The organism is Clostridium yunnanense (genome assembly GCF_016595795.1).
Lineage (GTDB): Bacteria > Bacillota > Clostridia > Clostridiales > Clostridiaceae > Clostridium_AR > Clostridium_AR yunnanense.
In genome coordinates, this window is sequence record NZ_JAENHN010000055.1 from 1 (window position 1) to 57671 (window position 57671).

Sequence of the window (57671 nt, forward strand, 5' to 3'; positions counted from 1 at the left end):
AGATAGATATATAAAGTTAGTAGCAATGAAACATAATAGAAATAAATCTATTAAGGTAGAGACCGAATATAGAATAAAATATCTTTGGCCAAATCTAAAGAAATGGCTATCAATCTTCCATGGGGTAGCTTCAAAATATCTTCAAAGATACCTTAGTTTTTTCATAATCATGAATTTGGATAAGGTAGTGGATTATATGGACTTGATATATGATAGATTATTTGAAGGAAATCGATTTATAAAGACTGATGAAATAAGAATTAGAAGTTCACTTTTTTAAAAATAAAAATTAACATCGGGGTTGTCCGTTTTTCTGCATAGATATTTACCAACATTTAATTAATATATAACTGTATAAAGAAAAAATATAATGTAAGTGCAGAGCTTAATAAAAATAGTAGTACATGTATCTTCTTGAAAAATTACTAATTAAGGCAACATTAGTAATTTTAATATACATTATTTAATTTGTTTTACTTGATAAAACAATAAATAAAGGTATCTTTGTTTCAATAACTTTTAGCAATAAAACTTATTAGAACTTATGATAAGATATATTTTTATAAGCAAAATATATATAACATGGTGATTTCACAATATATATTTATATATTGTTGAAAAATTCCTTGTAAATTGCTATAATTAGCTTGTTTTGAGTTAAATATATAATTAGTGACATAATGCAATTTAAATAGAGGTCTTTGCTATTTTAGCGTAGACCTTTTTTGGAGAGTGAACCAATGTAATAGTTATTTATGGTATAATATAATTTTATGCTATGCTTAATATTATTATTAAATTTAAGGTGTTTGTTTAAAACTATTAAACATAACTAAGTTTTACAATAATAATAAGGCTTCATCAGTAATAGGGATATATGATTTTAATTTAAGTATTATACTATTACTATGAAAAAGAGAAATAAAGAAACGTGATATTTTCATAAATCAAATGGTTTATGTTGTTCATTAATAAAGGAGGATTAGCTGTGGCAGATTTTGTTGAAGAAATAGAGAAAAGACGTACCTTCGCTATAATTTCCCACCCAGATGCAGGTAAAACTACACTTACAGAAAAGCTTCTATTATACGGAGGTGCTATAAGACTTGCAGGATCAGTAAAAGCTAGAAAAGCATCTAAGCATGCTGTTTCTGACTGGATGGAAATAGAAAAACAAAGAGGTATATCAGTTACATCATCAGTTATGCAGTTTAACTATGATGGATATTGCATAAATATATTAGATACACCTGGACATCAAGACTTCTCAGAAGATACTTATAGAACTCTTATGGCAGCAGACAGTGCAGTAATGGTAATTGATGCTGCAAAGGGAGTAGAAGATCAAACAAGAAAGCTTTTTCATGTTTGTTCATTAAGAGGGATTCCTATATTTACATTTATAAACAAAATGGATAGAGAAGCACAAGATCCATTTACATTATTAGAAGATATAGAAAGAGAACTTGGAATAAAATCATATCCTATGAACTGGCCTATAGGTTCAGGAAAAGATTTTAGGGGAGTATACGAAAGAAATAAGAATTCTATTGAAGTGTTTAATGGTGGAAACCATGGACAGACAGCAGTAAATTCAGTAGAAGGAGATGTCTCAGATCCTGTGTTTAAGGATCTTTTAGGAGAAGCCTTACATAACAAACTTATGGAAGATGTGGAACTATTAGATATAGCAGGCGATGACTTTGATATAGAAAAGGTAAGAAGTGGGGAGCTATCACCAGTATTCTTTGGATCGGCACTTACTAACTTTGGTGTGGAACCATTCTTAAGAGATTTCTTAGGGCTTACATCTTCACCACTTCCAAGAAAATCAAATCAAGGTGAAATAGATCCTTTCAAAGAGGAATTTTCAGCCTTTGTATTTAAGATTCAGGCGAACATGAATAAAGCTCATAGAGATAGAATAGCCTTTATGAGAATATGTTCAGGAAAGTTTGAAAAGGGAATGGAAGTAAATCATGTTCAAGGTGCTAAGAAATTAAAATTAGCTCAACCACAACAATTCTTAGCTCAAGAGAGAGAGATTGTTGAGGAGGCATATGCTGGAGATATAATAGGTGTATTTGATCCGGGTATATTCGCTATTGGAGATACTTTATGTGCTAACAATTCAAAGTTTAAGTTTGAAGGCATACCAACCTTTGCACCAGAACATTTTGCAAGAGTAAGGCCGGTTGACACAATGAAGAGAAAACAATTTGTCAAAGGTGTGACTCAGATAGCTCAAGAAGGAGCTATTCAGGTGTTTAAGGAATTCTATGTTGGTATGGAAGAAATAATAGTTGGGGTTGTAGGTGTACTTCAATTTGAAGTTCTTGAATACAGATTAAAGAATGAGTACAACGTTGATATTAAGATGGATAGATCTTCTTATAGATATGTAAGATGGATTGAAAATGAAAACATAGATGTTGATAAGTTAAACTTAACTTCAGATACTAAGAAGGTTAAAGATTTTAGAGATAGAAATCTTCTTATATTCCAAAATGATTGGGGTATAAGCTGGGCTCTTGATCATAACAAGGGTCTAGTGCTTTCTGATATAGGTAAGACAGAAGAATAATATATACTATGTAAATATAATTTAAAGAATAAAACCCCTAAATATTTAGAGTTAAGTTTTCCTAAATATCCAGGGGTTTTATTATTTATTTAAGTTAATAACATCAAATTTCAAGAACTCGCAGTAAACTATACACCTAATATATCTAAAATCTTTTCGCTTCTTTCCTTTGTATTGCCTTCTATAACTTGATAATTAACATTTTCCGAATCTAAGAAATGTTTTATAGCAAAGTCGATACCTTCGGCAGCAGTTTCATCTTGCCATCTTACTCCATCCTTAGTATACCCAAATTCTCTTGGTACGAAGAAAATATGATCATACTTGTCCAAATCTCTAAGAGCAAGAGCATAAAGATCCTTTAATATTTCCTTATCTTTCATAGTTCTTTTTTTATCACCTAACATAAAACGTCCATATATATATGGCACGAAAGTAGCATAGTCGGTTATAGCATAATCAAAACTACTTAATGAATCTTCTATGTTTTTCTGTCCTAAATAAATACCATATTGTTCAGCTATAGACTCTATCATGCCTTTTTCTCTAAGGTATTCAGTACTGTACTCACTTGCAGCACCTACATTTAAGCCTTTAATTTTCAAATCTACGTACAGTTGTTGTATTAATGTGGTTTTACCACACCTAGGACCACCTAGAATTGCAATTCTAATTGGCATCATTAAACCCCCGAATAAATAATTTCCAACTCAGATCTGGAATTTATAATTTTGTGAAAACAAAGTTATTATAGCAGTTTTGCACATGATTTTCAATTATATATGAATTCATAAATTAACATTAAAACTTATATATTATTAACATTCATAAAACATGTTGAAATAACTATGAGCAATAGGAAGTATTCTGATGAGATTACAAAAGGCCTGTATGCCTAAGCGTAGTAGATATTTACATTAAAGTAAGTATAGGAATGTAAGGAATATGGCAATAATTATTATATGTAAAAAAATAGCATAAAAATATGTATAAGTTAGAAATCCAATAATATAATTTATTAAAATCACAAGAATTCCATGATGAAGTAGTATCTATAGGAGGGTAATATGAAAAAAGTAAAGATGCCTAGACAATATAAATTTGCTATTATTCTATATTCTGTAATAAATATGGGAGTAGGAATTACTCTAACAATTTTAACCAGATACAATAGTAGTATTGGCTATGATGCTTTCACAAAACAAAGGTTTGAAGTAAGTATAATAACAATGGTAATAGGTTTTTTGCTGCTACTATATAGTATATTTTTTATTAGGGGATACAAGAAACCAAAGAGAGTAAAGTTTTTTTCAAGTTAAATATTTAGAAAACTCAATATATTATAATATACAAAAAAAACATGTGAAATCGTTTCAAGATGAAGATGTTTTATTGTAAAAGCGTATTTCCATTAAAAAGTAATTAGCGTATCAGTGCTATAATAAACTCGTAATAATTTTACGGGGGTTGAGTATATATGTACAAACTAATTGCAATAGATATGGATGGTACTTTACTAAAGGAAGATAAGACGGTTTCTGATATAACTAAAAAGGCTATAGCAAGAGCTAAAAAAAGAGGCGTAAAAGTTGTACTTGCTTCTGGAAGACCTATAGAAGGTATAAATAGATATTTAGAGTCCTTAAATTTAATTGATGAAGATGATTATGTATTAAGCTTTAATGGAGCATTAATTCAAAATACAAAAACTAAAGAAGTAATTTCAAAAAATATATTAAAAGGTACAGATGTAGCATACCTTTACGGAATAAGCAAGGAATTAGGTGTAAACATACATGCTTTTGATAAAACTGGATGTATAACTCCTAAGATGAGCAAGTACACTGAAGTAGAAGGAGTTATTAATGGTATTGAAGTATCAGAAGTTGACTTTAATAAGGTAGCTAGTGATGCAGATATATCAAAAATAATGATGATTGATGAGCCAGAAATACTACAAGCAGCCATAGAAAAATTACCAAAAGAAGTTTATGATAAGTACACGGTTGTTAGAAGCGCGCCTTACTTTTTAGAATTCTTAAACAAAAAGAGTAATAAGGGTGAAGGTGTTAAAGCCCTTGCTGATTACCTAGGTATTAAGCAAGAAGAAGTTATTTGTGTAGGTGATGCCGGTAACGACTTACATATGATAGAATTTGCAGGGCTTGGAGTTGCTATGGGAAATGCTTTCGATGAGGTAAAGCAAGTAGCAAACTATGTAACATCAACTAATGAAAATGATGGTGTTGCTGAAGTTATAGAAAAGTTTATATTAGCGTGTTAAATACAAAAGGATTGATCAATTTGTTTTATAGTTGATCAGTTCTTTTTTTGCTTTATAGGAGTCTATAAAACCTTAGTGGTAGCTAATTCTAGTAGTTTCAGAAATTTAGTCTGTAAAGAATGTGAAAAATTTAGTATTTATTTTGATAACATTAAGGTGTAATTTTCCTATAAGATATAGGAATTCCTATATAGCTTGAAATATCCTTTTACATTATTGTTGAGATTAGATATTATAGATGTAATAAGAAATAATAAAAGATTATAATGAATTTTTTTTACATGAAGGGAGAAGACTTTGCTGTTAAAAAGATTAAAAATAGGACAAAAGTTGTTTTTAGGGTTTGGGATTGTAACTTTGCTTATGATTATGGTAATAGCATATACATATATAAATTTTCGAAAAGAGTCAGAAGCTGTGGATTGGAGTGTTCATAGTTATAAGGTCATTAGCGAATCTGATGCTATACTTACAAGTCTTATAAACATGGAGACTGGTGCAAGAGGATATGTAATAACTGGTGATAAAACTTTTTTGGAACCTTTCAATAAGGGGAAAGTTGACTATCAAGATCACTATACAAGAATGCAAGAACTATCTAAAGATAGTCCAGACCAACTTATAAGACTATCGATGCTCGATAAATATTATAAGGAATGGGCAGAATGGGAAGCTAAAGACATAATATCAGTGAGAGAAAATGTTTCTTATGGAGGAGCTCAAATATCTGATTTAGTGAAAACTATTCAATCTGGAGTTGGCAAACAGAAGATGGATGCAATACGAGCAGTTTTGAATGATATCAATCAAAAAGAGTATAAGACATTAGGGGAGAGAGATACTGCCTTAAAGAAAATGGAAAAACAAACTCAGTATATTATGACCTCAGGTGGAGGATTTGCAACAGTACTAGCATTTATCATAGCAGGCTTAGTAATTAGGATCGTTGTTAATCCTGTGAGAATTGTTACTAATACTTTTAAGGAGATAGCTGAAGGTGAGGTAGATCTGGAGGTTAGGTTAAATGCCGATTCTAATGATGAATTAGGGGAGATGTCTAAAAACTTTAATAAGTTTATGGCGAAGCTTAAAGAATTAATAGATGGAAATAGAAATGAAACTTGGTTAAAGGTAGGAAAATCTGAACTCAATGAACATATTAGAGGGAAACAAGACCTTGAGACTTTATCTACAGATATAATTAAGCATATTTCAAAATATATTAATGCCCAAATTAGTGCACTTTATCTGAGAGATGAAGATGAAGTTTTTAAAAGAACGGGAAGTTACTGTTATAGAGAAGATGAAGAAACAATAAATGAATTTAAACCTGGAGAAGGAATTGTAGGACAAGTAGCATTAGAGAAACAGCCAATAATAGTAAGAGACGTGCCAAAGGATTATATGAAGATAGCTTCGGCATTAGGGCAAGCATCACCAGATAATATAGTGGTAGTTCCTTGCATGTATGAGGGAAAGGTTGAAGTGATAATTGAGCTCGGTGTGTTTGGTGAGCTAAGTAACTTAAAGATGCAATTTGTTAATCAAATAAGCTCAAATGTGGCGATGAGTATAAATTCAGTAAAAGCCCAGATTAAGATGAATGAATTATTAAATAAGACCTTAATACAATCTGAAGAATTACAAGCACAGCAAGAAGAGCTAAGACAAAATAATACTGAACTAAGCTTGCAGACAAAAGCTTTAAAAGCATCAGAGGAAAGTTTGCAAATCCAACAAGAAGAATTGAGAATGATCAATGAAGAATTACAAGAAAAAACACAAATACTTGAGGCGCAGAAGAAAAATATAGTATCAAAAAACAAAGTCTTAGAGAGAGCTAGGCAGGATATTCAAGAAAAAGCTGATGAACTTGAGCTAGCAAATAAGTATAAATCAGAATTTTTAGCTAATATGTCACATGAGCTTAGAACTCCATTAAATAGTATACTAGTTTTGTCTAAATTAATTGGAGATAAAAAAGTAAATGAGCCACTAACTGAAAAGCAACTTGAATATGCAAAAACAATTAATTCATCTGGCCAAGATTTATTAAAGATTATTAATGACATTCTAGATATATCAAAAGTTGAAGCAGGAAAGTTAGATATTTCTGTTGAAAAAGTAGATATATATGATTTTGTAGAGCAATTAAGGAGATCCTTCGCCCCATTAGCTAGTGAAAAACGAATTAAGTTTAATATACACTTAGACAAACAATTGCCTAAGTTTATAAGTACAGATGAACAAAGACTTAAGCAAATAGTGAATAATCTATTATCTAATGCCTTCAAATTTACTAGTGCTGGAGACATTACTATAAATATAAGTTATTCCAGTGAGCTTTATGAAAGTGAGTTTCATCAAAAGGAAAGATATAAGTATATTAATATATCTATATCTGATACGGGTATAGGCATACCAAAAGATAAACAAGACATAATTTTCGAAGCCTTTAAACAAGCTGATGGAAGTACTAGCAGAAAGTATGGAGGAACTGGACTCGGACTATCGATATCTAGACATCTCGCACAGCTTCTTGGTGGAGCAATCACCCTAGAAAGCGAAGTGGGACGAGGAAGTAGCTTTAAATTGACTATGCCTGTGGATTATTATAAAGTGTTGGAGTCAGTAGACATTAATGATGATAATATGAACATGGATATCTTAAGACAATCTTCACTGGAAGAGGCTGTAGAAATTGGTTTGATAGATTTACCTAAAGAAGAGGCTTTATCAAATAATCAATATAAAGATGTATTAGAATATGATGATAATTCAATACTGATAATTGAAGACAACGAACAATTTGTGAGTGTTCTATCAGAACTAATTATTGAAAAAGGTTATGTGTCAATAGCAGCATACAATGGACAAGAAGGAATAGAGAAAGCAATTAATTATAGACCTCAAGCAATATTACTAGATATAGGACTTCCGGATATAAATGGATGGAAGGTTTTAGATATGCTTCAAGAGAATGTTGTTACTAAAGACATTCCAGTACACATAATATCTGGTAGAGAAGATATCAATCAGCGTAAGGATACGAGTAATTTGATTGGTTATCTGAAAAAACCAGTAGATATGAATGCGCTTAACATAGTATTTAGTAAGATTGAAAGAGAAAACTTAAGACAATACAGTAGGGTTCTTATAGCTAATGAAAATGATGAAGAAGCTGCTGCAATAGTTGACATCTTAGAAGGAACAGGCTGCAAGTGTCATATTACAAGTAGTGGATTAGAAGTAGAAAACCTTCTGGAGACTCATAAATTTGATTGCTTGATTTTAGATTTGCTACTTAAGGATATGGAATCTTTAGAGCTGTTAACTAGGTTAAGGCATGATAATGCAATAACTCTACCTATAATAATATACACTAATAAAAAAATTAAAGAAGAAGACGCAGAAAATCTTAACAAGTATGCAGATAGCATTATAATAAAAGGAAATTATTCTGTTGAACGATTGATAGATGAAGCTAGCTTGTTTATACATAGCTTGCACAATAATTGCAATAATAAGGATATTGATTCAAAAGGTATAGATCATGAAGAGGTAGATTGTCTTAACGATAAGAAAATTCTTATAGTAGATGATGATATGAGAAATGTATTCGCGCTTTCAAATATTTTAGAAAACAATGGGTTGAAGGTAGTTGTTGGACGTAATGGAAAAGAGGCTATGGAAAGATTTGACCAACATAAAGATATTGATTTAGTCTTAATGGATGTGATGATGCCAGAGATGGATGGATATTCTGCTATGAGAGAGCTAAGAGCTAATGAGAAAAATACACGAATACCTATAATAGCTGTAACTGCTAAGGCAATGAAGGACGATAGACAAAAATGTATAGAAGCTGGTGCTAATGATTACTTAACCAAGCCGATAGATATGGATAAACTTATTTCACTTTTAAGGGTGTGGTTATATAAATGCTAAAAGATCTTGATATATATAAACAAGAAAATGAAGATATAGAAATTTCACTTTTACTAGAGGGAGTATATTTGAAATATGGATATGACTTTAGGAACTACTCTAGAGCACATATTAAAAGAAGACTTCTTAAGAGGAAGCTTGAAGAAAGCTTAGAAAGCATATCTCACATGCAGTATAAGATCCTATATGACAAAAACTTTTTTTATAAGATACTAGGAGATCTTTCGATTAATGTTACTGAAATGTTTCGTGATCCAGGCTTTTATAATGAGTTTAGGCAGAGAGTGGTACCTATTTTAAAAACATATCCGTTCATAAAGATATGGCATGCCGGTTGTTCCACAGGTGAAGAAGTTTATTCCATGGCAATTTTATTGAAAGAGGAAGGTTTGTATGAACAGACACAAATTTATGCTACAGATTTTAATAATGAAGTCTTAAAAAAAGCTAAAGAGGGTATATATTCTATCGATGATATTAAGAAGTACACTTACAATTATCAGAAGTCTGGAGGGAAAAATTCTCTTTCTGATTACTACATTGCAAAATATAATTCTGTGATAATGGATCAAGCACTTAAGAAAAAAATAACTTTTGCTGACCATAACCTTGTAACTGATGGGATCTTCGCTGAAGTGAATGTTGTAATGTGTCGTAATGTTCTTATATATTTTAATAGAGAATTGCAAGATAAGGTGTTAGATTTATTTTCAGATAGTTTATGTAATGGAGGCTTTCTTTGTTTAGGTTCAAGAGAAAGTATTAAAAACTCAAATAACATAGATAAGTTTAAGGAATTTGATTATGCAGAAAGAATTTATAGAAAAAGGTATGGGAATGATCTGTAAAATTTAATTAAAGCTGGAGAATTATTATGAAGTTTAAATGTATAGTTGTAGGGGCATCAGCTGGTGGAATTGAGGCTATAGCAACCATATTAAAAGCTATAAGCAGTGAGTTTCCTATTCCTATAGTAATAGTGCAGCACTTGAGTCCTGAATCTGATAGCTATCTAATTAAATATTTTGACAGTATATGCAGGCTTAAGATAAAAGAGGCCGAGGAAAAGGAAAAGCTTACTTCAGGATATGTATATATAGCTCCCCCAAACTATCATCTTTTGATTGAAAAAGATGAAACTTTGTCGCTGACAGTGGAGGCTAAAGAAAACTATTCAAGACCATCTATTGATGTACTTTTTGAAACAGCCAGTGATTGCTTTAAACATAAACTTATAGGAGTGATATTGACTGGAGCAAATGGTGATGGCAGCAAGGGTTTAAAAACCATAAAGCAGCATGGGGGAATTGCTATAATCGAGGATCCAAGTACTGCTGCGGTAAGTCTGATGCCTCAAATTGCTTCAAAAACCTTGAAGGCAGATTATACAATTCCTTTAGAGAAAATTGTCGAAAAGTTAATTGAATTAACTACTGTAAGTAGATATAATGAGTGTTGATAAAAGTTAAGTTTATTTTAAGAAAAGTATATGTTTTGAAAGTTGTATATATTTTATAAGTTATAGATGCAATTTATTATATCGGGGAGATGAAAATGAACAGCAAGGATAAAATGAATGTATTAATAGTAGATGATAGATATGATAATTTACTAGTTTTAGAAAGTCTTTTGGAGCATATGGAATGCAATATTATTAAAGCAACCTCTGGAAATGAAGCCTTAAGTTTAATGTTTGATTATGATTTTGCGCTAGTGCTCCTAGATGTTCAGATGCCAAACATGGATGGTTTTGAAACAGCAGAGCTTATGAGGGGAAACTCTAAGACTAGATACGTACCTATAATTTTTGTTACTGCAATAAGTAAAGAGCCTAGCTGTATATTTAAAGGCTACGAAAAAGGTGCAGTGGACTACTTATTTAAACCAATTGAACCAGTAATACTTCAAAGTAAGGTAAAGGTATTTTTAGAGCTTTATAATCAAAAGAGATTATATGAAGACCAGGCAAAACTTTTAGAACTAAAAATAACGGAACTAATAAAGCTTCAACAAGATAATCATAAGCTGCAAAATTTATCTACCACTGATGGACTTACAGGTATACCAAATAGGAGAGCTTTTGATAATTACTTAAATAGGACCATAAGGAACTGCTTACGTTCTAAAAAACCAGCTTCCTTAATAATGGCTGACATAGATTTTTTTAAGGCATATAACGATAATTATGGTCATCTAAAGGGAGATGATTGCCTTATTCAAGTGGCAAATTCTATTATATCCTCGGTGAAGAGACCACTTGATTTTGCTGCAAGGTATGGTGGAGAAGAGTTTGCAGTAATCTTACCTGAAACAACAGCAGAACAGGCTAAAGTAATAGCAGAGAACATAATAGAGGATCTGGCGTTATTGAAGCTTGAGCATGAATACTCATCAGTATCACCATTTATTACACTAAGCTTGGGGATTAGCGAGATATCTTGTGAGGAAGTCTGTTCTACAGACAGCTTAATAGAAAATGCGGACAAGGCTTTGTATAGAGCAAAGAAAAATGGTAGGAATCAAGTAGGTTATTAAAATATAATACATATTTATATACTCGAGTAAGAGATACAGTTATTATAGACACAAAGAATTTAAAGCGTATGAGTCATGCAATTTCTATAAAGATGTACCACTTCAATCAGAAATCTATTTATAAAAATAATAAATTTTATTACAAGATGGTACATCCATATAAATTGAGGGTATGAAATATATATTTTGAAACTTAGGGGCTAAATTTAATTGAGATATAAGAGTTAATGAATTAATTTAAGCATAATTAAAGTGTCTCTACTACCTTTAACCACTCTTTGGCAATCAAGCCATGACCAGCTTGAGTTGGGTGGACGCCGTCATAGGTCCAGAAACTCATAGGTTTATAAGTAGAAGCTTGATTAAATATTCCGTCCAGTGGAATTAAAGTTGCGTTAAAATCTCGTGCTAGCTCTCTGACAGCATTAATTTTAGGATCTAAATCTTCTCGCCAAAGTTCTTGTCCTGGTTGAACTGGGAGAAGGAAAGGCTCCAATAGTATAAGTTTAGGATTATTATGTTCTTTAAGTCTGGTTAAGATATTTCTATAGACATTCTTGAAATCACTTAAAGTAGTTGGATCGTTAGCATCATACCTTCTCCAACAATTATTTATTCCTATTAATATAGAAACTAAGGTAGGATTTAAAGATAAGCAATCCTCCGTCCATCTATCATCTAAATCTTTAACTCTATTTCCGTTGATTCCTCTATTAATAAACTTAATCTCTTTGTCTGGACTAAGTGCATGGTATAAGGAGGAAATGAGCATGGGATAGCCAATACCTAAATCTTCTTTTTCTTCATATTTTCTACTAGAATCTGTAACACTATCACCTTGAAACAAGATGATATCACCGTTATTTAATACCATTAAATCAACTCCTTGCTAACTGTTGGTGGCTGTGTAGAAACTTAATTTATAATTGTTCAAGAGTCACGCATCTATGACTTTTAGTATGTATAACTTAATAGTTGAATTAGGAACTCTGCATTATATTACCTTACGAAAACTTTAATTATGTTTTTATAAGTCTATTATATTAATGAAGACGTTATATTAATATATAAAAAATCAACGATAATATAAATTATTAAAGATGTACCACTTCGATCAGAAATCTATTTTTAAGACTCTCACGGGTTTTGGTGAGAGAATTTAAAAATAATAAATTTTATTACGAAGTGGTTCATCTATAGATAAACCAGTTCCAAATAGAATTTATATTTGATAATCATATTACATTAATAGTTAATAGAAGTATCTCTTAGTTTTATTAGATAGAACTGGATTATCTATTCCGCTGAACTGATAAACTACTTCAGTCATTAAACTCCAAATAAAGCTTTAGATGGTTCTACGAAGCTTCATTTGGATAAATTCTAATATGAAGTAGTTTATCTATATATAACACAGCAGAAAAGACGTAGATAAACATAAAATAGTTATATCTACGTCTCTTTATTTTAATGATGAATAACTAGTTAAATGATATGATTATTGGCCTTCAGGTACATAATCATAAGGTGGTTTAGTATTTAAGAAATAACCGACTTAATCTTCGGGAAGTTCTAACATGAATTTAGGAGTTGACATATTATGAGTCACTTCTATATATTATATCCATTTATTAATTAAAGGTTCATTTTAAGTGTTATAATTATAAGAATAAAACATTTGAATTGCTCACATTCTATGATGTATAAAGCAAGAAGAGGGTTAGGAGAATCTATGGTTAAGTTAAGAAAAAGCAAAATTAAGATTCTAGGGATAATAATTGTTGCTATAATATTTGCTCTAATAATTAATTCACATATTTATTCGCCAGAGAAACCTCAAGTTGTAGGCGGTAAAATTGATTTATCAAATTGGAATTTTAATAAAGACGGTGTTATAAAACTTGATGGACAGTGGCAGCTCTATCCAAATGAACTTCTAGCTCCAGTAGATTTTAGAGTAAATGATGATAAGGTAAAAGAAAATCTGAAGTATATAGAAGTACCATCTCTATGGAGGAAAAACGACAATATAGTAAATAAAGGAGCTGCTACATACAGATTATTAATTAAAACTAATGAAAAAGATAACTTGCTCGGAATAAATGTAGAAAATATAAAGATGGCTAGTAAGGTTTATATAAATGGAAAGCTTCTAGGTCAAAAAGGTGACCTATCATTAGATGTAAATAAATATAAAGGTAATAATAGCCCTTATAACATATTTTTTTATAACGACAGTGAAAAAGATAAATTGAGAAGTTATGGAGCTGATAGCGATTTTGATATAGAGATTATAATACAAGTAGCAAACCATGATTCCTCAGTGGGAGGTATAGCTAATAGTATAGTATTCGGTGAAAGCGGACAGGTAGATAGATTAGGAGATATTAAAAATGCATTGGATATATCAGCTTCAGTGGTACTAATTTTATTTGGATTATATCACTTAACCATATATAAGATGGGGGGAAAGCTAGTAAACAAAAGTTTTTTACATAGTGGATTGTTTTTTATGGCATTAGCTATTTGTATATTAGCTAATGGTGAAAGAATTCTCATGCAGCTTCTATATAATGGCTTAGGATATATAGTTTATAGAATCCAATACTTTTTTTCCATTGGAGTAGTGATTCCTTTTAGTTTATTTGTTAGAAGTATAAATGAGGCTTATATAAACAATAAGTTTAACAAGATTATTTATATAGTTGTAATCCCATACTTAACTTTAATATTGATTGCACCTTTTAATATATATTCGTCAATAAAATTTGGCTTTCTAGCCTTTAATCAAGTAGTTATATTATTAGTACTTGTAAATTCAATCCGATGTATATATATGAAGGATTATGGAACTTTAGATAAAAAAGGATCTATAATGTTTTCAGCTGCAATGCTATGTCTTTTTATATTTCCTATTGTTACTGTAATATATGACAATGCAATTTTTGGTAGTTATATCGTTCTAGGGATTTTCTTTCTAGGATTCATAATATTTACAGCTACATTACTAGCTTATAGATTTACATTAGCATATGAAGACGTAGCAAAGTTATCAAGAGATTTAATGGAAGTTGAAAAGGCTACAGATGAATTTATGGCTAGGATTTCCCATGATTTAAAGACACCTATTTTTGGTATAAGTAATATATCACATTCATTGCTTCAAAGAGAGGATGTTAAGAGATTAGCTAAAGAAAGAAGAGATATATTATTAATAAATAGAGTTTCAAGAAGAATGTCAAAGCTAGTTGGAGATATATCAGACTTTATAATTCTCAAAAGCGGTAGGTTAAGACTTGAACTAGGGAAAGTTGATCTTAAAATATGCGTAAGCATATCAATAGATGTTTTTAACTATTTAATAGACAAAAATAAAATAGAACTGATAAATGAAATAAAAGATAATGTCTTTATCTATGCGGATGAAGATAGAGTAAGGCAAATACTAAATAATTTAGTAGAAAGTTCTATAAATAATATAGAACAAGGTTCTATTAAAATAAGTAGTGATAATGAAAAGAATTTAGTACGTATTTACATTGAATATGAAGCAAGTGTTGTAAACAAAAGTAATACACAAAATATATTTAATGACAAAATAAGTCCGGAGCATGAAGAGTTACATTTTTTAATAGCTAAGCAATTAGCTGAAGCTATGAATGGAGCATTAAGAAAACAAGAAACTGAAGAATCTGGAAAGGTTAGATTTATTTTTGATATTCCTAGGTATATGGAGATGGATAAGTCTAATAAGCCTAACAAAGTCTTGACATCAAAGCCTTCATTAAATGAAGATTTTTCAGATGCAAATTTAAGAATTGACATAAAAGAAGGAAGAGATTTTACAATTCTGATTGTAGATGATGATGTTGAGAATATTTATGTACTAGCAAATATATGTGCCTCAGAAGGATATGATGTTTTGACAGCTCTTTCAGCAGAAGAGGCTATTAGAAAACTTAGAGATAATGATGTAGATGTAGCAATAATTGAAACGATGCTACCTAAGGTATCTGGCATAGAACTATGTAAGCAGCTTAGGAAAGATTATAACTTGGTAGAACTTCCTATGTTGATAACAACCTCCAGCCATAAAAGTGATGATTTGCTATTAGGCCTTGAAGCTGGAGCAAATGATTATATCAGTAAGCCATTTAATGATAAAGAGATAAAGGCCAGAATAAGAACCTTGATTAATATGAAAAAATCAGTCAGGGAGGCAGTAAGTAGTGAAATGGCATTTTTACATGCTCAGATTAAGCCGCATTTTCTATTTAATGCTTTAAGCACAATAATGTCCTTTTGTTATACAGATGGAGAAAAGGCAGCAAATCTTATAGGACAATTTAGCAAATATCTAAGAACAATCTTTGATATTGATGAAGATTCCTTCTTAACAACTATATATAATGAATTAGATCTTGTAGGTGCATATTTAGCAATAGAAAAAGCTAGATTTGGGGATAAGATATCTGTAGAATATGACATTGATGAGAGGCTTGCAAGCTGCCTTATACCATCACTGATAATACAGCCATTAGTAGAAAACTCTATAAAGCATGGTATATATGACAAAGAAACTGGTGTAAAAATTCAAGTATCAGTAAAGGAATCACAAGAAAAAGTAGTGATAATTGTAGCTGATGATGGTATTGGAATGTCAAAGGATAAAATAGAACAATTAACAAGTAGAAATGGCAACCAGAGAGTTGGTATAAGGAATGTTTATGGAAGAGTGAAAAGTATTAAGGGAAGCGAATTTATTATAGAAAGTGAAGAACAAATATTCACAAATGTAATTATAAAGCTACCAAAGATGTAGGGGGGTACAAAAGATTGAAATTAACAGCTATTATTATTGATGATGAACTTCCAACCCTAAACCTTATGAAATATATAATACAAAAGAGTGGCAAAGTTGATGTAATAGGGGAGTTTTCTAATCCAAAGGAGGTAATCTCAAACATAGATAAGCTTAAGCCTGATATTGCCTTCGTTGATGTAGAGATGCCTGGAATGAACGGGATAGCTTTAGCAGAGGAACTAGGAAAACTAGATTATAAAATACAAATTATTTTTTCTACCGCTTATAAGGAATATGCCTTTGATGCATTTAAGGTAGAGGCTGTGGATTATATATTAAAGCCTGTTACAGAGGATCAGATAAACAAAACTATAGATAAGATAATTAAGAGGTATCCATTAATTCTCTCTAAAAATAGAGAGGGCAATGAAGATAGTCTAAATAGTAACATTACTAGTGAGGTGCATAGTGATGAAGAGGTTAATGCCAATAATTTAAATAAAAGCTATAAAAATGAAGATGCAAAAAATGAAAGCACAAAAAATAAAAATAAAAAAAATGAAAATGAAGTTTTGATATATGATGACAGCAGAAGCAATAAAAATCAGAGATGCAACATTAGCTGTTTGGGCCAATTTGCAGTTTATATGGAATATAAAGATACTATATCATCAAATCAAGTAAAATTTGAAACAGTTAAAGTTGAAGAATTATTTGCATATCTCACTTTAAGTGAAGGTCGCCCAGTTGAGAAGTGGAGACTATGTGAGATGTTATGGCCTGATTTTCCAGATAAAAAAGCAGAACATAATCTTCATAGTACCATATATAGACTAAAAACATCATTCAAAAAAGTAGGCTTTACTGAAGATTTTATTAACTATAAAAATGGCTGTTATACCTTGAATGTAGATAATTTTTATTGTGACCTATGGGATTTTAGAAAACTTGAGAATTATAAGGATTTAGAAGCTGCTAACGTAATATTAATAGAAAAAGTACTTGATTTATATCAAGGTGAATTGTACGGAAATAAAGCATACATATGGAGTATAGATGAGGGGCAAAAGCTTAATGATTTAAATGTTCATATGACAATGAAGCTTTCAAATTATTATATTGAGAAGAAACAGTATGATATATCTATAAGACATTTATATAAATTATTAAGGCTCAACAATTATAATGAAGAAGTTTATGAGCTAATGATGAAATGTTATTTCTATAAAGGTGATAAAGTAAAGCTTATGAAGTTTTACAAAGATGTAAGAGATACCTTAGCAAAGGAGTTAGATGTAAAACCAAGCAAAACAACAGTGGAGCTTTATAACTATCTTATAAGAAACTTGGAGCAATAGTCGAGTTAGGAATACTGTAGGATTATGGTCACATTTAGGACATATAAAGCATATATAATAAAACATGTTGTGATAAACACAATATAATTGTATGAGGTTTATTAAAAAGACATTATTTCCATAAAGGATATTATTAAAGAGCTATGTAATAGAAAGACATTAAATTTAAATCTAAAAACTAAGTATAATAAATGTGAGGATTAATAATGGATAAGTTTCAAGCAGAAATAAGAAGCAGTTTTCGTACAGAGATGTTTGCATTTGGTTTATATACTGTGCTAGGTAATCAATACAAAAGTTTTAAACCTAATTTTGGAGAGCATTTAAAAGAAGCTGGGAAGCAAGAACATATGCACGGGAGAATATTTAGGCAGTTTTATAAAAAACAATACAATATTGATCTGAAGGAAGAAAAACTTTGTATAGCCTTTGGAAAACTGATGGGGTATGCGTTAACACCTATGCCTCTAAGTAAAAAACTAAAAATGATTAGTGATAATGAAGCGAATGTTGTAGTAAAGATTGAAAAACAGATAACTGATGGAGTAGACAACAAAGATTATCTAAAGGTGTTAAAAAGAATACTTCCAGATGAAATTGCACATTCAAAGATATATGATGATGCATTTGGAGATAAATAAAAAATTATTAAATATATAAAGTGAAAAAATATAAACATAAGGGGTTATAGGGAATATGAATAGTGAGTTTAACATAGCAGAATACATGAGTGGTGGCATAGAGAATATAATCAATAATATAATAAAGGCATCTTTTAAAAACCCAAGAGAAACGGCGTTTATGGTAAAATACATGCTGGCTAGTAAAGAAGCAAAAAAGAAAAGAGAAGCCTTTGAAGCTAATGGACAAGATATACCTTCATTTTTAATTTCAAGTATAACCAGCACTTGTAACCTATTTTGTAAGGGCTGTTATGCAAGAGCAAATAAAGCTTGCGGAGAAGGTTTAGAATTAAATCAAATGTCAGCAGGAAGATGGGGAGAAGTTTTCGAGGAAGCGAAGGAATTAGGGATACCATTTATATTACTTGCTGGTGGAGAACCACTTATGAGAAGAGAAGTAATTGAAAAAGCTGCTAAAGTAAAAGAAATAATGTTCCCTATATTTACAAATGGTACAATGCTTGATGAGGAGTATATAAAATTACTTGATAAGAATAGAAATCTTGTGCCAATTCTAAGTATAGAAGGAGACAGAGATCAGACCGATGATAGACGTGGTAGAGGAACTTATGATACTCTCATGAATGTGATGGACAACTTAAAGAAAAAAGGTATATTATATGGCGCTTCGGTTACGGTAACTACTGAAAATATAAATACAGTTACAAGCAAAGAGTTTTTTGATAAGCTTTATGAAAAAGGCTGTAGGGCAATGGTGTTTGTAGAATATGTACCAGTTACAGAAGCTACTAGAAATATTGCGCCAACGGATAAAGAACGTGATATTCTTGAAGCTGAGCAGAGTAAGCTTAGAGAAATGTACGAAGATGCTATCTTCTTGTCTTTCCCTGGAGATGAAAAATATACAGGTGGTTGCCTTGCTGCAGGTAGAGGTTTCTTCCATATAAACACTAACGGAGGAGCAGAACCATGTCCGTTTTCTCCTTTTTCAGATATGAACTTAAAAAATTGCACATTACTAGAAGCTCTTAAATCCCCACTATTCCAAAAGCTTAAGGAATACGAAATACTTTCAGGTGAGCATAGTGGTGGATGCGTATTATTTGAGAAGGAAGCTGAAGTTAAGAAACTGTTAGCAGATAACTAAATAATTTATACTTTTATATATGAATATGTTATGAATGGGCAACTCTATAGCTAAAAATAAGTTTATGTTTAGAGTTGACCATTTTTCTATATAAATATGTTGATAAGTATGCAAATAACAATAAGAACTGTGGATAATATTACGGAGGAATAATATGTTTCATATATTGGTAGTTGAAGACAATAAAAACATAAGAAAACTCATGGCTGTAAAGCTTCAGCAGGCAGGGTATGAGGCCTATCAGGCAGAAGATGGTGAGAGAGCCTTGGAGATAATGGACAGTGTTCACATAGATCTTATAATAAGTGATATCATGATGCCAAGACTGGATGGATACGAGCTTACTAAAACCTTAAGAGATGCGGATTATAATATTCCAATACTTATGGTTACTGCTAAGGACAGTTTTGAAGACAAAGAAAAAGGTTTCCTTGTTGGCACTGATGACTATATGGTAAAACCTATAGAGATGAATGAGATGCTTTTAAGAGTTTCAGCACTTTTAAGAAGAGCTAAGATATCTACTGAGCGAAAAATAATACTTGGAGCTGTAAGCTTAAACTATGATAATCTAACGGTAACTACACCAGAGGAAACTATAGAACTTCCTAAAAAAGAGTTCTATCTATTATTCAAGCTTTTAAGTTATCCTAATAAGATATTTACTAGGCAGCAGCTTATGGATGAGATATGGGGGATGGATACAGAAGTGGATGAACGAACTGTGGATAGTCATATTAAGAAGCTCCGCAAGAAGTTTGATTACTTAGAACAGTTTAAAATAATAACTATACGTGGATTAGGCTATAAGGTGGAAAAATACATATGAAGAGAATATCAAAATCAATAAGAGCTAAGTTTACTTTGGTTTTTATAAGCATACTATGCTTTTCATGTGCATTATCCCTAGTAATTTCGTTAATAATAAGCAATGTCTTAAAGATATTGAATATAAACTTTTATTACAAAGGTCAGAGCATAACTCAAAGTGTGCTGTTGATAAGTACGTTAATTATCTGTGCTGTAATTGGATCCTTAACTGTATTTTTTGTAACAAAACAAATAGTTAAACCAATAGAATATTTTAGTGACAGTACAAAGGAAATAGCAAAGGGAAACTTTGATGTAGAGATAAATTACAAAAGTGAAGATGAGATGGGAGCCTTAGCTGATAACTTCAATGCTATGATAGGTGAACTTAAAAGTATGGAGTATTTGAGAAAAGATTTTATGAGCAGTGTATCTCATGAATTTAAGACTCCAATAGCTTCAATTCAGGGTTTTGTAGAAATATTAAAGGACAAGAACTTACCAAAGGAAAGCTTTGATGAATACACTGACATTATTATAGAAGAAACAAAAAGACTTAACAATTTATGTTCAAACATGCTGAGGCTTTCAAGACTAGACAATCAAATAATTCAAAGTGAAGCAAAAACATTTTCTTTAGATGAGCAGATAAGAAAAACTCTTCTATTATTAGAGGAGCAATGGAGTAAGAAGAACCTAGAGCTAAACCTAAACTTAGATAAAGTTATATATAACGGGGATGAGGAACTTATGCAGCAGGTATGGGTGAACCTCATTGGTAATGCTATAAAATTTTCAAATAATGAAGGATACATAGATATATCACTTAAAAAAGATAAGCAGAACATAGTAGTTACAATAAAGGATAATGGAATAGGTATATCAGAAGAAGCAAAGAGTAGAATATACGAGAAGTTCTATCAAGGAGATCCATCAAGGGCTTCAGAAGGAAATGGGCTAGGACTTGCTATTGTAAAACGTATTGTAGAGATATGTAATGGTGACATAATCTTTGAAAGCAAAGTTTACGAAGGTACTGTTTTTAAGGTTATCTTATAAAAAAGAAAACTTATTCTCCTGCCAAGTTTTCCTCATACACATTCAGAAAGTCATATGAGTAAAAAAACTCGCCGCGGCGAGTTTTTTTATTTGCTAAGATATGTAATAATTAAATTAATATATTATTTATGTTTAATGTGGGAATAATTTTACCTCGGAGTTTATATTATGTTTAATGATATAGATGATAAGAAAAAGTTGCTAGATAGGAAAAGAGCTTTAAATATTGCAGAATTGAATAAATGGGTTAATTTATATGAGAAGGGGAGAATTATATGGAAGTAAGGTTCGGTATTATAGGGCTTGGAGGAATAGCTGCAAGGTTTGCAAAGGTTTTAAATACAGCTCAAGGGGTAGAACTAAATTCAGTGGCAGCTTCAGATATGGGACGAGCTGAGGCTTTTAAAGAAAACTTTGGTGCAAAGAAAGCTTATGATAAATACATTGATTTGATAAAAGATAAAGAGGTTGATGCAATTTATATAGCACAAACTCATAATTTTCATTTTGATATGGTAAAGCTTTGTTTGAATAACAATAAGCCTGTAATTTGTGAAAAGCCACTAGTTACAAACAAGAAAGATGCAGAGGAATTAGCAACACTTTCTAGAGAAAAGAATGTGCTCTTGATGGAAGCAATGTGGTCAAGGTGTATTCCTACTACTCAGAAGGTAAAGCAGTGGGTGAAGGAAGGAAAGATAGGGGACGTTAAGTTAATCAATGCTTCTTTTGCTTTTAACTTTCCATTTGATCCAGAACACAGGCTTTACAATCCGAAGTTAGCTGGTGGAAGTCTATATGATGTAGGGGTATACCCTATAGAGTTCACAACAGGTATATTAGAGGAAAAACCTACTGTGATAAATAGTGTAGGTACCATCAGTAAGTCAGGTGTTGATGATTTCGTAGTAATGAATATGAAGTTTAATAGTGGTGCTTTAGCTTCCTTGAGCTGTGGGTTTACTGCTGAAACTAATAGAGATGCACATATATATGGATCAGATGGACATATAGTAGTTTATGATTTCTTAGGACCAAGAAGATGTGAAAGATATGATAGACAAAATAATTTAGTAGAGGTCTTTGAGGAAAGCTTTGAAGATGGCTTTATATATCAGATTAATCATTTTGCTCACCTATATAAAAATAATAAAATAGAGAGTGATATAATACCTCTTCAAGATACTATTGACTGCGCAGAAATATTTGATATAGTTTTATCTCAATGTGGAGTTAAGTAGCGTTTTTAAAGACTATGAAATTTAACTAGAGAAAAATATAACTTTAAAAAAAAAAAAACATAACTTCTTAAGAAGAAAACTTTTTAAATAGAGAAAAATATAAAAATTTAAAAAGATAAATATATAACTTTTTAACAATTTACGCCTAAAATCAGGGGTTGAAAGCTTTGTAAGTAAAGAAAAACCAGTAAATCCATAACTTAATTTAAAGGTTTACTTGGGAAAATTTATTGATAATAAAAGTATATTTAGAAAAAATTAGAAAAAAGCAAAATGTAGTAGTTAAGTAGAACCCCTAATATAAAAGGAATAGCAAGATTAATATGAAAATTGATCAATACTCACATAGATAGTTTTATCTCTGTGAGTATTTTTTTCTGTGAGAATTCTGTGAGAGGTTTTTGATAAAGTTTACTTATAGAAAAAATAAAAATTAACTAAGAAGTAAGGGGGATAACATGAGGAGCAAAAAAGCTAAACGGTTTGTCACGTTTCTGGTCGTACTCGCTATGCTTTTTGTAGATGTAGTACAAATCACAGGAATAAACAAATCATTAATTGCAAAAGCTGATGAAACTGATACCAGCGCTTATGGAGAAGTACTTGTCAGTGATGTTGGAACAAATCCAACTCTACAAAACGGAAATACCTCAAGAAAGCTTGCAGTTGCTTCAGACGGAACGATCTATGCAGTGTATAGAAGCAACGAAGGCATAAGAGTAGCTAAGAGCACAGATAATGGTGCAAGCTTCAAGCCAAGCGTAAATGTGTATAACATGAACAATGAAGCTGAAGTTGCCGTATCATCCTCTGGTATAGTATATGTTACATGGATAGAAAGTGGCATGATTAAGGTTTCAAGAAGTACTGATCATGCAGCGACCTTCTCGGAACCAATTAATGTAGGCGCTTCAAATGATATGAGTGTACATATGACTACAGATGGAAATTATTTATACTTTATAGATAGAAGTGGTAGAAACTTCTATAAGAGTGAAGATGGAGGAGATACTTTCTCGCATTATGATTTTGCAGAAAATTATGTTTTCTCAGATGTACACGTAGATCCATTTACACATAATGTTATAGTACAAAAAGATAATCCAAGCATTACATATTACATAAGTACAGATCACGGGCAGACTTTTAGTGAACCACATATGCCTGGTAACCAAGTATTTTTCTCAGTGGGAAGTATAGCAGCAACAGCAGATACTAGTTATTTACTTATTGCTGGACAGAATAATCTTGGTGTGAAGGTTAACTTAACAACAGGAGTATCAACAACTCCAGATATGGGAAACAACCAAGTTTCTCAGGGTAGATCCTTAAGTGATGACTGGTATGGTAACGTAGTAACTGGCTTCTCAGATGGAAGCTATGTATACTTCTCAGTAAGTGGTGACTTAGGAGAGACTTTTGGAACTCCTGTCCAAGTAGCTCAGACACAAGTAGCTAATGCATCAATAAACTCAACAAATGGAGATATATTATTCCTATATGAAAAGGAAGGAAATATATATCTAAAGGTATTTGGAGGAAAACTTCAAGGTTATGATCTTAATGTATCAAACAGTAGTTTATTCTTTGATGCCAGTGCAAGTAGTGCTGCTAAAAAGATAACTGTAACCAATATCTCTGAAGATCCTATAAGCATAGTTGATATTAAAACTACAGGAGAATTTACATTAGACAGAACAGGTATAGGAAGCACTTTAAATCCTGGTCAGTCTGGAGAGATCAGTATAACCTATAATCCTTCAGAAAATCCAACAAGTGCAGGTAAGGTGTCAATACTTTATGGTTCTCCAACAAAGGAAAGAATCATAAGTCTTAATGGAGCTTTAGATGGAGGCGGAGTAGTAGTAGGACCAACAGATCCATCAGGTCCAGTGTCAGAGCCAGCAGCAGACTTAGCTGCAACAGCATCAAAAGGAACTGTAGTTGGAGATACTAAGATAGCAGCTACAACAGCAGGTGGAAATCATCTAGCGGTAAAGGTTTCAGACAAAACTGTATCAACTCCAAACAAAGGAGATGCAGCGCCAACGGGAGTAGGGGTTACTAACCCATACAATGCTGGAAATGACCTAAACCTAGGTGATTACAATGTTAACAGATATGTAGCAGTATATGAATTAGATGATAGTGATAAGGTTGTAGGGTTTAAGCTTATAAACTTACAAGACAATCAAATTTATGGAATACCAAGTACTGTAGATGCAACAGCATCAAAGGGAACTAATAGTCAAGAAACTAAAGTAAATGCAACTGCTGGCAATGGAAATCACATTGCAGTTAAGGTTTCTAATGAACTTATAGAAACACCAGTTGAAGGACAAGATGCTCCATTAGGTGGAGGAGTATATAATCCATATGTTAACGGTACAGACATTAACCTTGGAGATTATACTGTAAACAGATACTTAGGTGTATATGAATTAGATGATAATAATAAAGTTGTAGGATTTAAGGTTATTAAATTATCATCAGTTGAAGTAAACACTACTGCTAAAGTTATAAATGCTTCTGCAGAAAAAGGAAGCAACACAGGAGAAACTAAGATTAATGTTACTCCAGGCTTTGGGAACCATATAGCAGTAAAAGTTACATCAGAAGTATTATCTACACCAAACATAGGAGATCCAGCTCCAGTAGGAGAAGGAGTAACTAATGCATATGTTCCAGGTAGCAACCTTGAGCTTGGAAACTACACTCAAAACAAGTATGTTGGTGTATATGAATTAGATGGTGACAACAATGTTGTAGGCTTTAAGTTCTTAGAATTGACAGCTGAACAAATAAACAGAACTGCACCTGCAATAATGGTAGATCCAGAAAAGGGTAGTGCCACAGGTCAAAGCAAGCTTATAGTATCACCAGAAAACGGAAATTACATCGCGGTTAAGGTTTCAGATCAAGCTGTGACAACTCCAAATATCGGTGATGATGCTCCAACAGGAGTAGGAGTAACTAACCCATATAATTCAAATACAGATATTAACCTTGGAGATTTCACTAAGAACAAATATCTAGCAGTATATGAATTAGATACAAATAATAAAGTAGTTGGCTTCAAACTTGTAAACTTAGCGGATGAAGATATAAACAGAGAAGCTCCAGTTATTGTAGCAACTACAGAAAAAGGAACTGAAAATGGAAACACAAAGGTTAATGCAATCCCAGGTGTAGGAAATCACTTAGCAATTAAAGTTTCAAATGCACCTCTAGGAACTCCAAATGTAGGAGATTCAATGGAGCTGGGACTTGGAATAACAAATCCATATACTCCAGGATCAGATATAAACCTAGGAGATTATGTAAACAATAAATACTTAGGTGTTTACGAATTAGATTTAAATAATAAAATTGTAGGTTTTAAACTAATAACTTTAACAAATGAAGATGTAAACAGAGTTTCTCCTGAAATAGTAGTAACTCCAGAAAAGGGAACTACACTAGGAAAGACTCAATTAAGTGGAACACCAGGTATAGGAAATCACTTAGCAGTTATGGTAGCTGAGATGGCAGTACCAACACCAAACAAAGGTGATGATATGCCTTTAGGACTTGGAATAACCAATCCTTATACTCCAGGTACAGACATTAATTTAGGAGATTACAATAAGAATAAGTATCTAGCGGTATACGAACTAGATTCTGATAACAAAGTTGTAGGTTTTAAATTAGTAGCTCTAATTGATGAAGATATCAATAGAACTGCACCAGAAGTTGTAGTAGCTCCTCAAAAGGGAACAAATACTGGTGATACAAAGATCAATGCAGCCGTAGGAAATGGAAATCACTTAGCTATAAAGGTTTCAGACAAAGATTTATCTTCAGTAAACGTAAATGTAGGAGATGCAGCACCAGTAGGTGAAGGCGTAATAAATCCTTATACTGCAAATACTGATATAAACCTAGGAGATTACACTAAGAATAAGTACTTAGGTATTTACGAATTAGATTCAAATGACAAGGTTGTAGGATTTAGAGCTTTAACTTTAATAGATTTAGCTATAAACAGAACTGCACCAGAAGTTACAGCAGAGCCTGGAAAAGGAACAAGCACTGGTGAAACTAAGATTACTGCAACAGCAGGCAATGGTAATCACCTAGTTGTTAAGGTTTCTGATTCAGAGATTCCAGCAGTAAACATAGGGGATGCGGCACCAACAGGTGAAGGCGTAACAAACCCATATACTTCAGGAACAGATATAAACCTTGGAGATTATAAAACTAATAAATATGTTGTAGTATATGAAGTAGATTCAGATGGTAAGGTAGTAAGCTTTAAGTCAATAACTTTAACAAATGAAGATATAAATAGAACTGCACCAGAAGTTACAGTAGAACCTCAAAAGGGAACAACTTTAGGTAAGACTCAGGTTGATGCAACAGTAGATAAAGGAAATCAATTAGTAGTAAAGGTTTCTGATACTGAAATTCCTTCGGTAAACATAGGAGATGCGGCACCAACTGGTGAAGGCGTTACAAACCCATATGTTCCTGGAACAGATATAGATCTTGGAGATTACACTAAGAACAAATATCTAGGAGTTTATGAAATAGACAAAGACGGAAATATAGTTGGCTTCAAGTCAGTAACTTTGACAAATGAAGAAATAAACAGAACAGCACCAGAAGTTACAGTTGATCCTGAAAAGGGAACAACTGGAGGAAAGACTCAGGTTAATGTAACCAGTGCACCTGGAAACCATATAGTGGTTAAGGTTTCTGATACAGTATTACCTTCAGTAAATGTAGGAGATGCAGCACCAACAGGCGAAGGAGTAACTAATCCATATGTTTCTGGAACAGATATAAACCTTGGAGATTATGCTAAGAATAAATATCTAGGAGTTTATGAAGTAGATTCAAATGGTAAGATAGTTGGCTTCAAGTCAGTTACTTTAACAAATGAAGAAATCAACACAACTGCACCAGAAGTTGTAGTAGCTCCTCAAAAGGGAACAAACACTGGTGATACAAAGATTAATGCAGAAGTAGGAAATGGAAACCACTTAGCAATAAAGGTTTCTGACAAAGATCTATCTTCAGCAAATGTAAATGTAGGGGATGCAGCACCAGCAGGTGAAGGTGTAATAAATCCTTACACTGCAAATACAGATATAAACCTTGGAGATTACACTAAGAATAAGTACTTAGGTATTTATGAATTAGATGCAAACAATAAGGTTGTAGGTTTTAGAGCTTTAACTTTAATTGATTTAGCAATCAACAGAACTGCTCCACAAATAGAAGCTGATGCTGAAGAGGGAGCAAATAAAGGAACTACAAAGGTTACAGCTACAGCAGATAATGGAAACCACATAGTAGTTAAGGTTTCAGACTCTGTAAATACAGCAGTAAACGTAGGCGATGCAGAACCAACAGGAACAGGAGTTATTAACCCATATGTTTCAGGATCTGACATCAATCTAGGAGATTACACTAAGAACAAGTACTTAGAGGTTTATGAAGTAGATTCAAATGGTAAGGTAGTAGGCTTTAAGTCAATAACTTTAACAAATGAAGATATCAACAGAACTTCAGAGGATGTAGTAGCATACCCAGAAAAGGGAAGTACTTTAGGAAAGACTAAGGTAAATGCAACTGCAGGAGTTGGAAATCACTTAGCAGTTATGGTATCAGATGTATTAGTACAAATACCTAATAGTGGCGATTCAATGCCAGTAGCACTTGGAGTTGTAAATCCATATGTTTCTGGAACAGATATAAACCTAGGAGATTACACTAAAAACAAGTACCTAGCAGTTTACGAATTAGATTCTAACAATAAGGTAGTAGGTTTTAGACTACTCGCTTTAAATGATGAAGTTATAAACGAAACTGCGCCAGAAGTCAATGTGACTGCTGACAAGGGAACAGACTTAGGTAAGACTAAGGTTACTGCAACAGCAGGAAATGGAAACCACTTAGTAGTTAAGGTTTCTAACACAGAAATACCTTCAGTAAATGTAGGAGAAGCAGCACCAACAGGAGCAGGGGTAACTAATCCATATGTTTCTGGAACAGATATAAACCTTGGCGATTACGCTAAAAACAAATATCTAGGAGTTTATGAAGTTGACTCAAATGGTAAAGTAGTTGGCTTTAAGTCAGTAACTTTAACTAATGAAGATATCAATACTACTGCACCAGAGGTTAATGTAACTACTGATAAGGGAGCAGCTTTAGGTGAAACTAAGGTTACTGCTACAGTAGGGAATGGGAACCATCTAGCAGTTAAGGTTTCAGACGTGTTACCAGAAATAAATGCAAATGTAGGAGATGAAGTTCAAACTGGAGCAGGATTAGTAAATCCATATGTTTCAGGAACAAATATAGACCTTGGAGATTACGCTAAGAACAAGTACTTAACAGTATACGAATTAGATGGAAACAACAAGGTTGTAGGTTACAAAGTAATAACTTTAACTAACGAAGAAATCAACACAACTGCACCAGAGGTTGTAGTTGCTCCTCAAAAGGGAACAAACAATGGTGAGACAAAGATCAGCGCAGAAGTAGCACCTGGAAATCACTTAGTAGTTAAAGTTTCTGACACAGTATTACCTTCAGTAAATGTAGGAGATGTAGCACCAACAGGTGAGGGTGTAACTAACCCATACGTTTCAGGAACAGATATAAACCTTGGTGATTACACTAAGAATAAGTATCTAGGAGTTTACGAAGTAGATGCAAATGGTAAAGTAGTTGGCTTCAAGCCAGTAACTTTAACAAATGAAATTGTAAATACTACTGCACCAGAAGTTAATGCAGAGCCTGCTGTAGGATCAAAGGTTGGTACTACAAAGGTTACAGCTTCAGTAGAAAACGGAAACCACTTAGTAGTTAAGGTTTCTGATTCACAAGCAACAGTAGTAAACAAGGGAGATGCAGTGCCAACAGGAACAGGAGTTACAAACCCTTATGTTTCAGGAACTGATATAAGCCTTGGAGATTACACTAAGAACAAGTACTTAGAAGTTTATGAAGTAGATTCAAATAATAAGGTTGTTGGCTTTAAAGCAATAACTTTAACAAATGAAGATATCAATAGAACTTCAGAGGATGTAGTAGCTTACCCAGAAAAGGGAACTACACTAGGAAAGACTAAGGTTAACGCAACAGCAGGACTAGGAAACCACCTAGCAGTTATGGTATCAGATGTATTAGTACAAATACCGAGCAGAGGCGATGGAATGCCAGTATCACTTGCAATAACAAACCCTTATGTTTCAGGTACAGATATAAACCTTGGAGATTACACTAAGAACAAGTACTTAGCGGTATATGAATTAGACTCTAACAACAAGGTTGTAGGCTTCAGATTAATAACTCTAGCTAATGAAGATATCAACAGAACTGCACCAGTAGTTACTGTAACACCTGACAAGGGAACAGACCTTGGAAAGACTAAAGTAGCTGCAACAGTAACAGATGGAAACCATCTAGTAGTTAAGGTTTCTGATACAGTATTACCTTCAGTAAATGTAGGAGATGCAGCACCAACAGGAACAGGGGTAACTAGCAACTATGTTTCAGGAACAGATATAAACCTTGGAGATTACACTAAGAACAAGTATCTAGGAGTTTATGAAGTTGATACAAATGGTAAAGTAGTTGGCTTTAAGTCAGTGACTTTAACAAATGATCAAATCAACAGAACTGCACCACAAGTTACTGTAACTCCTGACAAGGGAACTTCTACAGGAAAGACCAAGGTAACTGCAACAGTTGGTTATGGAAATCACTTAGCAGTTAAGGTGTCTGACACACTACCACAAACTTCTGCAAATGTAGGAGATGTAGTTTCAACTGGAACAGGATTAACTAATCCATATGTTTCAGGATCAGATATAAGCTTAGGTGATTACTCAAAGAACAAGTACCTAACAGTATACGAATTGGATGCTAACAACAAGGTTGTAGGTTACAAGGTAATAACTTTAACTAGTGAAGCAATCAATACAACAGCTCCACAAGTAACTACTACTTCTACTGTAGGTTCAGCTCCAGGAACTACTAAGATCAATGCAACAGCTGGTTATGGAAACAAGCTAGCAGTTAAGGTTTTAGATGGAGTAGTAGCAGCACCAAACGTAGGAGATGCAGCACCAACTGGAACAGGAGTAACTAATCCATATGTTTCAGGAACTGATATAGCTCTTGGAGATTACACAAAGAACAAGTATGTAGCAGTTTACGAATTAGATTCAAACAACAAGGTTGTTGGATTTAAGGTAGTGACTTTAGCAGACAGTGTTATCAATAAGACTATAGTATTAAATGATACACAATCAGTAACTTCAGATAAGGAAAGCTTACAAGTTAAATATGCTGATGGAGATAGTGCAAATAGTGTGACTAAGCCTATTACATTAGCAGGTTCAGGTTCAAATGGAACAAGTATAACTTGGAACTCAAACCCATCAGGTTTAGTTTCTAAGGATGGTACACTTTCAAGACCATTATTTGATACAGATGTTAAGCTTACAGCAACTATTGCTAAAGGAAAGATAAGCGATACTAAAGAATTTGCTCTTAAGTTAAAGGGAACTGTTCCAGTACTTTATGACTTAAACAGTGGAAGTGAACTTATCGAACCAACAGATAAAGAAAAGGAAACTGTAACTAAGCAAAATGAAGTTAACATAGGTGGAAACAGAGAGTACCTAGTAGATTTATTCATAATGTCTATTGAAAAGAAGAATACAAACTACGAAGGTAAAGCAGTAAAGATAGAAATTGAAGAAAAGCCAGTGGTTGACACTAGATTCTTTAATGCAATTGATGGAAAAGACATCAACTTAACGTTTACTGGAAATAAGGTAGGCTGGACATTTAATGGTAAGGACATAACTGCAGATAAGTTTGCAGGTATGGACAAGATAGATTTATCCTTAAAAGAGCCTTCAGCAGAGCTTATAACTAGCATTGGAAAGAAGCTTAAGACTGATTCAGGAAAAGTAGTTGAGTATGCTACCTTCTCATATACTTATGATGGATTCTTACCAGGTAAGGCAACAGCAAAGGTATATGTAGGAAAGCAATGGGCGAACAAGACTGTTGATGTAGGCAGATTCTACATGGATAAGGACAACTATGATATAGTAGCTAAGACTGTAAAAGTTGATAGCGAAGGTTATGTAGCTTACGTAACAGATCACTGTTCAGACTACTTCGTTGTAGAAACAAATACATTAACACCTACAACTACAACACCTACTGACGATCTTCCAAAGACTGGATCACCAATTAATGCAAATGCTTTAGCTCTAGCTGGTTTAATGTTAGCGGCATTAGGATTTGTAGCTCTAAGAAGAAACAGAAAAGCAAACTAGTATTTTTAACAAGCTTAAAGCAAAATTAATTATTATAAATTACAAGTTTATAGAATAGAAAGCTTGTATACAAATCTAGAATATTAATCAAAGAAAGACTGCTGCCGAAATGAAAGTTTTGACAGCAGTCTTTTTATTTTAATATATAAGATTTATTTAAAGTTCTTCATCAATTAATTCCCTAAGACATAATTATTTTAATACCTTTGTAGATGTGATTTATTACAGCTTATATGGCATTTGCAAATGTTATTAAGATTCGGTAATAATAAGTAATTAAAGGTATCTAAATTTATTGTTTCATTTTTAAAAGGCCTGATCTCTCAATAGTTACACTAACATTTACATTAAACTGAACCTTACTATATTCCTTAGTCAACCATTTGTTTGATAGCTCGTAGGAAGGTGTCTTTGACCAGTATAATCTTTGAAGCTGAAGAGGATCTACTTGATTTTCTTTTAATTTTTCTAAGAGTGCAAGAGCCTTTTCTTCAACATAACGATTTATTGAATTTTCTAGATCCTTTGTATTAAAGTCCTGTATACCTACTTCCTCTAAGGTTGCAGCAACTTTAATATTGATATCAAACACAATATTACGGCTTTCTGTAACTTCCTTAAATTTTATCTTGGTTTTAGTTTGATTCAATCCTACACCTATTGGATTTGAAGCGCCTCTATAGTTATACCGAAGAGAGCTAGGATCTGAGGTGTTGTTTAGTATGTTTAAAACTTTTGCTTCATCCTGTTCTAATATTAACTTAAGCTTTCCATCTTGAAATAAAGCTACCTTTTTTATATATAAATCATTTTCTTTTTTTTCTACCACTGAACAAAATGGAGTAGAGCCAGGAGTTATTAACCTATCATACATTTGAAAAAGCTTTGCAGTATATTTATAGGGCGATTCAGACCCTTGACCAAACTTCATAAATAAAGCATTGCCAGGTAGGTATTCATCACTAGGTGAGACTGATAAAACTTCTTTTGCATTTGGGAATGCCACTGCACTATAAGCTATAACCTGGAAGTCTCTTCTTCTAACAAAAAAATCTATAATTGAGTTTATAGAATAATTTTCTGCGAATTTTTGCCCAAAGACGATTATTTTCATGTGGCTGTAGTCTGGTTCAAAGGAGGTCAAGGTTTTCACTTCTCTAAAGGCATTGGCCAAAGAATCGGCTTTTACCTCATATATATGATAATCCTGCCCACTGCCTATTTCAGATGAGCCTTTACCAGAACTACCAGCGGTTAAAGCTGCTTTAAAAGAAAAGATAAGCTCTTCACTATTTGTATCATTATAATCAATGCCTAAAGCTACTATAAAAATCCTTCTGTCGATATCTTTATAGTCGCAGGATACCAGGGATAAAGAAGTGAAAATATATAAAAGCAGTACGAAAATTTTTATAGGTTTATTTAACATTTTTTTACTCTCCCCCTCACTTTAATTATGAAAAAGGATATTGCCGATACTGCAATATTAACTAGGAAGAATGCTGAGTTAAATAGTGAACCGGTTTTCATAAGTGATTGTGAATTTCTAAATACTATTGTAATGATTAGATATAATATAGAGCAAAACACTGTAAATATAATATGATATATCTTCTTAGGAAATAATTCTTTAAATAATGAGTATCCAACGTGGTTGTAGTTAAGTAATTGACTAGCTGAAAGCAAGAAGAATAAAGGTAATAATATAAATAAAACACGTTCTATAAAAAATAAATCTAACTGCAGAGTATCAGCTGTAGCTATCCATGGAAATTGTATATTTTGTATCGCCACTGGCCCCCAGATTCCCACTGGAACATAAATTGATAAGAGGGCAACAGGAATACCTACTAAAATATAAACTAAGAAGGTTTTCTTCCAACTTATTTTTTTAAAGTTTGGATTGAAAGCGGTTAAATGTGATACACCACTGAAAAAGAAAGCCGCAGTCCATATAGTACTAAGTTTTGGTAACCGGTTGGAGTGGATTATTACTCCTCTTATATTAAAAAATTTAACCTCTCTAAAGGCAATTGGGAGTTGTATAAGTGATAAAGCTATTACTATAACAGCGAGATATCCTATAAAGTTTAAATAAGATTTATTATCATTAAATAAATCGACATATATTATAGCTAAAACAAGTATTGAAACAAATAAAATATGTGTGTTTGGTAGTAGAAACTGGTTCACTATTTCTACTAAGCCTCTATACATAAAAAAACCTACTGTATAATTAAAAATTATATATATAAAAGTAATAATATTACCTATAACTTTGTTAAATAGCTTTTTATTTATTTCAACCAAACTTAAATCCTTGTAAGTGTTAAAAACATAAATCTGCATGTATGAAAAGATAAACCTCATAATGAGAACTATGAAAATTGCATACAAAACACCATTATATAGCTCTTCATGCATTTTATTTGGCACATACAGGATAAAGTTGCAAAGTATATTGATTATAAGCATTAAGTAATAGAATCTATCTTTCATGATTTATCTCCTTTATTAATAAAGGATTTTAGTTTCTTAAAACTAAGCTTATCTATAGGATTAAAATACTCAGTGTTAAAGGTCTTTATTGAAAATATATATAAAGACATATAGAAGAAGCCCATATATATTCCTGCTGTCCCAGCAAAACACGCAAGTATAAGCATTATATATTTTGATACTCTTACTGTTAGGTTCATTGAGGTTACAGGTATAGTAAAGTTTGAAATAGCTACAGTGGCGATGATCATGATCATTATATTACTTACTAAGTTTGCCTGTATTGCCGCTTGACCTAAGATAAGACCACCAACTGTAGTGGCCGCCTGGCCTATAGATTTTGGAAGCCTTAAGCTGGCCTCAACCAAAAACTCCATAAGCAAAAGCATAATTCCAACTTCAATAAATGCAGGATAGGGTACGCCATTTCTGCTTGATGTTATGGAAAGTGCTAGCTGCACCTTTACTATCTCAGGATTATATGCAGTTACAGCTACATAAGCTGCAGGTAAAATAAGACTTAGTATCAATCCGAAGTATCTGAGTGCAATGATAAAAGATGCTGGTATTGGCAACAAATAAGTATCATCCACTGTGGTTAAAAAGTCATGAAAGCATACTGGTAATATCAAAACTGTAGGTGTACCATCAAGAAATAAGAGTATCTTACCAAGAGTCAAATTTTTTATTGCTCTATCCGGTCTTTGAGTTACCATAAGTTTTGGAATTAATAATTGATGCTGCCATAAAATCTGCTGTAATTCATTTAAAGACTGTATCACTGGAATATCAATGTTTTCCACACGTTCTACAAGAGTTTTTAATATATCTTGATTAACAAGCTTTGAATCATAAAGTATTGAAAGCTTTGAATTAGCTAGTGTGCCTACAGTATAACTTGATACTACTAAATTACTGTTTCTATAGTATTTTCTTACGAGATTAAGATTTAAATTAGTTTCTTCAACAAAACTTTCAGTGCCGCCTTCAAAAGAAGCTTCGGTAGTGAGTTCGTAAAGACCGCGATTTTCTCTTTTTGAAGCTTCTGGAATAGCAAAGAACTTACCTTTATAAAGCGCTATCACGTAACCTTCCATTAGTTTAAATAGAATACTGTCAATATCAGTTGTTAGATTTGGCTCAGAAATACTATAAATATATTGTTCAAAATTAATGATAGATTCAAAGTAAAATTTTTTTATGTTTTCAGAAATATACTGACTATTTACTATAGTTTTTAGATAAAACAGCTTAAGCTCACTACTCAAAACTAGTATCTGCCCATCTGCATTGTTTTTTATATATTTTTCTAACTGTTTTTCTGTGTCATATATATTGTTATCCATTTAAATCACCTGAACTTTAGTTTATTAGATAGTTATGAGTTACATTTATTATCTTAAGCCTACACAGATTGCAGGTTTTCCTTAATCTATAGATGAACCACTTCGTAATAAAATTTATTATTTTTAAATTCTCTCACCAGAATCAGTGAAAGTTTTAAAAATAGATTTCGGATTGAAGTGGTTCAGCTTTATAAAGAGACTCATTTAGAAATAAATTAAGTCTTTTCTTGTAGTATGTGCTTTAAACTAGAAAAAGAACATAATATTTAGGATCAATAGGGTAACTTTCTAAGAAATTAGATTTAAGTCTGTAGAAGAGCAAAAAGCTTTGAACTTAAGTTTATGGAAGAGCAAAAAATCTAAACTAAGCAAGCAATGTAGTGATATATTGATAAATAAAGCAATAATTGTATATAATTCATATAGACGGAGGAATTGTGAGAAAGCACATTACTTAACTGATTGTATGCTTTTGAAGCTCTTCGCTGAAATAAAATGGTTATAGATCTGAAAAGATCATTTAACTCTAATAGCTAGCGCATATAACATCTCATGTAAAAACGTTTAATTTTGAAATATTGCTAGACATAGACAAGAATAAGAAGCGTAGCAAGGTACAAGTGAGTACCTAATATATAAATATGAAAGGATTGATGTAGTATGAAACGAGTGACGAAAGTTGCATGGACCACAATAGTTATAGTTATAATCGTGCTTATAGGGGTAGGAGTATTCCTTATAAAGCCTGAAAAAGAAGTGCAATATTTTGATGCTAGTAAATCAAATACTGTAGATACTAATTTATTTACAAACAAGGATATAGATCTTAAGACCTTTACTTTAAATGTAAATATTGACGAAAATAAATTGAACAGCCTTATTGCCACCAAAAGTGAGGTTAAAGACTTTAAAGCAGAGATAGTGGATGGAAAAATCATATTCTATAAGAAAGTACAACTTATAGGGGCGCTTAATACTCAATATAAAATGGTATTCACTTTAAACACAGAAGCTAACAATATTGTTATGCTGCTTGAAAGTGCTCATATAGGAAAAGTTAAAATAGCAAATAGCACTGTAATGCAAGAAATGAAGAAAAATGAAAATCAATTCATGTCAGTGGATGAAGCTCAAAGTAAAATAACAGTAAATCTTCAAAATGTTAAAATATCAGATGCAAAGATTGAAGACAATATAATAAAGATAAAAGTGGATTTTAGCCAATATCTAAAAAATGGATTAGGTTTTATTAAGGATTTCTTTAATAAATAAGGAGTGTTTTAAGTTAATTGATTATTCATCTGAAAAAATCATTTCTACTGTATAACCAATCAATTTAAACACTATTCTTAAGCAGAATTTAAATAAAAGATAAAATTACATGTTTGAAGGAAATATGTTAATGAAATTTGATTATGATAACATTATTTATATGCGGTAATAGGATTATAAAGAATAATTTAACACATTAGGAATATAATTAGAAAACTTTGAAATTATTAACATTATTTTTAGTTTTTTAGTGATTTTTTGTTAAAAAGCATTATAATTATAGATATATAAGGTTTCAACTTTAACTATTTGCTTATGCATGTTGAAAAGTGTAAGTACATGATTTGGAAGCAATTCTGAAATAAGTTTTAGTAGAGAAACCATTTAGTAATTTAAGCGATAAGAGGGGCAGGGGGGATTGTTTTGGATTTTTATAGTCCTAGTGAAAAAATAAGACTTATGAGAAAACGATTTAGAATTAACCAAGCTGAGATTGAAGGAGTCAATATGACAAGAGCCTTCATAAGCATGATGGAGAGCGGAAAAAGAACTGTAAGTAAAGCAAGTTCCAAAGCTTTAGCTGAAAAGTTTAATGAAATAGGAAAAAGAATTTCTGTCAACTTAGATTTAGATGATGAATACTTTTCAAGGCAGCCAGATGAGGATGCTAGGTTTTATTGTGAAGAAGAGTTACATAAAGATAATAATCATAAAAAGCTTGAAGCACTTATAAAAATAGCTAAAGAGTTCAAATTAGATGATTTATTGGCTAGAATATATAAAATAGACGGGGATAAGTATTTTGAAGAAAAGGAATATACCAAGGCATTCATGAGTTTAAGCAATGCTCTTGGTAAATATAAAGAACTTAAAGATGATAGGGCTCAGGCTAGCATTTATAATAGCATGGGAACTTGTAAAACTAGAATGAATGAATATGAAGAAGCTATATTTTATTATAAACAGGCTTCAAGTTACGCTCATGAAATGGGAGATATAGCTGTATACTCGAAAGCAAACTACAACCTTTCGGTAGCCTATTATCATATTGAAGCATATGAAAAAAGTATAGATACTATTGATAAGAATATATTGAGTGAGGGTAGAAGGGCTATAATAGATGATACAATTAGAATCAATGCAAAGGTAATGAGAGCGGTTAGCCTTTACGATTTTGGAAAAGAAAAGGATGCTGTTCAAGAGTATTTTGAGATAATTGAGCAAATTAGAGATAATGATGAAGTTTTGCTTTCTGTTGTATACAATAACTTAGGAAGATATTATCTTAAAATTAATGAATTCCAACAAAGTTTGAAATATATTACTGAGTCTCAGAGGCTAAAGAGTAAGGTTAACAAACAAACATTGCCAAATACGTTAAACAATAAAGGCCAAGTATTCTTTAAACAAGGATTTTACGATGAAAGTATAATGCTTTTTGAATTGGCTATAGATATAGCAGAAGAATACAAGCAATTTGATATGCTTTTTGAGAATTATAGGGATTTGGTGAAGATATACGAATCAAGAAATGATTTGGATAAAATAAAAGCTTCTATGGATAGATTTTTAAGTACTCTAGATCAATATGACATTGAAAATGGTAAGAGTTATGCGCTTTATAAACTTGCAGAAGTATCTGCAAAACAAGGAGAGAGTATCACGTCTATAGAGTATTTGAGAAAGTTAGAACCATTACTAATAAAATAATTTATAAAGTTTTTCAATATAATGTAATATAAACCAAAATGTAGTATAATAGTAACATATATTAAAAGGGGTGATTGGGAATGAAAAACAAAATCATAAAAGTTATGTTAAGTGCTCTTATTATGGCAGTGGTTGCTATTCCTGTTATAGGAAATGCTGCTTCAAACCTACATGGTGGCATAGTTACTACAGAAGCTCCACAGACAGTATACTAAAATTAATTATGTGAAAAAGCTAGAAAGTATAATTATAGTGCTTTCTAGCTTTTTTTTGTATATAAATTCTATTTAACTTACATCATAAAGTAATAATATAAAGTATCATTACTTTAGTATTTTTATGAATAAAACTTATTCTACTACAAGAATTTCTTAACTTATTATTTCTTAGTATTTAGAATGATTCTAATATAGTTTTAAAATTTAGAAACAAAGAAAAAAATTGTTGTATCTAAAGATACGATGAAGTTCTTTTGATGAAAAACATAACTGCATACTTGTACAAATGTTAATAAAAACATTGAATATGTGTCTGATTAGTTGTAAAATTATAACATAATACAAATGTCTAAAAATTAAGAAACATAATAAATCACTTTTTGTGATACTCTAATATACTTTAATCTTAGCTACACCAATATTAGTAAAAGTATCCTTATAAATATCCGATCTATTAATAGTAATATCTCATAGTAATGATCTCAATAATTTTTTATAATTCATTAAGCGTCTCATGTTTGAGACTAAATCTTCTTAAACAATAAGTATTCTAATGAGTTCTATTTAGTATTCAAAATAATTTTATTCATTAAAATAAATTATTACGGAGGTGATTATTAAGTATAGGGTTCTATTACGAAAACTTAAGTTATGCATGTTCGAAAATCGTGGCTACTGAGGGGTTTCGCGGCATGAATAACTTAATAGTTGAAGTTGGAACCATATAAGTACACGGCATTTCAGTATAATAATTAAATATATTTGTGAGGTGTAAAGATGCGAAGAAAAAGTAAAAAGATCTTATCGCTAATGATAACCTTTACTATGTTTATTTGTTTATTCATAGGAATAAGTCGTACTACTAGAGCAGCACAAGTAAATATAGCATTAAACAAAGTTGCTACTGCATCGTCATATTTAGGGGGAAATATACCAGCAGCAGCCTTTGATAGTAATACAAACACTAGATATGAATCAGCTTTTAGTGACCCTCAATGGATTTCAGTAGATTTAGGGGCAAGTTATAACGTAACTGGAGTAAAACTAAACTGGGAAACTGCAGCAGGCAAAGACTATAAGATACAAGTATCAGTAGACAATGTAAGCTGGCAGGATGCTTATACAAAAACTGGTGGAACAGGCGGAGTTGAAGATATAACCTTCTCTTCTAGTAAAACAGGAAGGTACGTAAGAATGTACGGAACAGCAAGAACTACAGGGTATGGGTACTCTTTATGGGAGTTTGAGGTATATGGAACAGCTGTAAATCCAGATACAAACATTAATGTAGCTTTAAATAAAAGTGCCACAGCTTCGTCTTATCAAGGAGGAAACACAGCAACGTTAGCTTTTGATAGTGACAATGCAAATACCAGATGGGAATCAGCTTCTAGTGATCCTCAATGGGTATCAGTTGACCTTGGTTCCTCCTATACAGTTACAGGAGTTAAGCTTATTTGGGAAACTGCAGCAGGCAAAGACTATAAGATACAAGTATCAGTAGACAATGTAAGCTGGCAGGATGCCTATACAAAGACAGGAGGCACTGGTGGTACTGAAAATATAACTTTCTCTGATGCTAAGATAGGAAGATATGTAAGGATGTACGGAACGGCAAGAACTACAGGTTATGGATATTCTTTATGGGGATTTGAGGTATATGGTACAGGAAGTACTAATGTTAGTAAAGTAGCATTACCTTCAATAACTCCTCCAACAGGAAGCTACACTTCTTCACAATCGGTTTCAATAACTGATAGCACTCAAGGTGCAACTATAAGATATACCACAGATGGATCAAACCCAACCTCTTCAACTGGAAGTATATATTCAGTTCCTTTCACAGTATCAGCTACCACCACAGTAAAGGCAATAGCTTATAAAGCTGGTATGAGTGATTCTGATATCTCATCTTCAACTATAACTATTGGAAACTCAGCTTTAAGTGCTCCTACTGGACTAACGGTTACAGGAACCACTAATACCTCTGTAAGTTTAGTTTGGTCAAAGGTTACTGGAGCTGACCGCTATAATGTATATCGTTCTTTCAGTGGCAGTGGGCCTTTTACAAAGGTTAATACTTCTGCTGTGACAACAAATAGCTATACTGATTCCAAGCTAGATAATGCAACCTACTACTACAAGGTTTCAGCTATAAACTCTACTGGAGAGTCAGCTTTATCCTCAGTAGTTCAAGCTGCAACTAGCATAGATTTTGGGCCAAATGTAATCATATTTGATCCATCCATGTCTGCGGCAGATGTTCAAAATACTTGTACTAATATATTTACAAAGCAAGAATCTAATCAATTTGGTACAGATAGATATGCACTTTTATTTAAGCCAGGTTCTTACAATGCAGTGGTTAGAGTAGGCTTCTACACTCAAGTAGCAGGACTTGGTCAAAGACCAGACGATGTTAATGTATCTGGTGGAATAGGAGTTGATGCAGGGTGGATGGCAGGGAATGCTACCTGCAACTTCTGGCGTTCCTGTGAAAATATCTCCATAACACCATCAACTGGTGAGACTAAATGGGCTGTATCTCAGGCTGCACCTCTAAGAAGGGTTCACATTAAAGGAAACCTATCTTTATTTGATGGAGGTTGGTCTAGTGGAGGATTCTTATCAGATTCTTTGATAGATGGTATTGTAATACCAGGTTCTCAGCAGCAATGGTTTTCAAGAAATGATAAATGGGCCAGATGGGATGGCGGAGTTTGGAACATGGTCTTCACAGGGGTAACAAATGCTCCTTCAGGAACTTGGCCAGCAAACCCTATAACAGTAGTAAATCAAACTCCTGTAGTTAGAGAAAAACCATTCTTAACCATAGACAGTTCAGGAAAGTATAGTGTTTTTGTACCTGCACTTCAAACAAATTCTCAAGGAATAACTTGGGCAAATGGACAGTCACAAGGTCAATATCTAGCTATGGATCAGTTTTATATAGCTCATCCAGAAACCTCTACTGCTGCAAGTATAAATGCAGCCTTAAGCCAAGGTAAAAACCTAATATTTACTCCAGGTATATATCATATTAATGATACCCTAAGAGTAACTAACCCTAATACTGTTATACTTGGTCTCGGCTATGCAACTATTCAACCAGATAACGGCGTGGTTGCAATGTCAGTGGCAGATGTAGACGGTGTAAATATATCAGGATTACTTTTTGATGCAGGAGCAGTAAGCTCACCACTTCTTATGGAAGTTGGAGAAGCTGGAAGCGCTAAGGATCATTCTGCAAACCCAACGTCTCTAAGTGATCTTTTCTTTAGAGTAGGCGGAGCTGGTGTTGGAAAGGCTGATACTTGCCTAAAGATAAATAGCAATAACGTAATAGGAGATGACTTCTGGATATGGAGAGCAGACCACGGCGCAGGTGTTGGATGGACTTCTAATACTGCAACAAATGGGCTTATAGTAAATGGAAACAACGTAACTATATACGCTCTAATGGTTGAACACTTCTTAAAGTATCAAACTATATGGAACGGTAACGGAGGAAGAACCTACTTCTATCAAAGTGAGATTCCATACGATGTTCCAGATCAAGCAAGCTGGATGTCAGGAAGTACAAAAGGCTATGCATCCTATAAGGTTGCAGATACTGTAACCTCGCATGAAGCTTATGGTCTTGGAGTTTACAGCTACTTCTTGAATCCAAATATAGTTCTTAATAGTGCTATAGAAGTACCGAATAATGCAAATGTAAAAGTCAGAGATGCCTGCAGTGTATACTTAGCTGGATATGGTGAGATAACTCATATTGTAAATAACACTGGTGCAACAGCTAACTCTGCAAGCTATAGACAGACCTTAACTCAATATCCATAAGCGTAGACTTTCAATTAAAAATAGGCCATGTTTAACAGTGTTATTGGAATTAATTGGTTATACAGAAGACGCTATATGAGTGAGCTAATAGAATTAAAACGTCGGATGATTAACCAATTAATTTCAACATAATAATTAAGCAGACCCAAAATTTAAGGGGGAACAATTATGATTGGAAGGTCAAAATCAAGTCGGAAAATATGTAAAAGACTTTTAAGTCTATTTAGTATAGCCGCTTTTATGGTTACTATGGATACTTCTTTAACTGTTAGGCCAGTAAAAGCAGCTACAGCTTACCTTTTATCAGCCAATAGACCCTGCTATGCTTCTACTGTAAATGGAGGGGATGTAGCAACTAGAGCTACCGACGGTGATATAAATACAGCCTGGGGAGCAGCATGGAATGTGGACAATCAATGGATCGACATAGACTTAGGAGTATCGGCGTCAGTAAGTCGTGTAGTATTAAAATGGCAAAGTCCTAATACCTATGCCACAAAGTATAGGATTCAGGTGTCTAATGATGAACTAAACTGGCAGACCATATATACTCAGGACAATGGTACTGGAGGTACTAGAGTACCAGATGTTAATGGAAATCCATATTGTGTTGAAGATCTAACAGTTACAGGTACTGGACGTTATGTACGTATGTATGCACCAAAATGTGTATCTGGTTATGGTGCAGCTTTGTATGAATTTGAGGTTTATGGTACTGGTGGAGTAAATCCAGCACCAAAAACTACAGTAAACCTAGCAAAGAATAAGGCAGTTACTGTATCCTCCTATCTACAACCCTGGTGGTCAAAGGATTCTAATGGAAATGTGGTAACACCATTAACAGGAGCTCAAGCAGTGGATGGAAACCCAGCGAGCTATTGGCTTTCAGATACTGGAAGCGATCCAAATGGTCAGTGGCTTCAGGTTGATCTTGGTCAAAGTTATACTATTGGTGAGGTAGATATAACCTGGGATGCAGAGTTTGGTAGAGTATACGATCTTCAGGTGTCAAGTGACGGTCAAAACTGGACTACTGTGTATAGACAGGTTCACGGTACTGGTGAAGCAGAGAAGATTCCTATGTATGCTACAGGACGGTATGTGAAGATGAAAGGAATCGCTATGGGAAGAGGCTCAGGATATTCTATCCATGAATTTCAGGTGCTTCAATATGTAGATGGTGATCCAAAGCCTATCTATACAATTCCAGCACTTCCAGCACCTAAAACAGTGCAAATGGGACAGGGAAGCTATTTAACAGATGATGTGACTTTAGCACAGCCAAGAGATCCAAAGTATATAACAAGTAACGTTAAGGCGCCAATACCATCAAACGACTGGTGGACTTCTGTTATATATACTAGACTAAGTGATGGAATGCCGGCACTACCTTTAATGTATAAATATTTTGAAACTGGACTTGGTTTTTATTACGCTAGTGATATTTTTACCGCACCAAATGATGGCGGCATGGATACTAAGTTTAACAATATGGATCTTACTATAAATTCAAGCAGTATAGTAAAAACTCCTGAAGCAAGACTAGATGGATATGGAGATTACTCAGCAAGTATTGTGTTCAGTGATGACAGCACTGCAAAGATGAAATCAACCTTAGTAAAAGGATCTCCTTATGTTTATAATACCTTCTTAGACCCAAGCTCCGTAGAAATATCCAGTGGTGCAATAGTAGGATTATTTGATGACAACAACAATCCGGTGCTTGCTGAGGATGGATCATCAATAACTGCGGATCATGTAGGCATCGAAGTTAAGAATACAAACACTGCTCCAGTAAGTCAAACTGTAACTCATGATTACGGAATATTTGCTCCAGCAGGCACAGTATTCACAAGGTCTGGAAGTAAGATAAAGATAAATCTAGGAAGTGGGCAGAACTATTTATCTGTTGGGCTTCTTACAAAAAGAACTGATTTAAATTATGTATATCAGCATGCTTATGCCTTTGTATCGAATACCTCTGCATCCTACAATTACGATATGGCTTCAGCAAATGTAAATACTACCTTTACAGACACTGTAGATTTAAAGCGTACGGGTTTTTCTTCAAGTCCACTAATGGCTCTATTCCCTACTCAGTGGAAATACACAACAGCTACCTTTGCAGCTCCAGTGTATAAATCTGCAAGAGGTACCATGAAGGTGCTAGAAGGAAATACCTTTAAAACTACCGTTAAGTTCAATGGCATAACACCATCCTTTGGTGAACCTACAGAGTCAGGTTCTTATAATAAAACTCAGATGTTAGCTTATTTAAATACCTTCAAGCAAAGTGTCACAAAGGATTATTGGGTGGCAGACCCATATTGGCAGGGTAAAAAGCTTCATCCTTTAGCTATGGGTATACTTATATCTCAGCAGCTTGGAAATTATGAGACTAGAGATCAATTTATAAGTATATTAAGAAAGATTTTGGTCAATTGGTTTACCTATAGTGGAACAGATGATAACCCATATTATATGTATTACTCAAAGGATTGGGGTACTTTAATAGGTCAAGGTGGAGATCACGGAATGGGTATAAACCTTTCAGACCATCACTTTTTATGGGGATACTTTACCTTTGCAGCAGGAGTATTAGCTGCCTATGATAAGGACTTTGTAACTAACTATGGAGGCATGGTGGAGCAGCTTTTAAGAGATTCTCAAAACCCATCTAGAACAGATACTATGTATCCATTTATGAGGAATTTTGATCCGTACGAAGGTCACTCTTGGGCAGGAGGTTATGGAGACAATCAGAGTGGAAACAATCAAGAGTCTTCTTCAGAGGCAACCTTTGCCTGGGCAGGAGAATATCTATGGGGACTTGCTACAGGAAATAATACCTTTAGAGATGCTGGAATATGGGGCTTTACCTCAGAGGTAAATGCTATAGAACAATATTGGTTTAACTATGATAAAGATAACTGGGCTAGTGACTATGACCCGGGATGTGTTGGAATGGTATGGGGTTCAGCCTACACCTACGGCACTTATTTCTCTGGAAACCCAAGCTGTATCTATGGAATACACTGGCTGCCTGTGTCGCCAGTACTAACTTATCTAGGTTATAAACCAGATATTGCAGCAACAATATATAGTGCATATAGAAAAGATGAGGATGCATATCAAGCAAAGCTTGCAGCTGAAGGAAAACCAAATGCAGATCCAGAAGGATGGTACCATATAACCTGGCCATATCAATCCTTGGCAGATCCTCAGGGAGCTATAAGTAAGTGGGATGATAGTAAACTTCCTGATGATGAACGGTTTAACTCCTACTGGTTTGTTCAAAATATGAGTGCAAAGGGAAGTAGAGTGACAGATGTTTGGTCTAGTAACTGGACTAGTTACCAAGTCTTTAAGAAAGACACTAAATATAGTGCAGTGATCTGGAATCCTACAGACACTACACAATTTATTCAATTTAAAAATTCAGCAGGAAATACTGGTTCAGCCTATATTCTTCCAAAAACAACCTTAACTGTAGATCCATTTGTAAATAATGCTGTACCGTCGCAGCCAGCACCACCAGCACCAAAGGCAGATTCAGCACCTATAAGCCTTCCAGGGCTTTTAGAAGCTGAAAATTATTATACAAACTTTAGCTGTATGACAGATGTAAGCTCAGAGGGAGGGAATTGCCTTGCATATATAGATGGAGGAGACTCAGCTCTTTATGATGTTAATGTGGCTAAAGAAGGAGATTATACTGTTTCCTATAGAGTGAATAACGGAGGAAATAAAGGACAGATTAAGTTGAAGTCTAGTCTAAGTGGAAGTACAGTTTTATCCACTACAGATGTAAATAATAATGGAGGAACTTGGACCACTGTGTCCTCAACAGTTCATCTAAAAGCAGGAGTTCAGAGAATAACCTTATACTTTGCGGCAGGGGGATTCAATCTAAACTGGATTAATTTCATCTCAGGTGACAGCCAGCCACAACCATCAACAAATCTCGCTCTAAACAAAGCCTCTACAGCTTCATCTTATATTGGAGGAAATACTGCAGCAGCAGCTTTTGATGGAAATAGCTCTAATACCAGATGGGAATCAAACTACAGTGATCCACAATGGATTTCAGTAGACCTTGGAGCAAATTACAACCTAACAGGAGCTAAGCTTACTTGGGAGACAGCAGCAGGAAAGGATTATAAAATACAAGTATCCTCAGATAATACAAACTGGAAGGATGCATATACAAAGACTGGAGGCACAGGTGGAGTTGAAAATATAACCTTCACAACTGCACAGACAGGAAGATATGTAAGGATGTATGGAACCTCAAGAACCACAGGCTATGGATATTCACTATGGGAATTTGAAGTTTACGGAACAGCAGCTAACACAACTAAGGTAGCAGCACCAGTGATAACACCAGCTACTGGAAGCTATACTTCAGCTCAAAATGTTACCATAACTGATCCTACAGCTGGAGCTACAATAAGATATACCACTGATGGCACAGTGCCAACAGCAACCACAGGAAAAGTATACTCAGCTCCATTTACGGTATCCAGTACCACAACGGTAAAAGCCATAGCAATAAACCAAGGCATGAGCGATTCAGATGTAGCAACCTCAACAATTACTATCAGTTCAGTAGTTAAGAACTTAGCCTTAAATAAAACAGCTACAGCTTCCTCCTACAAAACAGGAAATCCAGCTTCACTGGCCTTTGATGGAGATAACTCAAATACTAGATGGGAGTCAGATTATACTGATCCACAGTGGATATCAGTAGATCTTGGAGCAAGCTATACTATAACAGGAGTAAAGCTAACTTGGGAAACGGCCGCAGGAAAAGATTATAAGATACAAGTATCTACAGATAATATAAACTGGAAGGATGCTTACGTAAAAACTGGAGGCACAGGAGGAGTTGAAAGAATAACCTTCAATTCTGCGCAAACAGGAAGATACGTAAGGATGTACGGAACCTCAAGGACTACGGGATATGGATATTCTTTGTGGGAATTTGAGGTGTATGGGAACTGAAGATAATAAGCTAATCATGGTTTTGAAAGATGTACACTTAGGGAAAATAAAGGTACCCAATAAAACTGTAATAAATCAGTTGAAAAAGGTTGATAAGAGCATTCTATCACTTGGAAAAAATGAGGATGAAATAATAATAAATACTCAAGCTGTAAAAGTATTAGAGGCTGGTATAGAAAATAACTTGGTGCAGGTTAAATATGACTATGGAGATTCTGTTAAGAAAGCTCTAGCTGATAATCCTAATATGGGCAAAAAGTAAGTTTATGATCTAATCCTTGGAGAAATATAAAAATAAATATAAAGAGTAACATAAATGAAAGTGTAAAGAAAAATATATAATTTAGAGTAAAAAAAGATGGAGTAAGATATAAAATTGTATCTTACTCCATCTTTTTTATTATCTATATTTAAGCATTAATTAATGTTAGTACCAGTACTTTCCTAAGTCGCTAATTGGAATTATTAATATCTTAGGGTTTTTGGTTGGATTAACCCAAGTGATTAGATCCTTCACCTGTGCTTCAGGCATTGATACACAACCAGCGGTTCCCCCACTGCCGTTTACGTGAACAAATATTCCACCGCCCTTATTTGCAGTTTGATTTACATTATAATCCGTTATTAAAGCATATTTATAATGAGTAGGATAACTTGCAAGATGTTCATAATCTCCGCCAGGATTACTATATATAAGTCTATTATAAGTAGAACTTCCGCTATTAAGATCCCAGTACATGTTATCAGTAACCTTAGTATAGCTGTATTTACATCCAGGGTTATCGGATACTCCAAAGGCACCTAGTATTCCAAGTACTCCAGCAGGAGTTTTGTCTGTTGACTGCATTCTATTTGATATGTAGGCTAAACCGTTTGAACCAACTCTTCCATTAGTTTCGGTTTTTATAGTCCAATCATCACCATTTTTTTGATAGAACTTTATATTAGCATAGCTAGAGCTCATGCTGCTGGTGGTAACTAATATAATTTGGCTGCTATTTGACAGCTGAGGAGATTTAAAACCTTTTTTTACTTCAGGCGCTGGGGTAGCAGGTTGAGTGTTATTGATTGTGGAGGGGTTAGCCTGTGAAGCATTGCTAGTAGCAGCAGCTTTTTTAGCTTCTTCACTCTTCTGTGCCGCAGCTAAAGCTTCTTGTTGTTTCTTTTCTGCGTCCTCATCAGCTTTTTTATCATCAGCAGTATACTCATTAAGGTATTTAGAATTTATCCAACCCTCTTTTGAATCATATTTAACCTTATACCAATCTTGTTGTTTACCTAAAACCTCAACAATAGTACGTTGTTTTAATTTGCTTATTACAGTTTCTGTATCAGAAGGATTTTCCCTAAAGTTAACTACCTCTGTAGTCTTACCAGTAAATTTCTGTTCTACAAATTGAGATTCTGGCTTTACAGCAGCTTGTTCAGTTTGTGCATTCTCTTTACTCGAATCAGCTTCAGTAGTCTTTGAAGTTGGTTCTTCTTTTTTTACATCAGTTAGCACAACTTTATTCTCTTTAGTTTTATTATTTTTATCGTTAGTATGTATTAGTATTCCTACTGCAGCTGCGCATAAAACAACACAAGAAGCTGTAATTATTATGGATTTTTTTCTATTGTCACTAATAAATCTTAAAAGCTTGCTCATATAAAAACTCCTCGCCATTAAATTATAGTGCTGTAAATAGTTTATCAAAAAAGTAAAAATATTTAAATGGAATATTATCTGTAGGAAAAATTTACTTATTAAGTGATTAAGAAGATAATAATCAATGGATTATGAAATATGAAGTTGATAAAAGAATGAATAGAGTAGTAGCTTATGATGATAACAATTTCGTTTTATCATATTCATTTGAAGAAAATAAGGGAATTGGTGATAATAACACAACAATGTACACTATGAATGGTATTTACACACTGGTTCAAAATGGAAGAGATGGCTTAGCCATCTCTTTTATTTTATATTATGAGGAATTTTCTACTGGAAAACATATTTAAATGCTTTAGGTTTTATCAATAAAAACTGATGGTGATTTGATATTATATTTTAACTTTTTAGCCTTAGGGGGAATAAGTCTATACTTAACTCCTATATTTTATTATGTGATCTACTGTTCTTTTAAGGAAAATAAAAGAAAAGATGACATAATGAAATATACAGTGCATATAATGGCAGTAGTTTCTTTAATCACAGTAATTTATGAAAGCATATTTTTAAAACTAAGAGTTTTTGGCTCATTTGGTTATGCCAATACTTATATACATATATGAATCAATAGGTAAAGGCGCTAAACTTGAGCATTTTAATTATAATATTTTTTCACAGTTTATTAGACAAGGTATGACGGGGAAGATTTTAAATCCAAGAAGTAAATATATAAACAATCAATTGAAGCAGAGCTTTAAAGAAACCTTAGAGATAGATATAAAAAATTAGAGTAATTAGTGTATAAACATATTACGGCAAATTGTGATATATTTATACACTGTTTTACTGTATGGAAAATTGCAAGATTTTGGATTTAAATGAGCGTATATACTTCAAATACTTTGTTAGCTGATTATATCTACAGTAAAAGAAGATTTATTTGATTGCTAAAGTTTACTTACATGCTTTTAGAAGTTATAAAGCACAAAAAAACATACTATAGAAAGATATATAAGTGATTTTTTTAAAATATAATATGTGAAAATATGTGATTAATATGTTGAGAAGTCAAATGGGTTATATGATAAAAAAGGTGAGTAAATCATAGAAAATGATAGTAACTGTCTATATAATTTGATTTAATAGTGTTAAAATGTATTGTGTTAATATGTAGAAAATAAAAATATGTATAAGTCTACAAAAAAGTAATGTATAATTTATACGATATCACAATGGGTTCGACAAAAAGTATGTTGGTAATAATTAGTATCGTTTTTTTGACATGCAATAATATGGTTTTAGATGCATTAATTTGGGTGTGGAAGGTTTGTGATAGTATGTGTTATAATTTGATTAAAGAAATGACAATAATAAATGAAAAAAATGACAAAAAGTATATGTTTTATAATTGGACATGCTGGGGCCGTGGTATTATAATAAAAACGTTACAAAAAAGTTAATAGAATTAAAAAAATAGTGAATTTTATATAGAGTTTTTAAATAAATATATAACGTTGTGAATTTTATGTTAAGGGGGAAGGATTAATGTCTAGCCTAGGAGAAGAACTATTTAGTGCTGAGATTCAAAAAGAATTAGCTATTGAAGAAGAAATCGTCGTAAAAGAAGAGAGTGCAAGTAATTTTGCTATCAAAGGCGGCAGGAGAATTGTTTATCAATCAGTAAAAAGAATTCTAGATATACTAGGAGCTTTATTTGGTCTGATAGTTGCGTCACCTGTTTTTTTATTGACTTCGATTTTGATAAAACTAGACTCGAAAGGTCCTATATTCTTCTCGCAACAAAGAGTAGGTCTTAATGGAAAGCCATTTAAGATGTATAAGTTTAGATCTATGGTTGTAAATGCTGAAGAACTAAAGGAAATACTTCAGAAACATAATGAGATGGACGGTGGTCCTATGTTCAAGATGAAGGAAGATCCTAGAGTTACAAAGATAGGTAGATTTATAAGGAAAACTAGTATAGATGAACTTCCCCAGTTAATCAACATATTAAGAGGCGATATGAGTATTGTTGGACCTAGACCAAGCCTGCCTAAAGAAGTAGCAAAGTTTGAACCTTGGATGCTAGAAAGGCTTGAGGTTAAGCCTGGACTTACTTGTTACTGGCAAACATCTGGAAGAAGTGATATAGGTTTCTTAGATTGGATGAAGCTAGATGTTAAGTATGTAAGAGAAAGAAGTACTTTGGTTGATATAAAATTGATTTTTAAGACATTTAAGGTGTTTTTAGGGGATGAACATGCTAGATAGGGGGATATCGTATTGGGGAATCTAATAAAAGTGCTAACTGTGTTTGGTACAAGACCAGAAGCAATTAAAATGGCACCTTTAGTAAAAGAACTTGAGAAGAGAGAAGAAATAGAGTCCATAGTGTGTGTAACAGCGCAACATAGAGAAATGCTTGATCAAGTATTAAAGTTATTTAATATAGAACCAGATTATGACTTGAATATAATGAAGGAAAAACAAAGTCTTACTGGTATAACAACTAAGGTTATAGAAGGATTAGACAATTTTATCAAATCAATAAAACCAGATATAATACTAGTTCATGGGGATACTACCACTACTTTCGCGGCAAGCTATGCAGCTTTCTGTAATCAAGTGAAGGTAGGACATGTTGAAGCTGGATTAAGAACTTTTAATAAATACTTCCCTTTTCCGGAAGAAATGAATAGAAAGCTTACAGGAGCTATTGCTGATATGCATTTTTCACCAACTAACAGTTCTAAAATGAATCTGTTGAGAGAAGGAATAGAAGAAAAAGATATATTTGTAACAGGGAATACTGTAATTGATGCAATGGATAAAACTGTTGAAGACAATTATAAATTTGAAAATAATATTTTAAATAATATAGATTTTAAAAATAAAAAGGTAATTATGGTAACAGCCCATAGGAGAGAAAATTGGGGAGAAGGAATAGAAAATATATGCCAATCCCTAAAGAGTATTGTGAAGAAAAATAAAGATGTTGAACTAGTTTATTTAGTTCACCTTAATCCAGTTGTAAAAGATGTGGTAGAAAAACATTTATTAGGAGAAGAAAGAGTTCATCTGTTACCTCCACTAGATACTAAAGAGACTCATAACCTTATGAATAAAAGCTATATGATAATGACTGATTCAGGTGGTCTTCAAGAGGAGGCACCACACCTTGGAAAACCAGTATTAGTACTAAGGGATGTTACAGAAAGACCTGAAGCAGTAAATGCAGGTACAGTGAAATTAGTAGGTACAGATTATAATACAATATTAGAAAATGCTGAAGAATTGCTATATAATGATGAGTTCTATAAAAGTATGAGCACTGCTGTAAATCCATATGGTGATGGCTCTGCTTCAAAGCGAATAGTTGATAATATCCTATATTATTTTAATATAAGAAAATATAAATCAGAAGAATTTAAGGGGGAGTAAGTGATATGGCAGTAAGAGAATTAGAAATAAAAGAAGAATTTATGGAACAATTTAATGAAAATATTCCAAGTGATTCTATTAATAAAAAAGTATGTGTATTTGGACAAGGATTCGTAGGACTTCCTCTTACATTGAGTTTTGCTTTTAGAGGTTGTGAGACAATAGGTGTGGATGTTGATGAAATACTAGTGAAGCAGACTAATGAGGGAATGACTCATCATACTGAGATGTTTCATGATGTAACAATTAAGGAAGTTTTAAATATAGAATTAAACAACGGAAGATATAAGGCTACCACTGATGGTGGAGAAGCAGTTAGAAACAGCAATAATATAATTGTTACAGTAGGTATACCTATAAAAGAAGGCGAATATATTATAGATTACCTTAAATCTGCATGTGAAACAATAGGCGCTAATCTTAAAAAGGGTGATTTAGTAATAATAAGAAGTACAGTTATACCAGGTACTACAGAAGAGTTATGCCTACCTGTATTAGAAGAAAAATCAGGTATGAAAGCTGGTGAAGATTTTTATCTAGCTTATGCTTCAGAAAGAATAGCTGAAGGACTTGCTTTCGATGAATTTGCGAATATGCCTACTATTGTAGGTGCAATAAATGAAGCTAGTCTAAAAAGAGCAATTGAAGTTCTTAGTGTAGTTTGTAAAGCTGAAGTTATACCGGCTACAAATATAAAAGCAGTTGAAACCTCAAAGGTATTTGAGAATGTTCAAAGAGATGTAAATATAGCTATGGCTCAAGAGTTTGCTAGATTTACAGAAGGGTTAGGAATAGATATCTTTGAAGTAGTTAAGCTTGCAAATACTCATAAAAGAGTTAATTTATTAACACCAGGACCAGGAGTTGGGGGATATTGTATACCAAATGCATATCATTATATCCAACCAAAAGCAGCAGAAATGGATGTTGATATGGGCATACTTAAGCTTGCTAGAGCAAAAAATGCTGAGCTTCCAGCTTTTATAGCAAGTAAAGCTGAAGGACTTTTATGTAAGATGGGTAAAAGCTTAAATGGAAGTAGAATAGCGGTTCTTGGTTTAGCTATGAAGGATTATTCAAATGATGATAGAATAAGTCCACCAATTGATATATGTAAAATACTTATCGAAAAGGGTGCAGAAGTTAGAGCTTTCGATCCAGTAGTTCCTACTAAATATAGCTTTAAAGTTGATTCACAAGAAGATGCACTTAAAGATGCAGATATAGTCATGATACTAGCAAAGCAACATGAATTTAACTTAGAGTGTAGTGATTTAAAATCATTTATGAGTGAAAATCCTATATGTATGGATACAAAAGCTATAATAGATAACAATAAAGCTATAGAAGCAGGATTTGAATACTGGAGAATATAGATAGGTGGTACTTTATGAAAAATATATTTATAATTGGTTCCAAAGGAATACCAGCCAGATATGGTGGTTTTGAAACTTTTGTTGACAAGCTTACTGAAAAAAAACAGGCCGATAATATAAAATATCATGTGGCCTGTTTGTCCTATGAAAAAGAAGATGAGTTTGAGTTTAATAAAGCAAGATGTTTTAACGTTAAGATAAAAAACATTGGTAGTGCATCAGCGATAAGCTACGATATAAAAGCTCTAAATATGTGCTATGATTATATTCAATCAAATGCACTAAAAGATTGTGTGATTTATATTTTAGCGTGCAGAATTGGACCTTATGTCAATGTAGTGAAAGGAAGATTCGAAAAAGCAGGTATAAAGATATTTGTAAACCCAGATGGACACGAGTGGAAGAGAAGCAAATGGAGCTGGTATATAAAGATATACTGGAAGATATCAGAAGGACTGATGGTTAAGAACGCTGATTTACTTATATGTGATTCGATTGGTATAGAGAATTATATAAAGAGAGATTATAGTAAATATAACCCTAGAACTACTTTTATAGCATATGGGGCAGATATAGAAAAATCTAAGTTATCAGATAATGATGAAAAATTACTAGATTGGTATAATAAATTTCAAATCAAGAAAGATAATTATTACCTAATAGTTGGACGTTTTGTACCAGAAAACAATTATGAATTAATGATTAGAGAGTTTATGATAAGTAAGACTGAAAAAGAGTTAGTTATAATAACTAATCATGAACACAATAAGTACTATGATCAATTACTTGAGAAAACAAATTTTAAGAAGGATAAGAGAATAAAGTTTGTAGGAACAGTATATGATCAGGAATTATTAAAGAAGATAAGAGAAAATGCTTTTGCATACTTGCATGGACATGAAGTTGGTGGTACTAATCCATCTTTGTTAGAAGCTTTAGCAAGCACAAAAGTAAATTTATTATTAGATGTTGTGTTTAATAAAGAAGTTGGAGCTGATGGAGCTCTTTACTTTGGTAAAGGTGAAGGTAACTTATCTAATACTATAGATAGTTTAGATTCGTTAGATGTTGAAAGAATAAATGAGTTAGATAGGAAGTCTGAAGACAGAATAAAATCATCATATTCTTGGGAAAAGATTGTTGATGAGTATGAAGGAATATTTCTATAATTTTAATTTAGTTAAATATAGAAGTTACGGAGGTACTGGTGAAATATATATATATTGTATATAAGGAAGAGAATTTATCTGTTTTTGAATCACAGGTGTTGAAGTTTTTGCGGATTCTTAAAAATGATTTTGGAAGGGATATCCTTTTAATTGTTGTAAAGAATAAAAAAACTAAAGAAAATGAGCTTAAGAGTAAAATTGAGAAATATATTAAATCTAGTTACATGGTGATAGAAGAAAGTTCACCTTTATTGTATAGTAAGTGGAGAAAAACAATATTTAGGTATTTTGAGCATAGTGATTGGGAGAATGAGAAGATAGTAGTACACGCTAGATCCTCTAAGGCAACAGTGCTTGGATATGAGTTGAAAAGGGTGTTTAAAAATTGTGTCTTGATTTTTGATAATAGAGGAATTCCTTTAGAAGAAATTGATTTGATGATAAAAGATAGCAAGAAAATAAAAGAAAAGATTAAGTTACAAGTAAGTAAAGTTTTTTTTGCAATATGTCAAAAGGTTGCGGCAAAAAATAGTGATTGCTATATTTTTGTTACAAATAATTTAAGGAAGTACATGATCCAGAAGCATGGGTATAGTGAATCTAAGGATTATCTAATCATCCCAACTTCAATTGATTTGAAAGAAGTTTCTGAGAATATTAATAGTGTTAAGGATTTGAATTCATATATATATATAGGAAGTAACGACTGTTGGCAAAATGGGGAGTTGATTTTTAAACTATTTAAAGAAATAGAAAAAAGAAATTCAGAATCTAAATTTATTATTTTAAGTAAGGATTACAATGAATTTTCAAAGTTGAATTCTACTTATAAGTTGAAAAATATAACTTTTAATTCAGCTACTCATAAAGAGACTCTAGAAATTTTATCTAGGTGTGGGTATGGTGTTATAATTAGAGATGATTCTGTGGTAAACAAGGTATCAAGTCCTACTAAATTGATTGAATATCTTTCTGTTGGGCTGAATGTAATATATAGTGGAAAAATAGGAATAGTTGAAGATTTAGTAAATGAATATGGAAAAATAGTAAGCAATAGACTTATAAATTTAGATATAAATAATATGGAGTCAGTATTGGTTGGAAAATTAGAAAATGAATCTAGTAGCATTAAAGATGAAAAGTTTATAGATTATTTTTCATGGGATGAGAATGTAAAAAAAATAATTGATAAAATAAATGATATGTAAGTATTAGGGGAACAAATGGTAAATAAGATTAACTTTAAATTAATGAAAAAATTAGATGTTATTATAATTATTATAAGTACTATAATCAAGGTGATAAGAGGTGTATTAACTAAGATACTATTGAAAGAATCAAATGGATTGATATTTATTGGTAAAAAGGTTGATATAACACATCATTCTCATATCGTTACTGGCCGTAATGTTAAATTTGAGGCTTATTCTGAAATACAGGGTCTTTCGGGAAAAGGCATTACCCTTGGGGATAGTGTTACAATTGGCAGAAATGTCATGATTAGACCGTCTAGTTATTATGGCACTGATCTTGGTGAAGGCTTATTTGTAGGCAACAATTCTTCTATTGGTCCATTCAGTTATATTGGATGTGCAGGATATATACAAATAGGAAATAATGTTATGTTGGGTCCACGTGTAAGCTTATTTGCTGAAAATCATATATTTTCAGAAGTAAATGAAACCATAAAGACCCAAGGAGTTCAGAGAAAAGGAATAATAATTGAAGATGATTGCTGGATTGGCAGTGGAGTAATCATATTAGATGGAGTTACGATTGGAAAAGGATCGGTTATTGGAGCTGGTGTACTGTTAAGCAATGATGTGCCTAAATACAGTATAGTAATAGATAAAAGACAAAAGGATATAAGAAGTAGAATGGAGAAGGAGCTATGATTAAGATACTATTCTTGCATGCTGGTGCTGAAATGTATGGAGCTGATAAAATACTGCTCGAACTTTTGAGTGGATTAGATAAAACTAGGTTTGAACCATATGTAATATTACCTAATAATGGACCGCTGTATGAAGAAATTAAGAAGAAAGATATTTATGTTGAAATACGGGAATATCCTATTTTAAGAAGAAAATTTTTCAATCCTTTAGGTATAGTGAACTATATATCAGGAGTACTTAAATATAACAAAATAATTGAGGGGTTCTGTAAGGAAAAAGCTATTGAAATAATCCATAGTAACACTCTTGCAGTTTTGGAAGGTGGTTTCGTTGCTAAAAGATTAAAGATTAAACATGTATGGCATGTTCATGAAATAATAATGAAGCCAAAGTTTATGTTTAAGTTGACTAGCTATTTACTTAATAAGAATGCAGATGAAATCGTGGTGGTTTCCAATTCAGTTAAAAATCATATTTTAAGATCAT

At 32.6% G+C, this 57671-nt stretch carries 36 protein-coding genes and 1 pseudogene (1 of these 37 running past the window's edge); 31 read left to right on the forward strand and 6 right to left on the reverse strand.

Annotated features, from left to right (window positions below):
- A pseudogene (locus tag JHL18_RS20675) lies at nt 1-280 on the forward strand (hypothetical protein); the annotation flags it as partial.
- 708 nt (nt 281-988) lie between these two features.
- A complete protein-coding gene (locus JHL18_RS20680) occupies nt 989-2584 on the forward strand; it encodes a peptide chain release factor 3 (protein ID WP_200272776.1) in 1596 nt (531 codons plus the stop codon).
- Nucleotides 2585-2712: 128 nt separating this feature from the next.
- Here JHL18_RS20680 and JHL18_RS20685 read toward each other — a convergent pair whose 3' ends face one another.
- Nucleotides 2713-3264, reverse strand: coding sequence for an AAA family ATPase (locus JHL18_RS20685; RefSeq protein WP_200272778.1), 552 nt, complete (start codon nt 3262-3264; stop codon nt 2713-2715).
- A 387-nt stretch (nt 3265-3651) separates the two neighbouring features.
- Between JHL18_RS20685 and JHL18_RS20690 the strand changes: the two genes are divergently transcribed.
- From JHL18_RS20690 to JHL18_RS20715, 6 genes are all read left to right on the forward strand, one after another.
- The gene (locus tag JHL18_RS20690; RefSeq protein ID WP_200272780.1) at nt 3652-3903 is read left to right on the forward strand and encodes a hypothetical protein; all 252 of its coding nucleotides are present in this window, start codon (nt 3652-3654) and stop codon (nt 3901-3903) included.
- 158 nt (nt 3904-4061) lie between these two features.
- On the forward strand, nt 4062-4868 hold the full coding sequence (gene yidA / locus JHL18_RS20695) for a sugar-phosphatase (RefSeq protein ID WP_200272782.1): 807 nt from the start codon (nt 4062-4064) through the stop codon (nt 4866-4868).
- 297 nt (nt 4869-5165) lie between these two features.
- The gene (locus tag JHL18_RS20700; protein ID WP_200272784.1) at nt 5166-8816 is read left to right on the forward strand and encodes a response regulator; all 3651 of its coding nucleotides are present in this window, start codon (nt 5166-5168) and stop codon (nt 8814-8816) included.
- Nucleotides 8810-9664, forward strand: a complete 855-nt coding sequence (locus JHL18_RS20705; protein ID WP_200272786.1) for a CheR family methyltransferase — start codon at nt 8810-8812, stop codon at nt 9662-9664. The genes JHL18_RS20700 and JHL18_RS20705 overlap by 7 nt, the downstream gene beginning before the upstream one ends.
- A 26-nt stretch (nt 9665-9690) precedes the next feature.
- A complete protein-coding gene (locus tag JHL18_RS20710; RefSeq protein ID WP_200272788.1) occupies nt 9691-10275 on the forward strand; it encodes a chemotaxis protein CheB in 585 nt (194 codons plus the stop codon).
- A gap of 95 nt (nt 10276-10370) precedes the next feature.
- The gene (locus JHL18_RS20715) at nt 10371-11351 is read left to right on the forward strand and encodes a GGDEF domain-containing response regulator (RefSeq protein ID WP_200272790.1); all 981 of its coding nucleotides are present in this window, start codon (nt 10371-10373) and stop codon (nt 11349-11351) included.
- 247 nt (nt 11352-11598) lie between these two features.
- Here the strand turns inward: JHL18_RS20715 and JHL18_RS20720 are convergent, their stop codons facing one another.
- Nucleotides 11599-12225, reverse strand: coding sequence for an SGNH/GDSL hydrolase family protein (locus JHL18_RS20720; protein ID WP_200272793.1), 627 nt, complete (start codon nt 12223-12225; stop codon nt 11599-11601).
- 858 nt (nt 12226-13083) lie between these two features.
- Between JHL18_RS20720 and JHL18_RS20725 the strand changes: the two genes are divergently transcribed.
- The 8 genes from JHL18_RS20725 to JHL18_RS20760 all read left to right on the forward strand — a co-directional run bounded on the left by JHL18_RS20725 (nt 13084) and on the right by JHL18_RS20760 (nt 31764).
- Nucleotides 13084-16173, forward strand: coding sequence for a hybrid sensor histidine kinase/response regulator (locus tag JHL18_RS20725; RefSeq protein ID WP_200272795.1), 3090 nt, complete (start codon nt 13084-13086; stop codon nt 16171-16173).
- 14 nt (nt 16174-16187) lie between these two features.
- Nucleotides 16188-17513: a response regulator gene (locus JHL18_RS20730; RefSeq protein WP_200272797.1), complete on the forward strand. Its 1326-nt coding sequence runs from the start codon at nt 16188-16190 to the stop codon at nt 17511-17513.
- Between the two features lie 206 nt (nt 17514-17719).
- Nucleotides 17720-18154: a hypothetical protein gene (locus tag JHL18_RS20735; protein WP_200272799.1), complete on the forward strand. Its 435-nt coding sequence runs from the start codon at nt 17720-17722 to the stop codon at nt 18152-18154.
- A 55-nt stretch (nt 18155-18209) separates the two neighbouring features.
- Nucleotides 18210-19304 carry a radical SAM/SPASM domain-containing protein gene (locus tag JHL18_RS20740; RefSeq protein ID WP_200272801.1) on the forward strand — a complete coding sequence of 365 codons (1095 nt, stop codon included), beginning with the start codon at nt 18210-18212 and terminating at the stop codon, nt 19302-19304.
- A 154-nt stretch (nt 19305-19458) separates the two neighbouring features.
- Complete coding sequence (locus JHL18_RS20745) at nt 19459-20133, forward strand: response regulator transcription factor (RefSeq protein ID WP_200272803.1); 675 nt, start codon at nt 19459-19461, stop codon at nt 20131-20133.
- Complete coding sequence (locus tag JHL18_RS20750; protein ID WP_200272805.1) at nt 20130-21173, forward strand: sensor histidine kinase; 1044 nt, start codon at nt 20130-20132, stop codon at nt 21171-21173. The genes JHL18_RS20745 and JHL18_RS20750 overlap by 4 nt, the downstream gene beginning before the upstream one ends.
- A gap of 275 nt (nt 21174-21448) precedes the next feature.
- The gene (locus tag JHL18_RS20755; RefSeq protein ID WP_200272807.1) at nt 21449-22414 is read left to right on the forward strand and encodes a Gfo/Idh/MocA family protein; all 966 of its coding nucleotides are present in this window, start codon (nt 21449-21451) and stop codon (nt 22412-22414) included.
- 458 nt (nt 22415-22872) lie between these two features.
- Nucleotides 22873-31764: an immunoglobulin-like domain-containing protein gene (locus tag JHL18_RS20760; RefSeq protein ID WP_200272810.1), complete on the forward strand. Its 8892-nt coding sequence runs from the start codon at nt 22873-22875 to the stop codon at nt 31762-31764.
- A gap of 292 nt (nt 31765-32056) precedes the next feature.
- On the opposite strand, the gene JHL18_RS20765 is transcribed toward JHL18_RS20760, so the two are convergent.
- The 3 genes from JHL18_RS20765 to JHL18_RS20775 are packed head-to-tail and all read right to left on the reverse strand — an operon-like array spanning nt 32057 to nt 35609.
- On the reverse strand, nt 32057-33193 hold the full coding sequence (locus JHL18_RS20765) for a Ger(x)C family spore germination protein (RefSeq protein ID WP_200272812.1): 1137 nt from the start codon (nt 33191-33193) through the stop codon (nt 32057-32059).
- On the reverse strand, nt 33187-34263 hold the full coding sequence (locus tag JHL18_RS20770; protein ID WP_200272814.1) for a GerAB/ArcD/ProY family transporter: 1077 nt from the start codon (nt 34261-34263) through the stop codon (nt 33187-33189). The genes JHL18_RS20765 and JHL18_RS20770 overlap by 7 nt, the downstream gene beginning before the upstream one ends.
- Nucleotides 34260-35609: a spore germination protein gene (locus JHL18_RS20775; RefSeq protein ID WP_200272815.1), complete on the reverse strand. Its 1350-nt coding sequence runs from the start codon at nt 35607-35609 to the stop codon at nt 34260-34262. Before JHL18_RS20775 ends, JHL18_RS20770 begins: the two co-directional genes overlap by 4 nt.
- Nucleotides 35610-36269: 660 nt before the next feature.
- Between JHL18_RS20775 and JHL18_RS20780 the strand changes: the two genes are divergently transcribed.
- The 6 genes from JHL18_RS20780 to JHL18_RS26080 all read left to right on the forward strand — a co-directional run bounded on the left by JHL18_RS20780 (nt 36270) and on the right by JHL18_RS26080 (nt 47915).
- Nucleotides 36270-36881 carry a hypothetical protein gene (locus JHL18_RS20780; RefSeq protein WP_200272816.1) on the forward strand — a complete coding sequence of 204 codons (612 nt, stop codon included), beginning with the start codon at nt 36270-36272 and terminating at the stop codon, nt 36879-36881.
- Between the two features lie 423 nt (nt 36882-37304).
- Entirely contained in the window at nt 37305-38591 is a 1287-nt protein-coding gene (locus JHL18_RS20785; RefSeq protein ID WP_200272817.1) for a helix-turn-helix transcriptional regulator, read from the forward strand.
- A gap of 80 nt (nt 38592-38671) precedes the next feature.
- Nucleotides 38672-38806, forward strand: coding sequence for a hypothetical protein (locus JHL18_RS26385; RefSeq protein WP_274600985.1), 135 nt, complete (start codon nt 38672-38674; stop codon nt 38804-38806).
- A 780-nt stretch (nt 38807-39586) separates the two neighbouring features.
- A complete protein-coding gene (locus JHL18_RS20790; RefSeq protein WP_200272818.1) occupies nt 39587-42649 on the forward strand; it encodes a discoidin domain-containing protein in 3063 nt (1020 codons plus the stop codon).
- 168 nt (nt 42650-42817) lie between these two features.
- Nucleotides 42818-47653, forward strand: a complete 4836-nt coding sequence (locus tag JHL18_RS26075) for a discoidin domain-containing protein (protein ID WP_243278057.1) — start codon at nt 42818-42820, stop codon at nt 47651-47653.
- Nucleotides 47643-47915, forward strand: a complete 273-nt coding sequence (locus JHL18_RS26080; RefSeq protein ID WP_243278059.1) for a hypothetical protein — start codon at nt 47643-47645, stop codon at nt 47913-47915. The genes JHL18_RS26075 and JHL18_RS26080 overlap by 11 nt, the downstream gene beginning before the upstream one ends.
- Nucleotides 47916-48080: 165 nt before the next feature.
- Here JHL18_RS26080 and JHL18_RS20815 read toward each other — a convergent pair whose 3' ends face one another.
- Nucleotides 48081-49301, reverse strand: a complete 1221-nt coding sequence (locus JHL18_RS20815; protein ID WP_200272819.1) for an SH3 domain-containing protein — start codon at nt 49299-49301, stop codon at nt 48081-48083.
- Between the two features lie 131 nt (nt 49302-49432).
- Between JHL18_RS20815 and JHL18_RS20820 the strand changes: the two genes are divergently transcribed.
- The 9 genes from JHL18_RS20820 to JHL18_RS20860 form a co-directional block, all read left to right on the forward strand.
- Entirely contained in the window at nt 49433-49654 is a 222-nt protein-coding gene (locus JHL18_RS20820; protein ID WP_200272820.1) for a hypothetical protein, read from the forward strand.
- A gap of 247 nt (nt 49655-49901) precedes the next feature.
- Nucleotides 49902-50093: a hypothetical protein gene (locus tag JHL18_RS20825; protein WP_200272821.1), complete on the forward strand. Its 192-nt coding sequence runs from the start codon at nt 49902-49904 to the stop codon at nt 50091-50093.
- Nucleotides 50094-50849: 756 nt separating this feature from the next.
- Nucleotides 50850-51575, forward strand: a complete 726-nt coding sequence (locus tag JHL18_RS20830; protein ID WP_200272822.1) for a sugar transferase — start codon at nt 50850-50852, stop codon at nt 51573-51575.
- 12 nt (nt 51576-51587) lie between these two features.
- Nucleotides 51588-52745, forward strand: a complete 1158-nt coding sequence (gene wecB / locus JHL18_RS20835; protein WP_274600986.1) for a non-hydrolyzing UDP-N-acetylglucosamine 2-epimerase — start codon at nt 51588-51590, stop codon at nt 52743-52745.
- 5 nt (nt 52746-52750) lie between these two features.
- Nucleotides 52751-54121, forward strand: a complete 1371-nt coding sequence (locus JHL18_RS20840; protein WP_200272824.1) for a nucleotide sugar dehydrogenase — start codon at nt 52751-52753, stop codon at nt 54119-54121.
- Between the two features lie 14 nt (nt 54122-54135).
- Nucleotides 54136-55290, forward strand: a complete 1155-nt coding sequence (cps2T, locus tag JHL18_RS20845; RefSeq protein WP_200272825.1) for a beta 1-4 rhamnosyltransferase Cps2T — start codon at nt 54136-54138, stop codon at nt 55288-55290.
- A gap of 38 nt (nt 55291-55328) precedes the next feature.
- Complete coding sequence (locus JHL18_RS20850; protein ID WP_200272826.1) at nt 55329-56498, forward strand: glycosyltransferase family protein; 1170 nt, start codon at nt 55329-55331, stop codon at nt 56496-56498.
- 15 nt (nt 56499-56513) lie between these two features.
- A complete protein-coding gene (locus tag JHL18_RS20855; RefSeq protein WP_200272827.1) occupies nt 56514-57185 on the forward strand; it encodes an acyltransferase in 672 nt (223 codons plus the stop codon).
- Nucleotides 57182-57671, forward strand: partial view of a glycosyltransferase family 4 protein gene (locus JHL18_RS20860; RefSeq protein ID WP_200272828.1) — the start only. Its footprint extends 668 nt past the window's final position; 490 of the gene's 1158 nt are visible here — the first part of the coding sequence; the start codon lies at nt 57182-57184; its stop codon lies beyond the right edge, outside the window. The genes JHL18_RS20855 and JHL18_RS20860 overlap by 4 nt, the downstream gene beginning before the upstream one ends.

Excerpts from the sequence above, each read along its gene's own strand:
- JHL18_RS20690 (WP_200272780.1), top strand. The coding sequence starts at position 3,652 with ATGAAAAAAGTAAAGATGCCTAGACAATATAAATTTGCTATTATTCTA.
- JHL18_RS20815 (WP_200272819.1), bottom strand. The coding sequence starts at position 49,301 with ATGAGCAAGCTTTTAAGATTTATTAGTGACAATAGAAAAAAATCCATA.
- JHL18_RS20830 (WP_200272822.1), top strand. The coding sequence starts at position 50,850 with ATGTCTAGCCTAGGAGAAGAACTATTTAGTGCTGAGATTCAAAAAGAA.
- JHL18_RS20765 (WP_200272812.1), bottom strand. The coding sequence starts at position 33,193 with ATGTTAAATAAACCTATAAAAATTTTCGTACTGCTTTTATATATTTTC.
- JHL18_RS20750 (WP_200272805.1), top strand. The coding sequence starts at position 20,130 with ATGAAGAGAATATCAAAATCAATAAGAGCTAAGTTTACTTTGGTTTTT.
- JHL18_RS20705 (WP_200272786.1), top strand. The coding sequence starts at position 8,810 with ATGCTAAAAGATCTTGATATATATAAACAAGAAAATGAAGATATAGAA.
- JHL18_RS20855 (WP_200272827.1), top strand. The coding sequence starts at position 56,514 with ATGGTAAATAAGATTAACTTTAAATTAATGAAAAAATTAGATGTTATT.
- JHL18_RS20825 (WP_200272821.1), top strand. The coding sequence starts at position 49,902 with ATGCCAATACTTATATACATATATGAATCAATAGGTAAAGGCGCTAAA.
- JHL18_RS20725 (WP_200272795.1), top strand. The coding sequence starts at position 13,084 with ATGGTTAAGTTAAGAAAAAGCAAAATTAAGATTCTAGGGATAATAATT.
- JHL18_RS20745 (WP_200272803.1), top strand. The coding sequence starts at position 19,459 with ATGTTTCATATATTGGTAGTTGAAGACAATAAAAACATAAGAAAACTC.
- JHL18_RS20775 (WP_200272815.1), bottom strand. The coding sequence starts at position 35,609 with ATGGATAACAATATATATGACACAGAAAAACAGTTAGAAAAATATATA.
- JHL18_RS20685 (WP_200272778.1), bottom strand. The coding sequence starts at position 3,264 with ATGCCAATTAGAATTGCAATTCTAGGTGGTCCTAGGTGTGGTAAAACC.
- JHL18_RS20760 (WP_200272810.1), top strand. The coding sequence starts at position 22,873 with ATGAGGAGCAAAAAAGCTAAACGGTTTGTCACGTTTCTGGTCGTACTC.
- yidA (WP_200272782.1), top strand. The coding sequence starts at position 4,062 with ATGTACAAACTAATTGCAATAGATATGGATGGTACTTTACTAAAGGAA.
- JHL18_RS20780 (WP_200272816.1), top strand. The coding sequence starts at position 36,270 with ATGAAACGAGTGACGAAAGTTGCATGGACCACAATAGTTATAGTTATA.
- JHL18_RS20790 (WP_200272818.1), top strand. The coding sequence starts at position 39,587 with ATGCGAAGAAAAAGTAAAAAGATCTTATCGCTAATGATAACCTTTACT.
- JHL18_RS26075 (WP_243278057.1), top strand. The coding sequence starts at position 42,818 with ATGATTGGAAGGTCAAAATCAAGTCGGAAAATATGTAAAAGACTTTTA.
- JHL18_RS20820 (WP_200272820.1), top strand. The coding sequence starts at position 49,433 with ATGAAATATGAAGTTGATAAAAGAATGAATAGAGTAGTAGCTTATGAT.
- JHL18_RS20720 (WP_200272793.1), bottom strand. The coding sequence starts at position 12,225 with ATGGTATTAAATAACGGTGATATCATCTTGTTTCAAGGTGATAGTGTT.
- JHL18_RS20710 (WP_200272788.1), top strand. The coding sequence starts at position 9,691 with ATGAAGTTTAAATGTATAGTTGTAGGGGCATCAGCTGGTGGAATTGAG.
- JHL18_RS20755 (WP_200272807.1), top strand. The coding sequence starts at position 21,449 with ATGGAAGTAAGGTTCGGTATTATAGGGCTTGGAGGAATAGCTGCAAGG.
- JHL18_RS20740 (WP_200272801.1), top strand. The coding sequence starts at position 18,210 with ATGAATAGTGAGTTTAACATAGCAGAATACATGAGTGGTGGCATAGAG.
- JHL18_RS20715 (WP_200272790.1), top strand. The coding sequence starts at position 10,371 with ATGAACAGCAAGGATAAAATGAATGTATTAATAGTAGATGATAGATAT.
- cps2T (WP_200272825.1), top strand. The coding sequence starts at position 54,136 with ATGAAAAATATATTTATAATTGGTTCCAAAGGAATACCAGCCAGATAT.
- JHL18_RS20770 (WP_200272814.1), bottom strand. The coding sequence starts at position 34,263 with ATGAAAGATAGATTCTATTACTTAATGCTTATAATCAATATACTTTGC.
- JHL18_RS26385 (WP_274600985.1), top strand. The coding sequence starts at position 38,672 with ATGAAAAACAAAATCATAAAAGTTATGTTAAGTGCTCTTATTATGGCA.
- JHL18_RS20735 (WP_200272799.1), top strand. The coding sequence starts at position 17,720 with ATGGATAAGTTTCAAGCAGAAATAAGAAGCAGTTTTCGTACAGAGATG.
- JHL18_RS20840 (WP_200272824.1), top strand. The coding sequence starts at position 52,751 with ATGGCAGTAAGAGAATTAGAAATAAAAGAAGAATTTATGGAACAATTT.
- JHL18_RS26080 (WP_243278059.1), top strand. The coding sequence starts at position 47,643 with ATGGGAACTGAAGATAATAAGCTAATCATGGTTTTGAAAGATGTACAC.